Source organism: Sphingomonas sp. BL-S-30, assembly GCF_055521475.1.
Genome location: NZ_CM145481.1, coordinates 290,357 through 348,027, shown reverse-complemented (window position 1 = coordinate 348,027; position 57,671 = coordinate 290,357). Strand labels below are relative to the sequence as shown.

Sequence of the window (57,671 nt, the reverse complement as noted above, 5' to 3'; positions counted from 1 at the left end):
CCCGACAGGATCTTGTCGAAATTCGCCTGGAAGCTCGGATCGGGCAGCAGCCGGGCGGCAAAGGCCTGGGCATCGGTCACGCCAGATTTGGCCCGCTGCGCCTTGAGATCGGGATTCTCCAGCACTGCGATCACTGCCAGCGCGTTGGGCGTCAGGGGTTGCGACAGGTCGATCGGTTGCGGCGTCAGGAACGGCCGGTCGATTGTCGCGGCATCGGCCGAGAGGATCGCGGGGTCGGGCGGCGCAAGTACGTCGGACGGCGCAGACAGCGGCGCGGCCCGATAGGTCTGGCAGCCCGAGAGCAGGCTACCCGCCAACAACAGACCAAGCGAGGCACGCTTCATCGCAGCCTCCGCGGCAGGGTCACCATGAATGTCACTCCGGGATGATTGTCCTCGAGACGCACGGTGCCGCCGTGCGCCCTGGCAATGGCCGCCACCAGGCTGAGGCCCAGGCCGTGGCCGGGCGTGGTGCGGCTGCTCTCCAGCCGCGCGAACCGGGCGAATACGCGCTCGCGTTCCGTTTCGGGAATACCGGGCCCATGATCGCTGACCGCCAGACGCACGCTGTCCTGGTCGGCGGACAGCGCGATGCCGATCGCGGTGCCGGGCGGCGTGTGGCGCAGGGCATTGTCGAGCAGGTTCACGACCAGCTGCGCGATCAGTTCGCGATTGGCCTCGAGGGTGATGTCGGGCGCGATATCGCGCGAAAAGGGCCGCCCGGCATCCTCGGCCGAAAACTGATAGGAATCGGCGAGATCGATCATCAGCCCGCTCAGGTCCAGCGGCGCCATGCGCACGACCGCGCCGCCCGCCTCGACCTCCGAAATGCTGAGGATCGCGGCGAACAGGTCGAGCATGTCCTCGCTCTGCTCGATCGCCTGCCGCATCGCGGTGCGCAGCGCAGGTGCATCGGCATTGCCGGTCAGCGCGATGTCGAGCTTCTGGCGCAGTCGCGCGAGCGGGGTCCGCAGGTCGTGCGCGATATCGCCCGAGACCTGGCGCAGATTGTCGAGCAGCCCGGCGATCCGGTCGAGCATCTGGTTGAGCGTCTCGGAGAGGCGGTCGAACTCGTCGCCGGTGCCCGACAGCCGCATGCGCTGCGAAAGATCACCACCGATGATCGCATCGGCCGTCCGGTTGATCGCACCGAGCCGGCGGCCGAGCGCGCCGCTCAGCAGGAAAGCGCCGAGCACGCCGATCGCCGTGATCAGGCCGAAGGCGACCGCGAACAGCGGGATGATCCGGCCGTCCAGCTCCTCGATCGCCTCGGGATCGGCGCCGACGATCAGCGTGCCGCCATCGGCGGTGCGCGAGGTATAAGCGCGGGTATCGTCGAGCTCGCCGTGCCAGAAGAACGTCATGTTGGACCAGCCCGGGGCGGGGATCGCGGTGACTCTCCACCCGGCCAGCAGCCGGCCGGCCCGGTCGAGCAGGGCGTAGCGCATGTCGCCCCGTTCCCGCGCGGTGCGATCGGCGATGACATCGATCAACCCGCCGGCTCCGGGCGTGGCGGCCTCGCGCAGCACCGCGATGCGTTCCGTAACCACGCGCTGCTCGAGCTCGTAGCGCAGCTCCTGCCGGATCGCCCAGTACATCGCCGTGCCCAGCGCCAGGATCAGGATGGTGAAGGCGAGGCTGTAAAAGGCCGCGAACCGGAAAGCGGTCGAGGAGGGCAGCCTAAGCATCGGCGTCGAACAGATAGCCGGCGCCGCGCACCGTAAGGATCCGGTCGCGGTCCGACCCGGCATTCAGTTTCGAGCGGAGCCGGCTGATATGGGTTTCGACGATGTTGGTCTTGGGATCGAAGTGAAAGCTCCAGACTCGTTCGAGCAGCATGGTGCGCGTCACCACCCGGCCGGCATTGCGGATCAGTTCCTCGAGCAACGCGAATTCGCGCGCCTGGACATCGATGCGCTGGCCGCCACGGCGTACCTCGCGCTTCAGCAGGTCCATCTCGACATCGCCCGCGCGCAGCACCGTCTCCGCCGCCACCGCCGCGGGCCGGCGCGCCAGCGCGTTCAGGCGCGCGGTCAGCTCGGTAAAGGCGAAGGGCTTGACCAGATAATCGTCGGCACCGGCCTCGAGCCCTTCGACCCGATCCTCGACCCGGGCCAGCGCCGTCAGCAACAGCACGGGCGTGGAGATGCCGGCGGAGCGCATCGACCGCAGGATCGTCATGCCGTCGATCACCGGCAGCATGCGATCGAGGATGATCGCGTCGAACGGTTCCCCGGTCGCCAGGAACATCGCGTCACGGCCATCGGCCGCCACGGTCACGACATGGCCAAGCTCGCGCAGGCCACGCTTGATATAGGCGCGCGTATCGTCGTCATCTTCCGCGACCAGGATCTTCAGCACTGGCTCCTCCTGCTTCGGCCATCGCCCTTTTGCACCGTGCGGGATTGGTCGCCCTTTTCCCAAACTATACAATGAGCCAATGTTCGGGCGCGGCGGAGGAAAAACCTATTTTTCCGCGATCACCATCAGCCGGAACGTGCCGGGCGCCGCGGTGGGCGAAGACTTGCCGCCGGCGACGGCCGCCGGCCAGACCAGATCGGCGGTCGAGCTGAAGGCGCGGTGAGTCCTGGGGTCGACCGCCACCGTCTTGGCATAGTCGTCGATCGGGAGGGTCTGGTCGCGCGCGTAATGCGTCTTGTCGATCTGGTCGAGGATGGTCCAGCCGCCCTTGCGGTTGGCGACGAAGATCCGGTCCTTCGCGTCGTCATAGGCAATGCCGTCCGGGTCTTCGCCGACCTTCGCCGTCGCGACGATCTTGCCGCTGTCGGCATCGACCACCGCAAGCAGCGAATTGCCGGCGCAGCCGCTGAACAACAGCCGATCGGTCGGGTCGAACGCCAGCGGACCGGGGCCCTCGCACCCGTCAAGCTTGATCGTCCGCGTCAGTGTCAGGGTTCTCGTATCGATCTCCGCGATGGCATTGCCCTTCTCGAGATTGACCCAGACCTTTCCCTGGCCGTCGGCCTGGGAGAATTCGGGTCCGTTGGGCAGCTTGATCGTCTTGATGACGACTGCCTTGGCGGGGTCGATCACGCTGACGTCAGCCGAATCGCCGTTGAAGGCGAAGATCATGCCCGATGCCGTATCGTGCACGATCGAATCCGGCTTCTGGCCGGCGGGGATGGCCTTGATCGTCTTGCCCGTCGCCAGATCGAACATGATCACCGCATTCTGTCCGCCATCGGTAACGAAGCCATGGCCACGTGCCGGATCGAGCGCGACGCCGTGCGCCGTCTTCAGCCCGCTCACCGCGAATAGCGGCTTCAGCGTGGCGAGATCGAGCACATGCACCGCGGCCGAATGCGTAACATAGAGGCGGTTCGCGTCGCTATCGACCAGCAGGTAATCGCCGCGACCGTCCCCGGGCAGCGGGACCTTGTCGATCTTGAACGCGGTGGGGGCAGCCTGTGTCGCCGCATTGCCCGCGGGCGCGGAGTCGTTGCCGACCGGTGGGTGGCAGCCGGCAAGGGTGATCGCAGCGAGCGAACAAGCAAATAAACTACGCATCAAGCCTCCAGATTCCAGTATAGATACTTTACCCAACGAATGATTACTGCGTCCCGAAACAATAGAAGCAAGCGACATCGACCATTTCACCCGCGTGCTACCTCCATCATCTCGTATTCCACGAAATACTGCTGCCTTTTCGGCGCATCCCGGGGAATATCAAGTTACATATATGTAATGTTTTTTCTGTAATCTGACTGTCATCTGAAGGGGGCACGGCCCAGCGCCGCCAGAGATTGAATGCCTTCCGGACACGGTGATGGTCGCGCCACCTCTCGCTTGTTGAGCGAGGCGAATTGGGATCCGGAAACGACGCGCTATCATCCGCCGCGACAAAGGGAGGATGACGTGCAAGGGCTGAAGACCGGAGCCATCATGGCGATTGCGGCGCTCTGCGGCAGCGCGAGCCCCGCCGCGCGCCAATCCGGATCACCCTTGCGCATGGTGCTGATCGACATGGAGGGCGGCGGCGGCGCGCTCTATGTCACGCCCGAGGGCAGATCGCTGCTGATCGACGTCGGCTGGACCGCCGGCATGCCCGACGAAGCCCCCGCATCGCCGACCAGCGCGTCGCGCGTGGTGAAGGCGGCGCGGGCGCTGGGCGTGCGCAGGATCGACATGCTGATCGTCAGCCATTTCCATGCCGACCATGTCGGCGGCGTTGCCGAATTGCTGCGCAGCATGCCGGTCGGCACGATCATCGATTATGGCGCCAGCGTGGAGCCGAAACGCCCCGGCAGCAATCCGCGCGTCACGCCGGACGACCTGTTCAAGGCATATCTCCCGGTGGTCGCCGGGCGAAGGCGTGTGCTGGCGAAACCCGGCGATCATTTCCAGCTCGGCAGCCTGCGGATCGACATCGTCAACGCCGCGGGACGGGTGATGGCCGGGGCGCTCCCGGGTGGCGGCCAGTCCGTGCCGGGCTGCGCGACGATGCCCGATCGCGGCGGCCCGGCCACCAACGAGAACGACGCCTCGATCGGCGTGGTGGCGAGCTTCGGCAAGGCGCGCATCCTCAACCTGTCCGACTCGACCTGGAAGATCGAGAAACAGCTCGTCTGCCCCGTCAACAGGCTTGGCCGCATCGACCTGATGCTGGTGTCGCACCACGGATCGTCGCTCAGCAACAGCCCGCAACTCTACGAGGCGGTGCGCCCGCGCGTGGCGCTGCTCGGCAATGGCGAGACCAAGGGCGGCGACCGCCAGGTGCTGGAGACGCTCGCCGCCGCGCCCTCGCGGCCGGCGGTGTGGCAGCTGCATAGCGCGACGCGCTCGCCCGAGCTGGACGTTCCGGCGGCACGGATCGCCAATCCTGCGGGGCGGCCGGATGGAGCCTATGGCCTGGAGGCGCGCATTTCGGCGAACGGGACGATCCGGGTGACGAACCAGGGGTCCGGGTTCGGCGTTACGTATGGACCGGGGCGGTAGACCTTTTATCCGTCATGCCGGACTTGTTCCGGCATCCATCGTCCCACGAACACCGCAGTTGTTGCGTTGCCGGCCCGATGGACCCCGGAACAAGTCCGGGGTGACGGGAATGGGTTGAATGCGCGGCGTTACCAGTTGGTATACGACCCGTCCGTCCGCTCGCGGACCGGGATCGGCGTGTAGCGTTCCTTATATTCGGCCATCATCTCCAGCTTGGTGAAATCCGCCTCGCAGCCATGGCCGGGCCGGTCGTTGATCAGCATGCGCCCCTTGTCGAAGTCGTAATGGCTTTTGAGATAGGGCCAGCCGCGCCGCCCGGCCGCGCTCATCTCCATCAGCGCGGGCACCGACAGGGCCGCGTTGCAATGGACCAGGGTCGCGGTGGCGATCGGGCCGGTGAAATGCGGGATCATGCCGATATGGTGCGTCTCGCACATCGCGGCGATCTTCATATATTCGGTCACGCCGCCGACATTGGGGATGGTCACCCGGCCATAATCGATCAGGTCGCCCTCGATCAGATGCGCCCAGTCCCATTTGTTGCCGAGCACTTCGCCCACCGCGACCGGCACGTTCACCTTCTGGCGGATGAGCTTGTAGGTGTCGAGATTGTCGCTGCGGACCAGGTCCTCGACGAAATAGGGGCGTAGCGGCTCGATCATGTTGGCCAGCGCGATCGCGTCGTTCTGGTCGAACTCGCCGTGGAAATCGATCGCCCAGCCGCCGTCGCGGCCGCAGCCTTCTCGCGCCTCGCGGCACAGCCCGGCCATGCGCGGGACCTGCTCGAACCGGTCGAACACCGGGCCCTGCGCCGGATCGTGGATGCGATAGGTATGGAAACCCGCCTCCATGCAGGCGCGTGCGCGTTCCCTGTTGGTCGCATTGGGCTGGCCGGGAATGGTGAAACCGGTCGCATAGCATTCGATATGGTCGCGCGATCGGCCGCCGAGCAGCTGGTAGAGCGGCACGCCCAGCGCCTTGGCCTTGATGTCCCACAAGGCCATGTCGAGCGCGCCCAGCGCATGAGTCTTTTCGCGCCCGGCGGGGTAGAAATAGGCACGGTGCATGGTCTGCCACAGCCGTTCGGTGCGGAACGGATCCTCGCCGATCAGCTGCCCGGCGAGCTGCTCCATCACGTCCGGCGCGCCGCCCTCGCCGATGCCGGTGATGCCGGCATCGGTCTCGATCTGCACGATGTGGGTACTCTGGTTGAAGGTCGGCTGATGGACGTTCGGCCGCCCCGCCGCGTCGGTCGGCGTGCGGAAATAGCGGATGCGGGTGATCTTCGCCCTGGGCAGCGCCGCGAGCGCGGGAATGGGAAAGGCCGCCGCGCCGATCGCCCCGGCCGCCGCCATGATGAATTGCCGCCTGTCCACACCATCCTCCGGAACCGCTTGTTATCGGCAAGGTGATGCCCCCAAGGGCGCGCGGGCACAAATGGGAGCGGTGCTTGCCGCCGCGCGATGCTCAACAGGTGAGACCTGCCGCCTCCCGTCTCATTTCCTGAGAGCCATCACCGGGGCTCGTTTGACACCGGGAGGCCATGTTTCCCATTCGTGAGAGGCCAAGAACAAACAGGCCGTCCAGGAAAAAAGCGGGTTCGCCACGGGTGAGCGCCCCTCTGAGGCGGTCATGGGGGACCGGAATAGACCGCAAGACGCGGCCGACATTTGGGGAGGATTTATGTCTAGAAGTTCCACTGCCACGACGCGTTTCGCCGTCTCGCTGCTGTCAGGCGCCGCCCTGCTGGCGCTCGCGACGCCTGCTTTCGCCCAGACCATAGCGGCACCCGCCGATACGTCGCCCGAGGCGGGCGCGCAGGATGACAGCCTGCCCGAGGACATCGTCGTCACCGGCTCCAGCATCCGCGGCGTGCCGCCGACGGGGTCCAACCTGATCCAGGTCGGCGCCGAGGAAGTCGTCAACACCGGCGCCTCGACCACGCAGGAGCTGCTCGCGACCATTCCGCAGCTCAGCACCTTCAACACCGCGCCGCGCCCCGACCAGCGCTCGAACGGCATCATCTCGACCGCGCCGAACATCCGCGGCATCGGCCAGGCGCAGACCCTGGTGCTGATCAACGGCCACCGCCTGGTCGGCGTCGGCCATCTGCAGAACATCCCCGATCCCTCGATCATCCCGCCCTCGGCGATCCAGCGCGTCGAGGTCGTCGCTGACGGCGCTTCCTCGGTCTATGGCTCGGACGGCATCGCCGGCGTGGTCAACGTCATCACCCGCAAGGATTATGACGGGCTCGAAGGCACGTTCCGCGTCGGCTATGGCGACAGCTACAACACGATGAACGCCAATGCGGTCGCCGGCACCAAATGGGATGGCGGCGGCGTGATGATCGCGGGCGAATATTCCAAGACCAGCCGGCTGCGCGCGGTCGACCGCGATTATCTGACGCAGGATTTCACGTCGACCGGCGGCCGCGACAACCGCGCGACGGGCAATGCCTGCCTCTCGCCGACCTACCGCGTCAACACCACGGCGACCGGCGGCCCGACCGGCAACTTCATCCAGCCGGCGACCGGCGCGGTCAGCCCGCGCTGCGACAATATCCGCGATCTCGATCTCTATCCGAGCCAGGAGCGGCTGAGCTTCCTCGCGGCGGGCCATCACCAGGCGGCCGACAATATCGAGCTGTTCTTCGACGCCTTCTATTCGCGCACCCAGACCGACGCCTATCGCGAGTCGCTCTACACCACCAATGTGATGACGCGGAACAACCCCTATTTCCCGACCTTCGTCGCGGCGAACGTGCCGTCGATCAGCGTGACCTATAACGTCAACGCGCTGGACGGCGTGCGCGAGCGCGATACCCAGGATCTGAGCGTCTATGGCGGCACCGTCGGCGCGGGCGTGGATTTCGGCCGGTTCAAATGGACCACCTATGTCACCGGTTCGCGGTCCTCGACTGATCTGCGCGAAGGCAGCTTCAGCCCGGTCGCGGCCGGTGCGCTGATCCAGTCGAGCGATCCGAATACAGCGATCGACCCGTTCGGCGGCCGCACCAGCCAGCAGACCAAGATCACCCTGGCCGACTGGGAGCAGAGCTACCGCTCCAAGCAATATATCTGGGAGGTCAACACCAAGGTCGACGGCCCGCTGTTCCACCTGCCCGGCGGCGACGTGAAGATCGCGGTCGGCGGCGTGCACCGCCAGGAATGGTTCGACGGCCTGTTCACCAACGGCCGCATCAACGCGCTCGAGGGCGTCGGCGCGCAGACCGGCCTGCGCAAGGTCTGGTCGGGCTTCGGCGAATTGTTCGTGCCGATCTTCAGCGGCGACAATGCGATGGGCGGCTTCCAGCGGCTCGATCTCTCGCTGTCGGCGCGTCACGACAGCTATAGCGACTTCGGCAGCACCACCAATCCGAAGGTCGGCGTGAACTGGGAACCGCTCAAGGGCTTCACCCTGCGCGGCAGCTTCGGCACCTCGTTCCACGCCCCGGCGCTGCCCGATCTCTATGGTCCGGACACGCGGGCGGGCTATCTCAGCAACGGCCTCGCCCCTCCCGGCTTCCAGTCGGCCGACGTCCCGGGCGGCATTTTCATCGCCGGCGGCAACCCCAATCTCGACGCCGAAAAGGCGACCACCTGGTCGCTCGGCGTTGATTTCCAGCCGACCTTCCTGCCCGGCTTCAAGGCGAGCGGCACCTATTATAATGTGAAGTTCAAGGGCCGCGTCGCCTTCCCGTCCTCGTCCTTCTTCTACCGGGATCCGGCGTTCAACCAGTTCTTCGTGTCGAACAATGTCTGCACCACCGGCACCTACAACCCGGCCGCGCCCGACACGGTCAATTGCCGTCCGCAGCCGATCCCTTCGGCGCAGGTCTGGTCGATCGTCAAGGATCTGCCGCTGCAGAACTTCCCGACCACGGTGACCGGCCCGAACGACCTGCCGCCGATCTACAGCATCACCATCCTGCGGCGCGCCAACCTGGCCGAGATCGATACCGACGGCATCGATTTCGACATGAGCTATCGCTGGTCCATGTCGGACGTTCAGCTGAGCGCCTCGGTCTCGGGCAATTATGTCCTTAGCTACGACCAGAAGGCGATCGAGGGCGCCGTGCCGATCGACCAGTTCCCGTTCGGCCAGGCCAAGTTCCGCGTCCGCGGCCAGCTCGGCGCGGTGACAGGCCCGGTCACCGCCGTCGCGATGCTCAACTATAGCGACAAGTACAAGAACCAGTATTTCCTGCCGACCAACGTGCAGGCGACCGAGACGATCGACGCCTACACCACGCTCGACCTGCACTTCGGCTACAAGCTGCCGGCGGTGAGCGTGCTGGAGGGGACCGAGCTGGTGCTCGACATCGACAATCTGTTCGACGCCGATCCGCCCTTCGCCCGCGCCGGCAACGGTTATGGCAACGGCAATGTGCTCGGCCGGGTGTTCACCTTCGGCGTGCGCAAGAAGTTCTGATCCCGCCCGCTCCCTCTTCCCGGGGAGCGGCCCCTCGGCCGGCGGGACGATCGCACCCTGCGATCCTCCCGCCGGCCTTTTATCCTTGTTGCGCCATGCCGGCACCGGCATGGTGAAGGGCGGAGAGTGACATGGGTCCTACGGCGTTGCGGCGTTTCTTCGGGCCCTCGGCAGTGTTTGCCGCCGCCCTGCTGGTTGCCTCCGCGTCGATCGGGGCGCGCATCGCGGCGCCGACCGCGTCACCCGCTCCGGCTGGCTCGACCAACCCCTCCCCGTTCGCCCTGAGCTTGTCGAAGGGCTGTTCTTTCTTCTGCGGAAGAGAAGAGCAGGGCTTCGACAAGCTCAGCCCGAACGGTGGTGGGGGGACGGCTCAGCCCGAGAGCGCCTCGGCCCAGGCCGCGCCACCTGCGGACCTGACCGCGACCGCCGCGAAATTCGAACAGACCTGTGCCGGCTGCCACGGCGCCGGCGGCATCAGCGGCGACCGCGCGCCCGCGCTCGCCAACAGCGCCAAGCTGCGCGCGCTGAGCGATGCCGAGATCGGCGCGATCATCCGCAACGGCACCCCGGGCGGCATGCCGCCCTTTGGCTTCGACGATGCCGAGCTCGGCCGCTTCGTCGCGCTGATCCGGTCCAAGAACCAGGTCGCCAAATCCGACGCGACCGCTGAGCAGATCGCAGCAGGCGAGGCCCTGTTCCACGGCGAGGGCGATTGCGCGAGCTGCCATATGGTACGCGGCAGCGGCGGCAGCACCGGTCCCGATCTCAGCATGGTCGCTGATCGATCGACCGTCGCCGACATGGGCCGGATGCTCGACGATCCCAGCGCGATGATGGGCGCGCGCACCACGGCCTCCTGCCCCGGCTGGGCCTTTTGCCCCGATTTCCAATGGTCCGTCGTCAACGTGACGATGAAGGATGGATCGACCCTGCGCGGCTTCGCCCGCAACGAGGCCGAGCACAGCCTCCAGCTCCAGACGCTCGACGGGCGGATGCTCGCGCTGAGCGATGCGCAATATGCCTCCTATGCCCGCGAGCCGAACTCCTTCATGCCGGCGTTCAAGGGAAGTGCCGCGCAGCGCACGGCGTTGCTCGCCTATCTCTCGACCCTGAAGGGCCAGCGGCTCGGCCCGATCGCGCGGCCGACCATGCCAGCCCCCTCCCCCGCAGAAATCGCCGCGGTGCTGCAACCGGCGCGGGGCGAATGGCCGTCCTATAACGGCACACCGACCAGCAACCGCCACAGCCCGATCGACCAGATCGACACGGCCAATGTCGCCCAGCTCAAACTCGCCTGGAGCTTCTCGCCGGGCGGCGTCGGGCTGGAGACCACCCCCGTCGTGATGGACGGCGTGATGTACGTCACCGGCGCCAAGCTGGTCTGCGCGCTCGACGCGAAGACCGGCCGCAGCTTCTGGTGCGCCGCGCGCAACGCTCGCCAGCCCTTGCCCGCCGGCGGCATCGCCGAGCAGCAGCGGTCCGGCACCAACGAGCCCTCCGCCGCGGTCGGCCCGGCCAATGCCGCGCGTCCTTCGGCCGGCGTGGCGAGCGGCAACGGCCCCAATCGCGGCGTCGCGGTGGTCGGCAACCGGGTGATCTTCACTTCGGACGACGGCTATCTCATCGCGGTCAACCGGCTGACCGGCGGGGTGATGTGGACCGTGCCGCTGACCGACCCCAAATTCGGTGGGCGTTATTATGCGACGCCCGCGCCGCTGGTGATCGGCGACCTGGTGATCTCCGGCGTGTCGGGCGGCGATTCCCCGACGCGCGGCTTCCTCGCGGCGTTCAAGGTCACCACCGGCGAGCTCGCCTGGCGCTTCTGGACCGTGCCCGCGCCGGGCGATGCCGCGGCCAAGACCTGGCAGGGCCCGGACATGGCGACCGGCGGCGCCGCGACCTGGATGACGGGGTCCTATGACAAGGAAACCGACACGGTATTCTGGGGCGTCGGCAATCCCTATCCCTCGACGGACGGATCGGGCCGGCTCGGCGACAATCTCTACGCCAATTCGATGATCGCGCTCGACGCCAAGACGGGCAAGCTGCGCTGGCATTACCAGTTCACCCCGCATGACGTGCATGACTGGGATGCGACCGCGCCGCTGCTGCTGGTCGACGAAGTCTATCAGGGCAAGCCGCGCAAGCTGGTGATGCAGGCCAATCGCAACGGCTTCTTCTATGTGCTCGATCGCGTCACTGGCCAGTTCCTGTTCGCCAGGCCCTTCGTCGAGAAGATGAACTGGGCGAGCGGGATCGACGCGAAGGGCCGCCCGATCCTGATCCCGGGCCGCGAGCCGACCGCCGAGGGGGTGTTCGCCTGCCCGGCGGTGCGCGGTGCGACCAACTGGTTCTCCACCGCCTACAGCCCGCAGACCAGGCTGTTCTACCTGATGGCGGCGGAGGATTGCGGCGTGTTCCGCACCAAGGGGCGGATCTATGGCGCCAATGTCGATGTGAAGAGCCCCGGCCAGCGCTTCCTGCGCGCGATCGACCCGCAGACGGGGAAGATCGTCTGGGAAAAGCCGCTGACCGGATCGCATGAGGCCAATTATTCGGGCGTGCTGTCCACTGCGGGCGGGCTGGTGTTTCACGGCGAGACCGCGGGCGGCTTTGCGGCGGTCGACGCGAAGACCGGCAAGACTTTGTGGTATTTCCCGACCAACGACGCATGGCGTGCCTCGCCGATGACCTACATGGTGGAGGGGCGGCAATATGTCGCAGTGGCGGCGGGGTCGAACATCATCTCGCTGACCCTGCCAGAGGCCGAGCGCGTGCAATGAGCCAGGACCTTAGCCGCCGCACCCTGATCGGGGGCGCCCTCGCCGCCGCTGCCGCCTCCAGCCTGGAGGCCGCCGCACCCAAGGCAATGCCGATGGTGGACACGCATATCCACCTGTTCGACCCCAACCGCCCCCAGGGCGCGCCCTATCGCGGGCCGAAGACCAGCCCGGTGTCGAAGACCGGATCCTTCCCGGCGACCTATCGCAAGGCGCTGCACCGCCACCCGGTGGTCGCCGCGATCCATGTCGATGCGAGCCCCTGGATCGAGGACAATCTCTGGGCGCTGCAGACCGCCGAGAGCGACCCGATCATGGTCGGCGTGATCGGCAATTTCCGGATCGAATCCCCCGACTTCCCGGAGATCTTCGCGCGCCACGCCAAGAACCCGCTGCTGCGCGGCCTGCGCTACGGCAATCTGTGGCGCTACGACATCGTCGCCCAATCGCAGCGGCCGGAGTTCATCGCGGGGCTGAAGCTGGTGTCGGATGCCGGCCTCGCGCTCGACACCGCCAATCCGCGCGTCGACCTGCTCCAGGCGGTGGTGCGGATTAGCGACCGGCTGCCCGATCTGCGCATCGTGATCGACCATCTCTGCAAGCTCGACCCGAAGCCCGAGGAGCAGGCCGCCTATGACGCCGTGCTGCGCGAGATCGCCGGGCGGCCGAATATTTTCGTGAAGCTCTCCTCGAGCCTGCACGAAGGCAATGTCAGCCCACGCCTGGCCGACCACAAGGCGCGGCTCGACACGCTGTTCGGGACGTTCGGGGCGGACCGGGTGCTGTTCGCGAGCGACTGGCCGAATGTGGAGGGGGACGGGCCAGTGGATGTCGCGGTGGCGATTTTGCAGGAGTATTTTGCGGGGAAGGCGCTGGTGGAGCGGGAGAAGTTCTTCTGGCGGAACTCGATTGCGGCTTATCGCTGGGTGGCGCGGACGGCGGCGCAGCGGGTGTTGGTTGGGTGACCAGACAGCGGGTACTGGTGCGGGGATTTGGCCGAGGCGGGACGCGGATGACGGCATGGCGGGTGTGGGCGGCGTTGCCTGCCTACTAAAGGGAACAGTTTACCGACGAAGTTGAGGTCACAACTCCAACTTTTCTCACGACTTGAAGCGAACGTTGCCGAGCTTCACAAAGGCCACCATTCGGACGGCCTTGATCTGCTGGCAGTGTGCCCATTGAAACTCAATCAGGTGCAGATGCTCCTTCAACGCCGGCAGCAACGTCGTCGACGCTCCGCTCAACGAGATTCGGCTCAGCGATGCGAAGCGATCCTGTTGGAAACGTTGACTGTTGAAATCCTTGTCCTGCGTTACGAGGATACGACCCGCTTTCAGCGCCGTCATAGCGACCACCGGATCAGGCGAGTCCGCGGGAATGCAGAAGCGCTGTCGCTGGACGCTGTGTCCTCGACGCTGAAGGAAGCGGCCGATCGAATCGGGAACATTGTTGTCGAGGAAGAAATCTAGCTTGGTTGCCGCCTTCGCCATTAGGCGGCGACCGGCTCCGAATTATAAGCAAGGGCAGCATCGATATCCGCTTCGGTAAGTCCGGGATATTCCTTGATGATTTTGGCGGGCGAGTAACCTGCTTCGGCGAACTCGCGAATGGCGGTAACGGAGATTCGCGTGCCAGCGATCACCGGCTCGTTCTGGGCGATAAAGCGGGCCCGGACCACCTGGCCGACCCGGTCGTTTCGATCGTTGAGTTCCTGAACGGCCCGCTTTGTGCTTGAAATCACTACCCGAAGAGGGATGTCAAAGACCCGTTGGCCGCTCACCACCTCCTGGCGAAGATTTGTACGTGGATCGTCGAAAACGACACGCCGACCGAGGACATACAGGGTCGTGACCGTCCATTTTTCGTCACCAAGGTGCGACAATTCACGCGAAACCTCGCGCAGGTGCGCAAGCGTGATGCGCTTTTTGTTACGCAGATCGTTCAGTACGCGAAGCGACACTATGTCACGGAACGAGTAAATTCGTCCGAAGGGCACTCCCTTTGTGTCACTGAAGCTTGGAGAAAAGAAGCCGTCCGCATCCCAACGGCGGAGTTGGTTAAGCGAGACGCCTGACAGGCGTGCGGCCTGTTCCTCACTGAAGGCGCCGACGATGTTGTCTGTTCCGCTCATCGTCCGATCCTTCGCATTGATCGCTACCGCATACCAGCCGGGATGAATGCGAACTTGTCGCGAATTAGGCGATGGCAGTCCGCCCCCCTACGCGTATGCCAAGCCCGCAACCATGCATTCCGGTCTCGTCGCTAACATCCGATCCTGTCACACCTGTCGCAACGCTCTTCCAACAATAGAAATCTCGCTACCAGTGAATTTTAATTGCACTAGCGAGCACTGCCGACGCTCCCGTCCGTCGAATTGATGCACCGTCAACGAGGTTCCCCTGATCTCGCAGCAGGCTTCTTCAGCCTCACTGATCAGCATGGACGCATTTTTGTCTATGGCGGAATAACAGAAAGGTGGCTAGCAATATCGTTTAAGCCGCTGTTGACCGGCGGGCGGGGGGGATACTTGACTGCTGACAACGTTATCGACGCGCTAAAGATCGCTGTCGACAATCACGCGCTGACGCAAGAGGTTCTGGGCCTGCTGCTGCCAGACGGTCGCCCGTTTGACTGCGAGGGCCAGCTTTGGGACTACAAGGCCCAAGCGCCGTTCCTGCCAGAGCAGCCGAACGAGGCCGAAAAAACCGCGCACCGCATCGCGGTGGCGGAAATTGTAAAGGATGCCGTGGCTTTCTACAATGCTTACGGCGGCTACATTCTCTTCGGCGTGACGGACAAGGGGCGCGATCGCATTATCGGAAACACGAGCATTTTCAATTGTGCCGATCTGAACAAGACGCTCCAGAGCTACGCCGGAACCAGTATAGAATGCCTGTGTCACACACTTGAATATCAAGGCCCTGACGGGACGGCGGTTCCACTGGGCCTCCTTCTCATTCCTCGTCGGCCGGCGGGCGCGCCACCGGTCAAACTCGTTCGTAAGGGTCCCGAGAAACCCAACGGCAAGCGAACCTTTCTTGAAGAGGTTTACGTCAGGGTACGAGATGAGTGCCGAGCCGCGACCAATACGCACGAAGACTGGCTGTTCTTGCATTCCGAGCGTCTTCCACCAGAACAGGTGACAGGTGTAACGACCATTGCCGTCCAAGCGTACCTGCCGGCGCGCGACAGCGACCTGCTCGAGTTTGTAGGCAGGGAAGAGCAACTCGCGAGTCTCCGTACATGGATCGGGGATGCCCGCAGTCCCGTCCGGTTGATCACGGGGATCGGCGGACTCGGGAAGACGACCCTAGCCTACCGATTCGCGGAAGAGGTCATTGAGACCGGGGCGGGCGAGGTCGAGACGGTCATCTGGTTGACCGCCAAGCAGCAGACATTCTCTGCGCTGCGCGGACGCATGGTCCCGACCTCCCGCGTGGATTTCAGCGACCTCAATTCTTTGTTCAACGAAATCTTGAAGGCGCTCAGCCACGAAATGCCAATCTCGGAGGAGGAGCCCAGCTTCACTGAGGTAGGCGACCGCTTGGTCGAGGCGCTCTCGACCATCCCGTCGCTGGTCATCGTGGACGACTTAGACACCCTCTCTCCCGACGAGCAGAAGGAGACTGTAGCGGCCCTCAACAGCATCGCGCTCCGAACTGTCGGTCGCGAACTGTCACCATCCCGCATACTCATGACGTCGCGCATCGATCAAGGGCTGCCGCCAACTGCGATTGTGAAGATAAGAGGCCTTGAGCGGCCTGACTTCGAAGTGCATCTGGCCAACCTCTGCTGCGCCTTCGACATCCAGCCCTATCAAGGCCCTGAATTAGACGAAATTTTCGAAGCGTCATCGGGGTCACCACTTTTCGCGGCGTCGATCGTGCGTCTTGTGAAGCTTGGAGAGAACAGGCGCGACGTAATCGAGAAGTGGAAGGGGCGCGATGGCGAGGAGGTCCGGAGCTTCGCATTCGAGCGGGAGCTCGCAAGACTTACCGGTATGGAAGCACGCATACTTTATGCCGTGCTGCTACTTGGCGAGACGTCGCTGAGCGACATCGCGGAGGTCGTCGATATGCAACCTCGAATTGTGCGGGAGCACGTCGCCGGACTTCAGGCCTACCACCTCATGGCGACGATTTCGAAGGGTCATCAGGATTCGGCGATCAGTGTTCCCGATGAATTGCAAGCCGTCCTTGACCTGGTCAGAGCGCAACTCGGCGAGGCCGGTCGATCGGTGGAAGCCGCAGTCGCCCGCGCGCACGAACGCAGCGGCAACCAAGAGCGACAGGTCGGCGCGAGCATACGGTCAATCGTACGCCAGTGGGGCGGCGAACGTTTCGATGAGGCTCTGATCGTCGCCACGGAACTGCGAAAGAAGTTCCCCACCAACGGCGATGCTGCGAGCATCCTCGGCGCGGCACTCCTCCGCACGCGACCGCCAAGGTTCCGCGACGCCGACCGGGAATTGGACGCGGCGGCCAAGCTCGGCTGCACCAAGTCAGAGCTTCTGCCAAACATGATCCGGGCCAAGACCCAGATTGAGGACTGGAGCGGCTTGCGAGAAATTACCCGCACACGCATCTCAAACGAGCCTGATCGTGACCCTGCGCTCGCCGCGCATCTTAAAGCCAATAGTGAGATGATCAGCACGGCCCGGATCCGGGGCGATCCGGATCGGGTCGCAGAACTCGCGATTGAGGCGGTCGAGCGCGTCACAGCCAAGATGCGCCGGACGCGCCTTGAGGCGAGCTATTTCAACGCCCTGATAAGTCAACGCTTTGACTTCGCCCGCGCCTATGTCGACGCGATTGATCGGGCGAACCCGCGGGCGGGGGACCGGCTTCGCGTCTTCGAAGGAGTCGCCAGGCTAGCCACGGCCGACGTGGTTGTCATCGATCTGCTTGAGAAAGGAGTTACCGCCTTGGAGGAATGGTGGCGGGACGCAGAGCGCCGCCCGGTCGCGGACCTATCCGCCTGCAAGCTGCTGAGCCGAATGCTGGGCAAGCTGGAGAAGATCGAACAGCAGCTCGCGGGCTATAAGCGTGACACGCTGGCGACAAGCGACATCGAGAGCCGTCGTCGCGAGCTTGAATATCGAGGCGCCGCGTTGCAGGCTTCGATAGGCTAGGCCGTTGTCAACTGGCCTTCCGCCAGTCCCAATTAGCTTAGATTTGAGCGACAATGGGCCGATTTATATGGAAGACCAAGTACTTAGCTCTTTAAGTTATTGTCATGCAGATTCCCAAGAGATGTGGCAAACTTGCCTGCCAGACCGGGATCCCGGTATGATGTTCTATGACTAACAAGAATCGCGCAACAATCTACGATGTGCCGCCGAACATCTCCTTGGCCGAGTTCAAAGCCCGCATCCCAGATGCGAGTAAAAGGCGGCATCTCAGTTGGGGCATGGACTTCGACAGCCGAGCGCTGACGCTCGGCATGGCGATCGAGGATCATTGGGAGCCGGAGATGCAAGAGATGCACCGCGCCAATCAAGAGCAAACACGTCGCGAATTGGCAGCGGAATACGGTGAGTGGAATCTCGACTCCAAGATCGCGAATTTTTTGGCGCTCGGCAATAAGCCGATGTCTGTCATCAGTTATCACAACGAGTTTTTCGAGCAAATTAGACGTAGCTTTGTTATCGGGGATTATTATCCTGCGTTGGTAGGAGCCTGCGCGCTCGGAGAGCGGATTTTGAATCACTTAGTTCTTGATATGCGCGACTATTTTATACACACACCGGAGCACGCGGCGGTCGGTGGGCAGAAATCATTTTCGAACTGGAAGATGTGCATCGACACACTAGTTGCGTGGGACATCCTCTTGCCGAATGCAGCGAGTGAGTTTCGCGCTCTCATGCGGACTCGACACAAGTCTATCCATTTCAATCCTAACGTCTACCACACTCTGCGAGACGATGCTCTTGCGGCGATCCAGTGCATGCGCGCGATTATCGAACAGCAATTCGCCAGCTTTGCGCTCCGGCCTTGGTTCATCACTGGAACGCTAGGACATGTGTTCATTAAGAAGTCATATGAAACACATCCATTTATCGTTGCATACTTCATCCCGAAATGCCCATTCGTTGGACCACTATTCGGCATGGCGCCCAGAATAGGCGGCTGGGACGTCTTCGACGTTCCTGACTATGGGGATGGCGCGTGGTCGGATGAGGAGTTTGCGCGCGAGTATAATGAGCGTGACCCGGATAAGGTGGTCACAGGCCCTCCCGCCGAGAATGGGACGGAAGCACTAGGCAGTTAAGGCTTCAGAGCTCAGCCAAATATTGTCGAAGATCAGCTAAACTTCGCCTCAGGACCGAACGCGCCCGCCTCGACGGCGATCTAGGGTCCGACCTTTTTACGTCAGCTGACCGGCGGCAGCGAGGTCGAGCGCCTGTCCGCGGCGCTGGGCCGGCTGGGGCGGCCGATCGACTATCTCCGGCCGCTCATCGCCGACCATCTGCTCGATCGCGGCATGCGCACCTATCGCCCGACGCTGATCGCGCGCGGGCTGTTCCATGCGGTGCTGGCGGGTTCGACGCGGGCGATGGCGGCTTCTGCCTTCGGCCTCGGCTACCTGTTGCTGGCCGCCTTCACCGCGATCGCGGTGCTCAAGCCGTTCTGGAGCGACCATGTCGGCCTGTTCCGCCGCGCCGACGGGACGATCAGCGCCGGCATCGTCGGGCAGACGGACGGATCGCGCGAGCTGCTGGGGCTGTGGTCGATCCCGATTGCGCTGGTGATTGCGGGGGTGCTTTATGTAGCGCTGACCAAGGGGCTGCGGGCGGTTCGGCGATAAGGCAACACTCGATCGACCAGATCATCTCTCACCGTTCGGGCTGAGCCTGTCGAAGCCTTGTCCTTCTGTTCGGCAGAAGAAAACAACAGCCGTCGGTCTGCGCGCCACGCCCCGAGACAGGCGTCGACCGGATGTGCCTTTCCGCGCGGCTTGATTCAAACCTGCCTGAAGCGCCGCTACCATCCACCATGGCCATGCCGAACAGAACACGTCTCGCCAGCCCGGAAACGGCTCGAAGTACCACGCCCGCCGCCCGCGCGCGATCGAGGCGATTTCCCTGTTCCGCTCGACCCAATTCGCTGTTCCGCGCCGCGAAATTCCCTGTTCCGGGGTATCAGGGAACTGGTCTCCAAGCTGTTGATTTCCAGCCGAAAAATCACACGAAAAACGCTCATGAGCTCCCGAAAAAAGTAAAATTCCCTGTTAATTCGCTGTTATTGCCGCAGGAACAGGGAAATTCGGTCGCTCACGCCACCTTCCGCGATGCATCCACCTTGAGACACAGGAGCGCCCCAACCACCGCCAGCCCGGAGATCACGAAGAACGCGCTGTTCCACCCGCTATGCGCGACGATATACCCCGTCGCGACCGCGGCGATCGCGCCGGCCAGGTTGCCGAAGGTGTTCATCACCGCCGAGACCGACCCGGCATATTCGCCGCCGATGTCGAGCGTGATCGCCCAGGCGACGCCGACCACCAGTTCCAGCCCGAACACCGCCAGCCCGAACCAGGCGATCGCGACGATCGGGTCGGCGCTGAGCGCGGCGAGCGGGACCGCCACGGCGGCGATGGTGAAACCCACGAAGATCACCACCCGCCGCGCCCAGGTGATCTTGCCGCTGCGGTGGAGCAGCCGGTCCGAGATCCAGCCGCCGGCCAGGTCGCCCGCCACGCCGGCGATCAGCGGCATGCTGGCGCCCAGGCCCATCGCCGCCAGCTCGAAGCCGCGCGCGTCGTGCAGGTAGGTCGGGAACCATTGGAGGAAGGTGACGATGCCCCAGCCGTAACAAAAATACATCAGCGACAGTAGCCACATCTGCGGCGAGCGCAGGATCCTGGCCCAGGGCACCGCGCCGCGCTCGCGCTTGGCCGCACCCACCGCGCCTTCGATCAGCGCCAGCTCCGCCGCGTTGACGCCCTGATGCTCGCTCGGCGAGTTGCGGTAGAACAGCCACCACGCGGCGGCCCAGCCCAGCCCGACCAGCGCGAACAGCAGGAACGGCGCGCGCCAGCCGAAGCTCGCGATCAGTAGCGCGACCAGCACGGGCGTGACGGCCCCGCCGAAGCGCGATCCGGCATGAGTCACGCCCTGCGCCCAGCCGCGCTCCGAGGGGAGGATCCAGCGCGACAGCGATCGCGTCGCGATCGGGAAGGCGCCCGCCTCGCCCATGCCGAACAGGAATCGGCAGACGATCAGCGACCCGGCATTCCAGGTCAGCACCGTGGCGGCGGTGAAGGCCGACCACCAGGCGACCACCCCGGTCAGCGCCGCGCGCGGCCCGAATTTGTCGCCCAGCCACCCGCCGGGGATCTGGAACAGCGCATAGGAGATCTGGAACGCGCCGAGGATCCAGCCCATCGTCTCCTTGCTCAGGTCGAACTCGGCGCGGATCGAGGGCGCCGCGGTGGAGATGACCACCCGGTCCATATAGGTGATCATGTACGCGAGCACGGTCATCCACAGCACGGCATGGCGCACCCGGGTGGGGCGCTGCGCCGTCGCTGCCGTCATTCCGGATGTCGCCATGTCGTCATGCACCGTTCGATCGAGCTTCGGGAAAATCCCGCCCTGGCCCCGGTTGGAGGGGCAGGGCGGCGGCAGATCAGTGTCGGATCAGTGTGCGCGGCTGCTGCCCACGACCTCGTAATATTTGCGGGCGCGCGGCGGCGTCACTGCCGCCGGCCCGGCCGCGGGAAGGCGAAAGGGCGACGGGCCGCTGGTGCGGAACACCTGGGTGCCAATCGCCTCGGCGGCAAAGGTCAGCGCCTCGCGAATCTCGGCGACGCGCTCCTCGCTCATCAGGCCGGCGCAGTCGGACGAGGAGATCGCGGCAATCGTCCGCCCGGTGGAATCGCGCACCGGCACCGCGACGCAGCGCAGGTCGCTGTCGATCTCGCAATTGTCGATCGCCCAGCCCCGCCGCCGCACGCGCTCGATCTCGGCGCGAAAGGCATTGGGCTCGGTGATGGTGTTCGGGGTCAGCGCGACCAGATCGCCCTCGACGATGAACGCCTCCAGCTCGCGCAGCGGCAGCGAGGCGAGCAGCACCTTGCCCAGGCCCGAGCAATAGGCCTCGAGCTGCGTGCCGACCTTGGTGTGCACGTTGAAGCGCTCGTTGCGGCCGGCCTTGGCGACATAGGTCACCATGCCGTCCTCCAGCACGCCCATATGGACGATCAGGTCGAGCTCGGCGGCGAGGTCCTCCAGGATCGCGCTCGCGGCGCTCTGCAGCAGCCGGTCATGCGCGACATAGCGCGACAGCGAGATCAGCAGCATGCCCGGGCCGTAGCGCCCCCGCCCGTCCTGGATCACCGCGCCGATCTCCAGCAGGGTCTGGATCAGGCGATAGCCCGACGCCTCGGGAAAGCCCGCGCGGCGGCTGAGTTCCGCGCTGGTGAGCCATTCGTCAGGCTCGTGAAAGGCCCTGAGCATCTTGAAGGCTTTTTGCACCGACTTGTTCTTTGGCGTTGCCATAATCTCTCTCCTTGGGGCGCCGAGGGGCCTCTGGCGGGCCCCTTCGGCAGGCACTCAGAACCGCACGCGATTCATCCACCCGACATCGTCGCACATGTACATATACCCATTATGGAGCTTCGCGCCGTGAATGATCGGAGAGCCCGCGGGAAGGTTGACGCGCTCCAGGATCCGGCCCGTCGCCGCATCGTGCAGGAAAAAGGCGTTGAGGTTGGAATCGGAGCACCACAGCTTCGTCTTTTCCGCATTCGCCCACGCCATGTCGTGCGGCCGGTCGCCGGCCGTCGGGAAACTCAGCTGCACTTCCCATGTCGTCTTGTCGATGGCGAAGATCGCGCGGGCGGGCGGTACGTCGACATAGAGCAGATTGCCCTTGGGCAACGGGCAATGCGCGCCGGTGCCGACCGGGCCCTCGGTCGCGGTGATATCCTGCTTGCCGGCACCGCGGCGGCCCGACGGGCCCGCCGGCGGGGGCGGCGGCCAGGCGGGCTTGAGCGGGGTGCGCGGGCCCTTCACATCGCCCTTTTGCGAATAGATCTGGCCGGCGCCGGGCGTGCTGTATTTGGCGATCGCCTTGCCCGTCTTCGCGTCGCAGGCGACGATCAGGCGGTTATAGGTCGATCCGATCCACATCACGCCTTCATCGTCGATGCAGATGCCGCTGGAGCGGAACACGCCCTCGCACTGGATCTCGCGCAGCACCTTGCCGGTGTCGACGTCGATCAGGGTCGCGTAATTCTCGTCGATCTGGTGGATGATCCACATGCCTTCGGGGCTCATCCACAGGCCGTTCGGGCCGTAATGCGGCGCCTTGTAGATCATCGCCTCGACCGGGCCGGTGGTGCGCGTCTTGACCTTCGACAGGTCCGGCGCGGGCATCGCCATCAGGTCGCGCGGCAGCGCGGCCATCGCCGCCATCAGCGCGGCGCCGCCCAGCATCTGCCGGCGCCCCAACATCATGTGATTCATCAGACCTCTCCTGTCTTTATCGTTGAATCGGGCGCCAGGCCGGCGCGTTTCTGCAGATCGAGCGCGACGTCGACGATCATGTCCTCCTGCCCACCGACCATCTTGCGGCGGCCCAGCTCCATCAGGATGTCGCGCGTGTCGATGCCGTAGTCGCGCGAGGCGCGCTCGGCATGGCGCAGGAAGGAGGAATAGACCCCGGCAAAGCCGAGCATCAGCGTCTCGCGGTCGACCTGGACCGGGCGGTCCTGCAGCGGTCGGACCAGCGTTTCGGCCGCGTCCATCAGCTTGAACAGGTCAGTGCCGTGCTGCCAGCCCTTGCGCTCGGCGGCGGCGATGAACACCTCGAGCGGCGCATTGCCCGCCCCTGCCCCCATGCCGGCCAGGCTCGCATCGACGCGCAGCGCGCCGGTCTGCACCGCGACGATCGAATTGGCGACGCCGAGCGAGAGATTGTGATGCGCATGCACCCCGCGCTCGGTCTCGGGCTTGAGCACCCGGTCATAAGCCAGCAGGCGTTCGCGATAGCCGTCCATGTCGAGCGCGCCGCCGCTGTCGGTGACGTACACGCAGTGCGCGCCATAATCCTCCATCAGCTTGGCTTGCGCGGCGAGCGCATCGGGCTCGCTCATATGGCTCATCATCAGGAAGCCGGACACGTCCATGCCCATGTCGCGCGCCGCCATGATATGCTGGCGGGAGATATCCGCCTCGGTGCAATGCGTCGCGATCCGCACCGAGGTCACGCCGAGCTTGTGTGCGTGGCGCAGCTCCTCGATCGTGCCGATGCCGGGGATCAGCAGCGTGGTCAGCCGCGCATGCCTGACGACATCGGCCGCCGCCTCGATCCATTCCCAGTCGGTATGTGCGCCCAGGCCATAGTTGAAGCTCGAGCCGTTGAGGCCGTCGCCATGCGCGACCTCGATCGCGTCGACCTTCGCATCCTCGAGCGCGGCGGCGATCGCGCGGACATGGTCGATGCTGTAGCGGTGGCGGATGGCATGCATGCCGTCGCGCAGGGTGACGTCCTGGATGTAGAGCTTCCTGCCGCCCGGGGTCATGCCGCCACTCCCGTCAGGCGACGCTCGGCGATCTTCTCGGCGGTGCGCAGCGCGGCCGAGGTCATGATGTCCAGATTGCCGGCATAGGCAGGCAGATAATGCGCAGCGCCCTCCACCTCGATGAAGATCGAGGTCTTCAGTCCCTCGAAACTGCCATAGCCGGGGATGACCACCGGGTTGTTCGACCCGAAGCGTTCGAACTGGACCTTCTGCTTCAGCCGGTAGCCCGGCACATAGGACTGGACCTTCGCGACCATCGCTTCGACCGCCTCGGTGATCTCCGCCTCGGTCCCGCCACTCGACAGGGTGAAGATCGTGTCGCGCATGATCATCGGCGGTTCGGCGGGATTGAGGATGATGATCGCCTTGCCGCGCGCCGCGCCGCCGACCTGCTCGATGCCGCTCGACGTCGTCTCGGTGAATTCGTCGATATTGGCGCGCGTGCCGGGGCCGGCGGACTTGGAGGCGATCGACGCGACGATCTCGGCATAATGGACCGTCGCGACCGAAGAGACCGCCGCGACCATCGGGATCGTTGCCTGCCCGCCGCACGTCACCATGTTGACGTTGGGCGCGTCGAGATGATCCTCGCCGTTGACGACCGGGATGACATAGGGGCCGATCGCCGCCGGGGTCAGGTCGACCATCACCTTGCCCGCGGCGCCGGTGATCTCGTTATGGCGCTGGTGCGCGCCCGCCGAGGTGGCGTCGAACACGATCCCGATCTCGGGCCAGACCGGCAATTGGGTCAGGCCGTCCATGCCTTCATGCGTGATCGCTACGCCCATGCGCTCGGCGCGCTTGAGACCGTCCGATTCCGGATCGATCCCGACAAACGCACCCATTTCCAATATGTCCGATGTTCGCATGATCTTGATCATCAGATCGGTGCCGATATTGCCCGATCCGATGATGGCCACTTTCATTTTCGGTCTGGTTGAAGCCATCGTCCTCAGTTCCTGGTGCCGCCGACAGAGCCGGCGCGATTTCGGTTATCCGGGCAGGCGATACGCCACGAGTTCGCCCGGCTCGCCCGGGTTGGTCGTCGCGATCACGAGATATTGCTTGCTGCCCATCGAATAGGTCATCGGCGATCCGGTCGCCCGCTTCGCCATGCGAACGCGGCCGACCTCGGCACCGGTCTTCTTGTCATAGGCCTTGAGCCAGGCGCCCTTGACGCCGTTCAGCGTCGTCGCGGTGCCGTCGCCGGCGATCACCAGCGTCTTGGTCACCAGCGTGCCGACCTTGCCGATGCTGCCCGTGGTCGGGATCGTCAGGCCCTTGAGATCGGGGTGGTTGCGCACCTCGTCAGGCGTCTCGCCATGCGGCACCTGCCAGGCGATCTCCCCCTTGTTGAGGTCGATCGCGGTGATCCGGCCATAAGGCGGCTTGAGCAGCGGCAGGCCCCTTATGGTGAGCCGGGTCGGCCGCCGCCCTGCCTCGTCGGGGGCGGAGACCATGCCCGGTACCATCGCCTGATCGGTCACCCTGGGGTCGGCCGGCTTGTTGGCCAGGCCGCCATAGGACAGGTTCGAAAAGACGTAGAGCATGTTGGTTTCGGGATCGAGCGCCCCGCCCGGCCATTGCCCCGCCCCGTCGCCATACGGCGTGACGAGCGACGCGCGCGGCCGCGGCCACTGGCTGAAGGTCGGCGGCAGGAACGGCCCGCCCTCGCCATAGCGGTAATCCTGGATCAGCTTGGTCGCCTCGGCGCGCAGCTCGGGCGTGAAGTCGATCAGCTCGTCCACCGTCACCGTCTGGCGATCGAACGCCGGCGGCTTGGTGACATGGGGCTGAGTCGGCGCATACCATTCGGTCGGCACGTCGCCCTTGGGCACCTTGCGTTCGGGGATCGGCCAGACCGGCTTGCCCGTCACCCGGTCGAGCACATAGACCCAGGCCTGTTTGCTCGGCTGGGCGATCGCCTTGATCTTGCGGCCGTTGACAGTGATGTCGGCCAGGATCGACGCGCAGGGCACGTCATAATCCCACATGCCGTGATGGACGAACTGGAAATGCCAGCGGCGCACGCCGGTCTTCACATCGAGCGCGACCAGGCTTTCGCCGAACAGGCCCGCGCCGGGCCGCGACCCGCCATACCAGTCGCCGGTCGGCAGCTCGACGCCGACATAGACCAGCCCGAGTTCGGGATCGGCGCTCATCTGCGCCCAGCTGCCGGCATTGCCGGTATAGACTTCCGACCCGTTCAGCCAGGTGTCGTTGCCGAACTCGCCCTTTTGCGGGATGGTGTGGAAGATCCACAGCCGCTTGCCGGTGCGAATGTCATAGCCGCGGATCGCGCCCTTGATATGCTTCTTCATCGGCGTCGAGGACGGCAGATGCGCCGCGCCGATGACGATGATGTCGCCCACCACCAGCGGCGTCGCGTGAAGCCCGATATCGGCGCCGACCAGGTCGACATCGTCCTGGTCGAGCCCGGTCTTCAGGTCGACGACGCCCTGGTCGCCAAAGCCCGGTATGGGATCGCCGGTCGCGGCATCGAGCGCGATCAGCCGGTATCCCGGCGTCACGTACAGGATCCGCTTCTCCCTGCCGTCGGTCCAGTAGCTCAGGCCGCGGCCGCTGCCCGGGCGCACGGCCTTCTCGCCGCGGGCGCCCTCGTCGATATTATATTTCCACAGCATCTCGCCCGTCCGCGCATTGAGCGCGACCGCCGCGCGGCGCGATCCGGCGGTGAGGTACAGCACGCCGTCCACCATCAGCGGCGTCGCCTGGAGATTGGGGTCGGGCGACGGGCCGAGATTGTCCGGGCGGAAGCGCCAGGCGACTTCGAGCTTCGAGAAATTATCAGGCGTGATCTGGTCGAGCGGCGCATAGCGCGTGCTCGACAGGCCGCCGCCATAAGTACGCCATTCGCCCTTGTCGGTGCCGGCGGACAGATCGGGATTGCCGGGCACCAGCGGCGCGCCGAGGCCCTGCGCCAGCACGGCCGGCGCCCGCGCCGCCAGGACGAGCGCGATCCCGGTCTGGCAAAGCTGGCGGCGGGTGAACCCCTGCGTCATGCGATCCGTCTCTCCTCGGCCCCAGGCCGTTTTTCATTCTTCACGGGTGAATGAACCTGTCGTCAGCACGGTGTGGCCCTGCCGACATCATCCCCCCGGGGCGCTGCTTCACGCCGTCGTCATGCCCCCAAGCGTCCGGTCGAGCGCCCAAAGTGTCAACGCAACCATGGCATATCCTCTCATGTATTGAGAGCGAACCATGCCCGTTCATTGGAGCGCCAGCGGGGCTGGGATAGCTGCCGCATCACGAAAAGCCGTTCAGGCCCGGTGCACCCGCCCGAGGCCAGAAGAGGCGAAGAACCAGTGAATAGGAAGAGTTGGATGCAGGGTATCGGTCGCAAGACATTCACGGCTTCAGCCGGCCTGCTGGCGTTCGCCGTGCTCGGCACCGGGGCGCTGGCCCAGGCCGATCCCGCACCGGCGGCAGAACCGGCGATCAAGCCCGTGGTCGAGAAGACCTGTGCGAGTTGCCATGTCTTCACCCAGGTGAGCGCGCAGCGGAAGACGCCCGATCAATGGGCCCTCACGGTCGATCAGATGATCGGTTACGGCGCGACGGTGTCGGACGAGGATTACCCGAAGTTCGTCGACTATCTGAGCAAGACCTATCCCGCCCAAAGCGGTGGCGAGAAGCCCGCCGGGCGCTGACGCTCAACAGTTGAGAGGCAATTGAGCGCCCTTCTCATTGCTTGAGAAGCCGGGTGCCACTGACTTTGACGCGTAAAGCTCAATACTATCCTCTCCCCCTCATAACAAAAAGGGGAGCGGATCATGGCGACTTCGCGAATCACGGCGACATGGCGGGCCTGTCTATTGGCGCTTGCCACCGGTCTTTCGATTATTTCAATGCCGGCTCTTGCCCAACAGACCGCGCCGCCGGCGCCGCTTCCCGTCGAGACTGCCGATGCGGCCGAGCAGGAAGACATCGTCGTCACCGGCACCAGCATCCGCGGTGCCGCGCCGGTCGGGTCGAACGTCGTCGCGGTCGGCCGCAAGGAGATCGAATCGACCTCCGCCCAGACCGTGCAGCAGATCCTGCGCACCATTCCCTCGATCACTGGCTCCGGCGCGACGCCGCAGGGCGGCAATCCGGGCAATTCCTTCTACGCGCCGACCATCCACAGCCTCGGGTCGAGTTCGTCCAACTCCACCCTCGTGCTGATCGACGGGCATCGCATCTCGCCCGGCAGTCAGCAGCAGACACTGACCGATCCCAACATCGTGCCGCCGATCGCGCTGGAAAGAGTCGAGGTGCTCGCGGAGGGCGCCTCCTCGGTGTACGGCTCCGACGCGGTCGCCGGCGTGGTCAACTTCATCACCCGGCGCAACTACAAGGGCTTCGAAGTCACCGGCCAGGCCGGCTTCGGCGATGGCTATCGCACCTATAATGCCGGGGCGCTGTGGGGCACGCGCTGGGACGGCGGCTGGGCGATGCTCGCCTATAACTACTCCAACCGCAGCGCCCTCCAGTTCGCCGACCGCGATTTCCTCAACCGCGACCATCGCCCACAGGGCGGCACCAATTTCGGCTCCTTCTTCTGCTCGCCGGCATCGATCCAGCCCTCGGGCGTGTCGGGCATCTATGTCTCGCCGACTTCGGCCGCGCCGATCGCCAACACCGCGGCCAACTCGCCCTGCCAGCTCACCGCGCTCGGCGACATCTTCCCGCGCGAGGAACGCCATAATGCGATGGTCAAGTTCAACCAGGAGATCGGCGACAAGCTGACGGTCGGACTCGATATGGTCTATTCGCGCGTCACCAACCGGCAGCAGACCTCGCGCGGGACGATCACCTCGACCGTGTCGCGCACCGGCGCCCAGGCCAATCCCTTCTATGTGAACCCGCCGGGCGTGCTGCCGGGCACGGCCGCAGGCGACAAACAGACCATCCGCTTCAACGCCGACGACCTGCTCGGCCCGGGCGCCTATAACGACAATAACGCGACCGATTATTACGGCGCGCTCAACCTGGAATATAAGCTCGACGGCAATTTCCGGATCACCGCGCTCGGCCTGTACGGCCGCGAGGACAGCTTTGTCGGCAACAAGGGCCAGATCTGCGCGAGCTGCGCCAATCTCGCGCTCAACGGCACCACCAACAGCAGCGGCGGCCTGACCACCCCATCGATCCCCGGCACCAACATCATCGTCACCGAGCTGCCGCTGACCGCGGACAACGCGCTCGACGTCTGGAATGTCGGTTCGGCCAACCGCACTTCGGCGGCAGTGCGGGCGCGGCTGATCGACAACGAGACTCGCTCGATGTGGTATTATTCGCTCGCCCAGGCGCGGCTCGGCATCGACGGCACGCTCTTCTCGATCGGCGGCGGCGACGTGCGCATGGCGATCGGCGGCGAGTTCGCGCGCTACGGGCTGGAGATGAACCGCAACCGGCCGAACAATACCGGCCCTTCGTCACGTGGCTCGGAAGCCTTTTACCTGTTCCTCAAGCGCAACGTGAAATCGGCCTATGCCGAACTCAACATCCCGCTGGTCGGTGCGGGCAACGAGATGCCCTTTGTCCGCCGCTTCGACATCAGCCTGTCGGGCCGGGTCGACGATTACAGCGAGATCGGCACCACGACCAATCCGCGCGTCGCGCTGGGCTGGGAACCGACCCAGGGCATCCGCTTTCGCGGCAATTACTCCCGCTCCTTCGTCGCCCCGCAGCTGACCAGCGTCGGCGACGTGACCCGCAACGGCCTGACCAGCTTTTCGGGTTATGGCGGGTCGAACCAGTCGCTGATCAACATCCCGGTGTCGCGTTTCCCGCAGGTCGCGCTGGTGCCCGGCGTCACCTGCTCCGGCGGCTTCTGCACCGTGCCGAGCACGGTCAACGGCATCACCGTCAATGGCGGCCCGCCCGATCCGGAACCAGGCCGCGGCATCAGCTGGTCGATCGGCTTCGACCTCACGCCGCCCTGGCTGCCGGGTTTCCGGGCGGGCTTCACCCTGTTCAACACCAAGCTGATCAACCAGATCACCGGCACCAGCGCCTCGAACGCGATCAGCAGCGACGCGCTGGCCGACCGGCTGCAATTCTTCCCGAACGGCGCGACTCAGGCGGATATCACGGGCGTCGTCGGCGATTTCCCGCTGTCCGCGCCGGTCAACACGCCGACCTATTACATCTTGTCGGTGCGCCAGGGGAATGTGCTCAACCTCGACATCCAGGGCATCGACGCGAATATCGACTACAGGCTGGAAACGGGATCGGCCGGCGCTTTCCGCCTCGGCGGATCGATTTCCTATTTCACCCGGTTCGACCAGAAGTTGCGCGGCGGCAAGACCTTCAGCGTGCTCAACACCACCGGCTTCAACAACACCTTTCCGTCGATCCAGACTCAGGCGCGCGCCAATCTCGGCTGGGATATCGGGCCGGTCTCGACCACGATCTTCGCCAATCATGTCGGCAGCTATCGCAACTGGTCGGGCTCGACCGTCGCGCCGATCGTTACGGTGGACGGCCTGCCCTCCAGCGGCGGCGACAAGGTGCGCTCGAACACGACCTTCGACCTCAACCTTACCTATACTCTGCCCGGCTCGGGATCGCTCGGCGGCAGCCAGATCTTCGTCGACGCAACCAATCTCTTCGATCGCGAACCGGCCTTCTACAATGGCGCCAATGGCTATGACCAATATTCGGGCAACCCGATCGGCCGGGTGATCACGATCGGGCTCCGCGCGAAATTCTGACCCCCCGAGCCGGGTATCCGACCTGGCCCTTGGCGGCGACGGCATCCCCCGTCGCCGCTTTTTTTGGGCTCAGGAGCCGGCGACGACATTGCTTATCGACCAATTGGGTCTCCCCAAATGTCCCACGTCAGGCACCGCGGGGTTCGTATGCAGAAAATTAAATGGCTGATATATAATGACTTATTTCACACTGTCGCCGTAACGGCCAGAGATATGGGACATGCTGGTGTCCCATATCTCCGGGCACTGGCGGGCGTCGATTCAACCGTGAGATTGGATCTGGCAGATCATCCCTTGCCGGGCGTGGACCGGTTCGCTCTTTCTTAACGTCGAAAGCAGGATTGTCGGAGGGCGAGCGCGAAGGCGTCGCCTTAGCTTCCAATCGCTCGCCCCTTCTCCCTTTCGAACCACTCTTCTGTCCCCGCGAAGGAGTGACCCAGACTGGGCTCCCGCCTTTGCGGGAGCACAAGGAGTCGTACAGCGCTTCGACAATTGCTTATTCGAAAGGGCCGTTCACGCCCCTTACCGCTTCAACCGATAGGCAATGAAATAATCCCCCGGCCGGTCGCGCAGCGATCCGCCGCCCGCTGCGATCACCACATATTGATGCCCGTCGCGCCCGCGATAGCTCATCGGGGTGGCGTGGCCCGATACCGGCAGCTTGTCCTGCCATAATATCTTGCCCGTACCCGTATCGACCGCGCGAAACATCTCGTCCTGGGTCGCGGCGATGAAGATCAGCCCGCTCGCCGTCGCGATCGATCCGCCGATGTTCGGCGCGCCGAGCGGCAGCGGCAGGCCGAGGCCGAAGCCCCAGGGCCCGCTATTGCGGGAATCGCCGAGCGTGCGCATCCACAGCACCTTGCGCGTCTTCAGGTCGATCGCGGTCAGATAGCCATAAGGCGGGCGCTGGCACGGCACCTGAAGGCCGGATACGAACGGCCCCCAGTGAATCGCATAGGGCGTGCCCTCCATCGGTGCGCCCGGCGCCGAATGGGTCCTTGGGTCGCTCTTCACCACCAGCCCCTCGGCCTTCGCCTGGACGCGCGTGATCAGTTCGTCGCGGTCGGCCATGTGGTTGGAATTGACGATCAGCAGCCCGCGGCTTTCGTCCACCGAGACGCTGCCCCAGTCGATCCCGCCCAGCTCGCCGGGATAGCGCAAGGTTGGCCCAAGCCGGGGCGGGGTGAACATGCCCTCATAATGCGCGCGGCGGAACTGGATGCGGCACCAGAGCTGGTCGAACGGGGTGAGGCCCCACATGTCCAGCTCCTCGAGCGGCTTGCCCGCGACATCGGGCATGCCCACCGCGAAGGGTTGCGTCGGCGATCCGCGCTCGCCCGGCAGAGTCGATCTGGGGACCTGGCGCTCCTCCACCTTGATCAGCGGCTTGCCGGTGCGGCGATCGAGCACGAAGAGCTGACCGGTCTTGGTCGGCAAGATCAGGCCGGGCGTGGTGGTGCCGCCGGTCGGGAAATCGACCAGCACCGGCTGCGCCGCGAGATCATAGTCCCACAGATCGTGCCGCACTGCCTGGAAGGTCCAGCGCACCGCGCCGGTCGCCGCGTCGAGCGCCACCAGCGACGAGGTGACCCGCTCCGTCTCCGGGCTGCGCTGGCCGCCGACGAAATCGGGGCTGCCATTGCCCATCGGGATATAGACCAGGCCGAGCGCATCGTCGCCGCTGAACAGGGTCCAGCTATTGGGGGTCGAGGGCGTGTAGTTCTGCCCCGGTGGCAGCGGCTTCGTGTCGTTGGGCCGGCCCGGGTCGAACGCCCAGCGGATCTTGCCCGTCACCGCGTCATAGCCGCGGATCACGCCCGGCGGCACCTTGGTCGCCTGGTTGTCCGCGACATAGGCGCCGATCACCGCGACGCCGTTGACGATGGTCGGCGGCGAGGTGGGGTGCGACCAGCGTTTCGGGAAATCGCCGATGCCGTCCTGCAGGCTGGTCGCGCCGTTATCGCCGAAGCTCGTGCAGGGCTTGCCGGTCTTCGCATCGAGCGCGATCAGGCGGTTGTCGATCGTGCCGAGGATCAGCCGGGTCGGGCATTCCGCCACGCCCGCCGGCGCGCGGAAAAAGGCGATGCCGCGGCAGGCCGGGTGCCCGCCCGAATTCTCGGCGAGCCTGGGGTCATGACGCCATAATTGATTGCCGGTGACCGGATCGAGCGCGAACACACTGCTGAACGCGGTGCAGCCATAGAATATGCCGTCGACCATCAGCGGCGTGACCTGCAACCCGCCCTTGCGCTTGCCACCGGGCATGGTCAGGCCCGATCGGAAGGTCCACGCCCGCTCCAGCCCGGTTACATTGGCGGGCGTGATCTCGGCCAGCGGCGAGAAGCGCGTACCGCCCAGCGAATTGCCGTAATGTGCCCAGTCGCCATTCGCGGTGACCGCGCGCGGCTGGCCGCTCCACTGCGCCGCCCCCCCCTCGAACGGCGAATGGAGAGCCCAGGCGAGGAGGAAGATGGCCGTCGCCGATCCGATGGATATCCATAGCCCCCGGCGTTCCGCACGCGACGTGGCGCAGATCAGCGCCACCGCCACGCCGCCGACGATCCAGAAGACCAGCCGCGGCATCAGCGCCCAGGGATCGAGCCCGACTTCCCACAGCCCCCAGAAAATCGTGCCGAGCAGAATGACGGCATAGAGAAGCACGGCCGCTGGTTTGCGCAGCGCCGCGAGGATTGCCGTGCCGATCGCCGCCAGCCCGGCGATCGCGTAATAAGCCGAGCCGCCGATGCCCAGCAGCGCGAGCCCCGGCACCAGCAGCGCGAGCCCGGCGGCCAGCAGGATCAGCGCGACGAGATAGCTGAGCCAGCGCGATCCCGGCCTGCGCCCCCCGTTCGATGCTCCGGCCATCTCCATCCCCTCAACGCGTCTTGTTTGCGTGGGAGCATAGCGCAAGCCCGCCGCCCGCGATGGCCGCCGGCGTCAGGGCGCTCATGTGTTGAGAGGCAGCAGGATGTCGGGCGACAGATCGGCGATGCTGGTCTGGCCGGTCAGCGCCATCGCGACGGTCATCTCGTGCCGCAACAGGTCGAGCATCGTGGCAACGCCCGCCTCGCCCCGCGCGGCCAGCGCAAACGCCCAGGGCCGACCGAGCAGCACGCCCTTCGCGCCGAGCGCCAGCGCGCGCAGCACATCCACGCCGGAGCGGATGCCGCTGTCCATCAATATCTCGGCCCGTCCGCCCACTGCCTTCGCCACCGCCGGCAGCGCGGCGATCGTCGAGGGCGCGCCATCGAGCTGGCGGCCGCCATGGTTGGACACGATGATGCTATCGGCGCCAGCATCGCACGCCGCCAGTGCATCGTCGGGGTCGAGCACGCCCTTGATCACCAGCCGCCCGTTCCAGTGCTGGCGGATCCAGTCGAGGTCCTTCCAGGTGATCGAGGCATCGAAATTGCGACCGACCCAGGCGAGGAACTGGCTCAGCCCCGCGCCCTCCTTCATCACCGGCGCGAAATTGCCGAGCGTATGCGGCCCGCCGCGCACGCCGACATCCCACGCCCAGCCCGGCCGGCGCGCGATCTGCGAGAAACGGCGCAGCCGTGTGTCGAGGCCCTGCACCCCGGCCAGCCCCGACCGCACGTCGCGATAGCGCGCGCTCTGCACCGCCAGGTCGACCGTCAGCACCAGCGCATCCACCCCCAGCGCTGCGGCGCGGCCCAGCAGGTCGCGCATGAAATCCCGGTCGCGGATCATGTAGAGCTGGAGCATCACCGGCCCGGTCACCGCGCCCGTCACTTCTTCCAGGCTGCAGCACGACACCGCCGACAGCACGAACGGCACGCCCTTCGCCTCGGCCGCGCGCGCCGCCTGCACTTCGCCGCGCCGCGCATTGAGCCCCGCCAGCCCGACCGGCCCTAGCGCGATCGGCAACGCGACCTCGCGGCCCATCATCCTGGTGGAAAGGTCGATCGCGGAGACGTCCCGCATCACCTGCTGGCGCAACTTCAGCGCCTGCATGTCGGCGACGTTGCTGCGCATCGTCGCCTCGGAATAGGACCCGCCATCGATATAGTCGAACAGGAAGCGCGGCAGGCGCGCCTTTGCCAGCACGCGGAAATCGTCAAGGCACGCGGCGATCAAAATACGCTCCTATCCGGCGGGGCGCGCAACCTGATCGCGAAACCGGCGCGGGGTAAAGCGGATATCCCGTCGATCCCCTCATCTGCTGAGAGGGCCGGCGGGACCGGGCGCGAGCTTACGCCTCTTCGGACCAGTAGAGCCGCATCGGATTGGCCACGAGCAGTTTGTGCTGAAGCGCCGCGGTCGGGGCGATGCGCGGAATCACGTCGACCAGCCCGCCATCATCGGGGATGCGATGCTCCATGTTCGGGTGCGGCCAGTCGGTGCCCCACAGCACCCGGTCCTGATAGTCCTCGACCAGTGGCCGTACCGCTGCGACGAAATCGTCATAGGGTTCGCCCAGTAGCGACAGCCGGTCGGGGCACGTCACCTTGGTCCAGATATCGTCGCGGCTGTCGAGCAGCGCGCGAAAGGCGCGCATGTCCGCGCCGTCGGGGCCCTGGGTCACGTCCGGCCGGCCCATATGGTCGATCACGACCGGCACCGGGATGGCGGCGAGGAACGGCTTCATTTCCTCCAGAATATCCGCCTCGAAATAGACCACGACATGCCAGCCCTTGGGCAGGCGGGCCGCCACGTCGAGGAACTTGTCCTTGGGCGCGTTGTCGACGAGCCGCTTGAGGAAGTTGAAGCGCACGCCGCGCATGCCGCCGTCATGCAGCGCCTGCAGCTCGGCGTCGGAGATCGCAGGATCGACCACCGCCACACCCCGCGCCTTGCCGTTCGACCTGGCGATAGCGTTCAGCGTGGCGGCATTGTCGGTGCCGTGACAGCTCGCCTGGACGATCACGTTGCGCGCGAAACCGAGACGGTCGCGCAAGGCGAACAGCATGTCCGGCCCGGCATCCTGGGGCTGATATTTGGCAAGCGGGCTGAACGGGAAGTCGGCCGCCGGACCGAACACATGGCAATGCGCATCGACCGCGCCGGGCGGCGGCACGAATTGCGGCGTCGAGGGATGCTCGGTCCAGCTGCGGATACGGCCCTGTTCGTCCGTGCTCATGCGAACACCACTCCGTCCATCAATTTGCGCGCGGTACGCAGCAAGGCCGCAGTCGCGACCTGCCCGTCGGCGTCCAGGTCGAGCACGCAGCTCATCTCGCCGGTCGGATGCTCGACCGACAGGGTCTTGCGCTTGCCCTCGGGAATCTCGGCGACCTCGGCCGCCGGCGAACCCGCGATCAGACAGGCCGTCGCGACGCTGACCGCGCCGAGCACGCCGATCGTGGCGTGCGCGCGGTGCGGGACGAAACTGCGCACCGTCACCGCCCCGCCATGCGCGGGCGGGGCGACGAGCATCATCTTGGGTACGGACTTTTCGGTGACGTCGCCCAGGTTCATCATCGGCCCGGCCTTCAGCCGGATCGCCTCGATCCGCGCCTTGAGCTCGGTCGCTGCGTCGAGCGTGTCGCGATCCTCATAGCCAGTCGCGCCGACATCCTCGGCCTTGAACACCACGCAGGGCATGCCGTTGTCGATCAGGGTGCAGGCAACCCCGTCGATCATGTCGACCGCATTGCCGGTGGGCAGCAGCGCGCCGCACGACGATCCGGCGGTGTCGCGAAATTCGAGCGGAATCGGCGCCGCGGTGCCGGGCACCCCGTCGATCCGCGCCTCGCCTTCATAGATCGGCACGCCCCCGGGCGTCCGCACCGTGGCAACCGCGACCTGACCGGTATTGACCATGAAGATCGCCACGCGCGTTTCGTCGCCTGTCGCGGGAAACAGCCCGCGCTCGATCGCGAAGGGGCCAACGCCGGCGAGCATGTTGCCGCAATTCTGCGCATCGGTGACGATGGCCTGATCGACGAACACCTGGAGGAAGAGATAGTCGACATCCACGCCCGCGCGGACGGATTTCGAGACGATGGCGACCTTGGAGGTCAACGGATCGGCCCCGCCCATGCCGTCGATCTGGTTCGGATCGGGCGATCCCATCACGCGGAGCAGGAACGCGTCGCGTTCGGCTGTGTCGGCGGGCAGATCGTCGGCGAGGAAGAACCCGCCCTTCGACGTGCCGCCCCGCATCCACATGCAGCGAGCCTTCATAATTCCTCCCTCAGGAACTGGGGGAGGGGGACCATTTGCCTCTTCCGGCAAATGGTGGAGGGGGCCTTGCCCCGAACGCTGCGTCTGCGGCGAGGCCCCCTCCACCACGCGCTGAAGAAGCGCGCGGTCCCCCTCCCCCGCTGCGCGAGGGAGGAATGAAGAACGTCACTCATAACTCAACCCCAGCTCCGCCAGCTTCCCGCGCATGTCATAGATGTCGAGCCCCAGTTCCCCCGCCGCCAGCCGCTGTCGTTTCGACTCCTCCGCCGCTTCGCGCGCCTGCGCCTTTTGCAGCACCGCCGCCGCATCCGCGCGCTTGACCACGCATACCCCGTCGTCATCGGCAACGATCACGTCGCCCGCCTCGATAGACGCGCCCGCGCAGACGATCGGGACATTGACCAAGCCGAGCGTCGCCTTGATCGTGCCTTGCGCGAACACTGCCTTCGACCACACCGGAAAGCCCATCTGGGTCAGGTCGCGCACGTCGCGCACCCCGGCATCGATCACCAGCCCGCGACAGCCCCGCGCCATCGCCGAGGTCGCGAGCAGGTCGCCGAAATAGCCGTCCTCGCATGGTGAGGTGGGCGCCAGCACCAGGATATCGCCCTCGCGCAATTGCTCGATCGCGACATGGATCATCCAGTTGTCGCCCGGCGGCGCCGAGATGGTGACCGCTGAACCGGCGATGCGGGCGCCAGGATAGATTGGCCGCAGCCGGCTGGCGAGCAGCCCGATCCGCCCCTGCGCTTCATGCACCGTCGCGACACCAGCGGCACCAAGTCCGTCGATCACCGCCATCTCGGCGCGCTCGATTGAACGAATGACTCGACCCGCCATGCTGACCTCCTGCGTGAAGCGCCCGCCCTAGGCAGCGGGCGCGCGCCGCCCCAATCACAATTGCACGCGCCCGATAAGTTTTTGCTATAGGTGCGTTGATGGTTACCCCCTTCGACATGAACCTGCGTCATCTCCGGTCGCTCTCGGCGATCGCCGCGCATCGCAGCATGAATGCCGCGGCACACGCCGTGAACCTGTCGCAGCCGGCGCTCACCCAGGGCCTCGCCAAGCTCGAACGGCAGCTCGGCACAGCCCTGTTCGATCGCCATCCCGACGGCGTCACCCCGACCGAGGCCGGTGTGCTGATGGCGGATCGGGCGAGGACCGCTTTCGACTATCTGACGGTCGCGACCAGGCCGGCGCTGCGGCGCGGCGGGCGGGGATTCGCGCGGCCCGAACAGCTCATGACGGCGAGCCAGCTCCACGCCTTTCTCGCGCTGGCCGATGCCGGCAGCTTCGTCGCCGCCGCGACCGCGACCGGCCTGTCCCAGCCCGCGCTCCACCGCGCGGTCCGCGATCTGGAACAGATCTGCGGCGTGGCGCTGGCCGAGCGGCGTGGGCGCGGCGTGGTCCTGACGACGATGGGACGGCGGCTCGCGCGGGGGGTAAGGCTGGCCGCGACCGAGCTGGCGGCCGGCATCGCTGAAGTGGCCGGCGCGCAGGACAGCGGCCGGATCGCGATCGGCGCGATGCCGCTGTCGCGCGCGCTGATCCTGCCCGCCGCGATCGCCGCCTTCGTCCAGGGATCGCCGCGCGCGCTGGTCGATGTCGCCGAAGGATCGTGGCGCGAGCTGGTCGAGCCGCTGCGCGACGGCGTGATCGACCTGATGATCGGCGCGCTGCGTGACGAGACGCCGCCCGGTCTCGATCAGCGCGCCCTGTTCACTGACCGGCTGGCGGTGATCGGCCGCGCGGAGCACCCGCTTGCCGCCAGGGTCGAGGTGACGCTCGACGACCTGTCGCATTATGGCTGGATCGTCGGCCAGGCCGAAACGCCGCTGCGGGGCCATTGGGACACCCTGTTCGCCGGGCGCACGGCGCCCGAGGCGCCGATCGAGTGCGGGTCAGTGATGGTGATCCGCGGCATATTGCGCGCCAGCGACCTGCTGACCCTGTTGTCGCCCGATCAGGTGGCGATGGAGATTCAGGGCGGTATCCTTGCCCAGGTCGGCCGGCCGCTCGACCAGGGTGTCCGCACCATCGGCATCACCACCCGCACCGGCTGGCGCCCCACCGCCGCCCAGCGCCGCTTCATCGCGTTGCTGGAAATCGCGGTCGCCGACACAAGAATTCGGGAAAACCAATAAGCCGGTCGACAATTGGATTGGCACAGGGCTGCGCGCGTCACCTACCCCGGCCTCATGGATGCGGCATTCGCCTTTATCGGGTTTGGGGAAGCGGGCGCGGCCTTTGCCGGCGGCGCCCCGGCGCGCGGCTATGATCGCAAGACCGACCAGCCCGGCCTGCGCGCCGCCAAACTCGACGATTTCGCCCGAGCCGGCGTCATCGCCTGCACGGATGCCGCCGAAGCGACCGGGCACGCACGCGCGATCTTCTCGCTGGTTACTGCCGACCAGGCGCTGGCTGCCGCCCGGACCGGTGCCGGGTCGATCGAGGCAGGCGCCTTCTGGTTCGACATGAACAGCGTCGCCCCGGACACCAAGCGCGACGCCGCGACGCTGATCGCGGCCGCCGGCGGCCGCTATGTCGATGTCGCGGTGATGTCGCCGGTCCACCCCGCCCGGCGCGCCGTGCCGTTGCTGCTCAGCGGACCGCATGCCGAGGCCGGCGCGGCGGCGCTGGCCGAGTTCGGGTTCACCAACGTCACGATCGTCGCCGGCGCGGTCGGCGCGGCCTCCTCGATCAAGATGATCCGTTCGGTGATGGTGAAGGGGCTCGAGGCGCTGACCGCCGAATGCTTCCTCGCGGCGGACAAGGCCGGCGTTTCGGCGGAGGTCGCCGCCTCGCTCAACGCGAGCTGGCCCGGCATCGATTGGGCCGACAAGGCCGATTACAATCTCGACCGCATGATGGTCCATGGCCTGCGCCGCGCGGCAGAGATGGAAGAGGTAGTGAAGACGCTCGATGCGCTCGGCACTGGCTCCGCGATGACGCGCGGCACCGTGGAACGCCAGCGCGCGATCGGGGCGTTCGGGCTGGCGCCACCGGAAGGTCTCGCAGCCAAAATCGCTACCCTCTCCCCGTTCGTTTCGAGCGCAGTCGAGAAACAGGCGTCGGGCGCAGGTTTCTCGACTGCGCTCGAAACGAACGGAGATTCCACAATCCCAGACCGACAGGCGGACGCCGCATGACCCTGATCATTGATTGTCACGGCCATTACACCACCGCGCCGCCGCAACACGATGCGTGGCGCGACGCGCAAAAGGCGGCGTTCAAGGCTGGCGAGACGCCGCCGCCCTACCCCGCCATCTCCGACGACGAGATCCGCGAGACGATCGAGGCGAACCAGCTCAAGCTCCTCAAGGAGCGCGGCGCGGACATGACGATCTTCAGCCCGCGCGCCTCGACCATGGCGCACCATGTCGGCGACGAGGCCGTGTCCAAGGCCTGGGCACGCGTCTCGAACGACCTGATCGCCCGCGTCGTCGGCCTCTATCCCGAGACCTTCGCCGGCGTGTGCATGCTGCCGCAATCGCCCAAGGCCGATCTGCAGGGCTCGATCGAGGAGCTCGAGCGCTGCGTCACCGAGCTCGGCTTCATCGGCTGCAACCTCAATCCCGATCCGGGCGGCGGGCACTTCGCCTTCCCCGCCCTGACCGACCGCTACTGGTATCCCTTCTACGAAAAGATGGTCGAGCTGGACGTCCCGGCGATGATTCACGTCTCGGGCTCGTGCAACCCGGCGCTCCACGCGACCGGCGCCTTCTACATCGCCGCCGACACCATCGCCTTCATGCAGCTCATTCAGGGTGATCTGTTCAGGGACTTCCCCGCCCTGCGCTTCATCATCCCGCATGGCGGGGGCGCCGTGCCCTATCATTGGGGGCGCTATCGCGGCCTGGCCGACATGCTCAAGCAGCCGGCCCTCGACACGCATGTGATGAACAATGTGTATTTCGACACGTGCGTCTATCACCAGCCCGGCATCGATCTGCTCGCCGAAGTGATCGACACCAGGAACATCCTGTTCGGCAGCGAGATGGTCGGCGCGGTGCGGGGCATCGACCCGCAGACCGGGCATTATTTCGACGACACCAAACGCTATGTGGACGCACTGCCCGTGAGCGCCGAGCGGAAACATGCCATCTTCGAGGGCAATGCGCGGCGCGTCTTCCCGCGCCTCGACGCCAAGCTCAAGGAAAGAGGCCTGTGACCGAACCCCGCGACATCCACGCCTATCTCGCCGAGTTCGACGACATCCCCGGCACGCGCGTCTTCACCGCAAAACGGGCACGCCAGGGCTATCACCTCAACCAGTTCGCGATGAGCCTGATGAAGGCGGAGAATCGCGAGCGGTGGAAAGCCGACGAGCGCGCCTATCTCGACGAATGGAAGCTCAGCGACGACCAGAAACAGGCAGTGCTCGATCGCGATTACAACCGCCTGCTCGATCTCGGCGGCAACATCTATTTCCTCGCCAAGGTCTTCTCGACGGACGGCCAGAGCTTCCTCCAGGCGGTCAGCACGATGAGCGGGATGAGCCTCGACGACTATTCCGCGATGATGATCGCCGGCGGCCGGTCCCCCGACGGCGTCCGCTCGATCAAAAAGGGTAATTGAGATGGCGCGCATCACTGCCGGCGTGGCGACCAGCCACATCCCCGCGCTCGGCGCCGCGATCGATCTCGGCAAGACCGGCGAGGACTATTGGAAGCCTGCCTTTGCCGGTTACGACTGGACCAGGGCGTGGGAGAAGGAGGCGAAGCCCGATGTCGTGATCCTGGTCTATAACGACCATGCCTCGGCCTTCGACATGAAGATCATCCCGACCTTCGCGATCGGCTGCGCCGAGGAATTCCAGCCCGCCGACGAAGGCTGGGGCCCGCGCAAGGTGCCGGTGGTCGAGGGCCATCCCGATCTCGCCTGGCACATCGCGCAGAGCCTGATCCTCGACGAGTTCGACATGACCATCATCAACGAGATGGACGTCGATCACGGCCTGACCGTGCCGCTGTCGATGATGTTCGGCCAGCCCGACGCCTGGCCGGTCAAGGTCATTCCGCTCGCGGTGAACGTCGTCACCTACCCGCCGCCCTCCGGCAATCGCTGCTGGGCGCTGGGCGAGGCGATCGCGCGCGCGGTCGAGAGTTTCCCGGAGGATCTGAACGTCCAGGTCTGGGGCACCGGCGGCATGAGCCACCAGCTCCAGGGCCCGCGCGCCGGGCTGATCAATCCGGCATGGGACAATGACTTCCTCGACGGGCTGATCGGCGACAGCGATCGCCTGCGCCACATCCCGCACATCGAATATCTGCGCGAGACGGGCAGCGAGGGCATCGAGATGGTGATGTGGCTCGTCATGCGCGGCGCGCTCGGCAAGGCGACGCGAGTCCTGCACCGGCATTATCACGTGCCCGCCAGCAATACGGCGGTCGGGCATATCGTGCTGGAGCCTGCTTAGTTTCTCCCCTCCCGCTTGCGGGAGGGGCGGGGGTGGGCTCGCGCTCTCCTCCATCGACACCGCCCGCGGTGAGCGGGCGCCCACCCCTACCCCTCCCGCAAGCGGGAGGGGGTGAAGAAGGATCTGGACATGAAAATCGCCCTGGCCGGAGCCGGCGCCTTCGGTGAAAAACATCTCGACGGCCTCAAGCTGATCCAGGGTGTCGAGGTCGTCTCCCTGGTCGGCCGCCGGCTCGAACCGACCCAGGCGATCGCCGACAAATACGGCATCGGCCACGCCACCACCGATCTCGCCGACAGTCTCGCGCGCGACGATGTCGATGCCGTGATCCTGTGCACGCCCACGCAGATGCACGCCGAGCAGGCGATCCAGTGCATGGACGCGGGCAAGCATGTGCAGGTCGAGATCCCGCTCGCCGACAGCCTGGCCGATGCCGAGGCGGTGCTGGCGAAGCAGCAGGAAACCGGCCTCACCTGCATGGTCGGCCACACCCGCCGCTTTAACCCAAGCCACCAGTTCATCCACAACCGGATCACCGCGGGCGACTTCAACATCCAGCAGATGGACGTCCAGACCTATTTCTTCCGCCGCAAGAACATGAACGCCAAGGGCGAGGCGCGCAGCTGGACCGACCATCTGCTCTGGCATCACGCCGCGCACACCGTCGATCTGTTCGCCTATCAGGCCGGCCCGATCGTCAAGGCCAACGCGATCGAAGGGCCGATCCATCCCGAGCTCGGCATCGCGATGGACATGTCGATCCAGCTCAAGGCGGAAAGCGGCGCGATCTGCACGCTGTCGCTCAGCTTCAACAATGACGGGCCGCTCGGCACCTTCTTCCGCTATATCGGCGACACCGCGACCTATCTCGCGCGCTACGACGATCTCTTCACCGGCAAGGACGAGCAGATCGACGTGTCCACAGTCGATGTCTCGATGAACGGCATCGAGCTGCAGGACCGCGAGTTCATCGCCGCGATCCGCGAGGGCCGCGAGCCCAACAGTTCGGTCGCCCAGGTCCTGCCCTGTTACCGCGTGCTCGACGCCCTCGAACAGCAGCTGGATGCGTGACATGCCCGATTTCACCCCCCTTTCCCGAGAGCTGAGCGCGCTTGAGGCGATCCAGGCCGAACTGGCCAGCATCGCTGACCGGGCCGACGACGCGCGGCGCCACGACCTGATCCGGTTGCGCCGCGATCTCTCGCTCCGGATCGCCGAGGTCGGCAAGATCGCCGAGCCGATCTTCGGCGCGGCGGAGGCCGGCATGGCCCAGGAATATCGCGGCAAATTCTCGCGGATGCGCTCGGCTGCGGCGCTCCATCAGGCCAATTGGCCCGCCGTGCGGCTGGGCGAGGACGCCGAGCAATATCGGGCCTCCGCCCAAGGGGTGCGCCAGGCCAACAAGGAGTTCGTCGCCTGGGTGCGCGGCGCCCTCGACCAGCTTCGGAAAGACTGAATTTATGCGAGCACGGACATGAAGACCGGCGTTGCGATCATCGGCGCCGGCCCCGCCGGGCTGTTGCTCGGCCATCTGCTGCGCGCCGAGGGGATCGACTGTATCATCCTCGAGCGCCAGACCCAGGCCTATGTCGAGAGCCGCATCCGTGCGGGCGTGCTGGAGACGGTGACGACCGATCTGATGAGCCGCCTCGGCGTGGACGCGCGGATGAAGGCCGAAGGGCTGATCGAGGAGGGCTTCAACCTCGCCGATGGCGAGCGGCTGATCCGCATCGACATCACGCGCCTCACCGGCAAGCATGTCATGGTCTATGGCCAGACCGAGCTGACCCGCGACCTGTTCGCCGCCGCGCCGGAGCGCGGGCTGGACATCGTGTTCGAGGCGAAGGACCTCGCGCTCCACGATGTCGATAGCGATCATCCCTCGATCAGCTATACCAGCGGCGGAGAGACGGTCACGATCCAGGCCGACTTCATCGCCGGCTGCGACGGTTTCCACGGCCCTTCGCGCAAGGCTTTCCCGGCCAGCGTCGCGCGCGACTTCGAGCGCGAATATCCGTTCGGCTGGCTCGGCATCCTCGCCGATGTGCCGCCCTGCCATCACGAGCTGATCTATTCCAACGGCCCGCGCGGCTTCGCGCTCGCCTCGATGCGCTCGGCGACACGCAGCCGCTATTATGTCCAGGTGCCGCTGACCGACACGGTCGAGGACTGGCCCGAGGACCGGCTATGGGACGAGCTCGCGCTGCGCTTCGATCCCATTTCGAGCCGCGGCGTCACCCGCGGCCCGGCGCTGGAGATGTCGATCGCCCCGCTTCGCTCCTATGTGTTCGAGCCGATGCGCCACGGCCGCCTGTTCCTGGCCGGCGATTCCGCCCATATCGTGCCACCGACCGGCGCCAAGGGCCTGAACCTCGCCGCCTCGGACGTCGCCTATCTCGCCGACGCGCTGACCGCGCACTACCAAAGAAACGACGAGGCCGGCCTGATCGGCTACCAGGACAAGGCGCTCGCCCGCATCTGGAAGGCGGAGCGATTCAGCTGGTACCTCACCAAGCTGATGCACCGTTTCCCCGAGGACGGCCCGTTCGAGCACCGCATGCAGATCGCGGAGCTAGACTATGTCGCCTCGTCCGAGGCAATGCAGACCGCGATCGCCGAAAACTATGTGGGATTGCCGCTCTAACCATGCCCCTGCCCGTCCGCCGCATCGGCCCCTTTTCCGTCTCCGCCATCGGCCTCGGCGCGATGGGGCTCAGCCATGCCTATGACGTGGCGCCCTCGGCGGAAGACGGCGCGCGCCTGCTCAACCGCGCGCTCGATCTCGGCGTCACGCTGATCGATACCGCCGCGCTCTATGGCGGCGGCCGCAACGAAACGCTGATTGCCGGTGCGATCATGCACCGCAAGGCCGAGTTCACCCTCGCGAGCAAATGCGTGCTCGACATGGTCGACGGCAAGCGCACCCTCGACGGCTCGCCCGACGCGATCACCCGCTCGGTCGACCGTTCGCTCGGCCGCCTCGGCACTGACCATATCGACCTTCTCTATCTGCATCGCCCCGACCCCGATGTGCCTGTCGAGGACTCGGTCGGCGCGCTCGTCCGGCTGAAGGAAGCGGGCAAGATCGGCACGATCGGCCTGTCCGAAATGGGCGCCGAAACCATCCGCCGAGCCCAGGCGGTCCACCCGATCGCCGCGGTCCAGACCGAATATTCGCCGATCGTGCGCAACCCCGAAGTCGCGGTGCTCGACACCTGCCGCGAGCTCGGCATCGCCTTCGTCGCCTTCTCGCCGGTCGCGCGCGGCATGCTCGCCGGCGCGATCCGTGACGATCGCTACCCGGCGGGCGATATCCGCGCCCATATGCCGCGCTTCGTCGAGCCCCATCTCTCGCACAACCTCCAGGCGGTCGCTGCCTTCGACACGCTGGCGGCCGAAATCGGGCTGACCCCGGCCCAGCTCGCCCTTGCCTGGGTGCTGGCGCAGGGCGACCATATCGTGCCGATCCCGGGCACGCGCGATTCGGCGCATCTGGAAGAGGATGTGAAGGCGGCGACCGTCACGCTCGGCACCGACACGATCGCCCGGGTCGACTCGATCTTCGCGCCCGGCGCGATCCGCGGCGCCCGCTATGCCGCGCCATTGCAGGCCCAGGTCAGCACCGAGCTGCTGCCCGGCGAGGAGCTCGCCTGATTCAGTCCGCCAGCCGGACCAGCTCATGCCCGAAGGTCAGCTCGACCCGCACGCCGTTCGGGTCGTGCAGGTTGAACTGCACCAGCCCCGGCACCCGGGTCTCGATCTCGGTATGGGGAATGCCCTCGCGCTCGAGCAACGCGGCCATCGCGCCGCGATCGGGGCAGTTGAACGCGATATGGTCGAGGCAGGTGCCGCCGCCCGCGACCACGGACTCGCCCGGCCGGAACACGTTGACGTGAACGCTCGGATGGCCTGCCGCATCGGCCAGCCAGAGATTGCGCGAAGGATCGGGATTGGTCGCCGCGGTCACGCGCCGGAAACCAAGGATCTTCTCGTAAAAGGCGCAGGTCTCGTCGAGGCGGGTGGTGCGGATATTGACATGGCCGAGCGTGATCATCGCCTCAGGCCGCACGCACCGCCGGGGCACTGACGAAATCGACGAAGCTCTTCAGCATGCGCTCGCGATCGGCGGTCACCCCGGTGAAGATGTCGAACGCCGCCGCCGCCTGGAACACCACCATGCCGCTGCCGTCCAGCGTGCGGCACCCGCGCCGCCGCGCTTCGCTCAACAGCATCGTCTCGAGCGGGAAATAGACGATGTCGGCAACCCAGTGACTCGGCCGCAGCAACTCGACCGGGATCGAGGTGCCCGGATAATTCACCATGCCGATCGGCGTCGCATTGACGATACCGTCCGCGCCGGCGATCGCCGTCTCCAGGTCGGTCCCCTCGACCGCGCGCCCGTCGCCGAAATCGCGCCCCAGCTTCTCGACCAGCGCCCGGCGTCGCGCGCTGTCGACATCGAAAATCTGCAGCTGTGCCACGCCGAGATCGAGCAATGCATGCGCCGTCGCGAAGCCGGCGCCGCCGGCGCCCATCTGCACCACGGACTCGATCGCCGCATCGGGCAGGCCGTGGCGGAAGCTCTCGCCGAACCCGGTCACGTCGGTATTGTGGCCGATGCGCTTGCCGTCGACGAAATGCACCGTGTTGACTGCGCCGATCCGCCGCGCCCCTTCGGACAGGTCGTCGAGATACTGCACGACTGCCTGTTTATAGGGGTGAGTCACGTTCAACCCGGAAACCCCGACCATCGCCGCCGCGTCGAGCAATGTCGGCAGGTCGCTCTCGTCCCACCCGCGCGCGGCGAAATCATAGAGCGAATAGACCAGCCGCAACCCCTGCGCATCGGCTTCGCGTTCGTGAAGCCAGGGCGAGCGTGATGCCAATATGTCGCGGCCAAGCAACCCCGTCAGAAAGGACCGTCGCTGTTCCGGAAAAGGGGAAGCTTCACTCGTCAAATCACACGCTCCGTACGCGCCACGGGGTCTTGGTCGAGACCGCTGGCAAAAAGGGCCCGCCCACGATCGGCAAGCGGGCCCCGGTCATCAGAATTTGGTCCTCAGGCCGATCGTGGCCACGCGCCCGATCGGACTGGCGTTGATGTTATCGTAGCCCGCCGAGACATTGTAGAAAGGCGGGTCGCGGTCGAACAGATTGGTCACGTCGACGAAGATCTGCGCTTCCTTCAGGAACACGTCCTTGATCTTGTACGACAGGTTGAGGTCGACCGTGGTGTTCGGCTTCACCCGCGCCCCGCCGCCGGTCGGGAAACCATTGGTGCGGGTGATCGGCACCTGGCTCGATCCGCTCCAGTTCCGATAGGCACCCAGATAGTTCAGATAGACATTGGCGCTGAACCCGGCGAGCGACCAGCCGAGATTCGCCCGGCTCTCGAACTTCACCGACGGGAAGGTCGTGTTGAAGCCCGCCGTGCCGAGCACACTGAACTTGGTGCCGTTGGTGCCGAAGAACTGGTCGAACTTGGTCTTCAGCGTGCCGCTGGCGCCGAAATTGAGGTCGCCGAAGCTGGTGCTGGTCAAATAGTTCACGCTGGCATCGATACCGGCCACATCGAGGTTGAGCACGTTGCGCTGGCGATAGTCATAGATGAAATAGGTCGTCGCGTTGAGCGCACCGGTCTGTGGCAGGCCGGCGGTAGCGGTGCCGATCTGCGCCGGCGTCGCGCCGGCCGGATAGAGCTGGAGCAGATAGGCAAGGTCGGCCGCGCCCAGGGCGAGCGAGGGGACCGGCGAGGTGATGCCGCCGCGCAGCTTGTTGTTCCAATAGGTCACGCTGACCCGCAGGCCGGGGGCGAAGGTCGGGGTCAGGTCGATACCGATGCTGAACGCCTTGCCCGTCTGCGGCTTGAGGTCGGCATTGCCGCCGGTCAGCAACAGGCCGGTCACGCCGCTCCCAATCGTGCAGGTGGTCGATCCCGCCGGACAGCCCGGCAGGCCGATCGCCCCGGGAAAGGCCGAGGTCGAAACGGTGAAGGTGCCGCCCGGCACGCTGCTGCCATTGGCACCGGCAAAGCCGGATTCGCCGGTCAGGCCGACCGCGTTGGTGCCGAAGCTGGTCAGTGCCGGGGCGACGAAGGATTCGGCCCAGTTGCCGCGGATCTTCACGCCCTCGACGATTTCCCAGTTGGCGGCGATCTTCGGATTCTTCGTCTCGCCGAAATCGCTATATTTGTCGTAGCGGCCCGACACGATGACATCGAACTTGCGCACGCCCGGGATGCCGGTGTCCGGCCCGACCAGCGGCAGCAGCACCTCGACATAGGCCGATTTCACATCGCGGTCGTAACGCAGGTTGAGCGTCGACGATCCGGTCGAGGCCGGGCCGGTTGCATTCGGCCGGGTGATGTCCTGGTCGATATGATATTTGGTATATTCCCCGCCCAGCGCGACGCGCACCGCGCCGCCCGGCAGATCGAACAACGCCCCGTCGACCTTGGCATAGATGTTCGTCAGCGTCTGGCGCGTCGCCAGGGTCTGGTTGTTGTCGATCAGCTTGGCGAGCGTCGCGGCCGACGACCGGTTGCCCGGGACCCGATACGGGTCGAACGCGTTCGCCGTCGTCAGCGGGGTGTTGAGGATGATCGTCGTCGAGCCCGGGATCGACGGCGCGGTGGCGTTGCCGCCGCCATTGGTCGTGCCGTTGACCGCGAGGTTATAGGCGCTGGCGTTGAGCTGGCCCGAATTGAACTGCCGCGACGAGTCGCGCCCCGCCACGGCGCCGACATTCAAGTTCCACGTATCGGTGATGCGATAGACGCCGTCAGCCGCGACGTAGAAATTCTCCGCGCCCGAATCGATATAGGCGCCCGGGCCGAACAGCGCGTCGGCATCGAAATTGACCGTTTCGGAGGTCGCGACGACGCCGGTCGGCAGGGTGAAGAACGGGTTGATCTGCGCGGCATTGGCCGAACCCGGCCCGAAGATCGTGGCGCTGGCCGATCCGCGCGCGACCGTCTGATGGTTCTTGCGGTTCGAATAGACGACGTCGACCGTACCGGTGAACTTGTCGCCGATCTCCTGCCGGATCGTCGCGATCACGCTGTGGCGCTTCTCCGACGGGATCAGGTCGGTCAGGCCGGTGAAGTCGCATGCGCCGTTGGCCGCCGCATTGTTGGGCAGGCCGGCGGCGGTATAGGGCGAATAATAGATCAGGCCGTTGGCGGTCACCGTCGCGGGCGAGCAGCCATAGCCGGCAAAGTTGGTGCCGCCCTGCGGCCGGTGATCCGCCTTGGTGAAGGCACGGTCGCCCGCCAGCAGGTTCGACCGGTCGGAATAATTGTAGGAGACCAGCGCCGATCCGCTGTCCCATTTCGTGCCAGCGAGCACGCCGGCATTGAAGGTGCGATATTCGTCGCCGAAGCCAGCCTGGGCCGTCGCCTCGATGCCGCTATAGCTGCGGCGGGTGATGAAGTTGATGACGCCTGCGACCGCGTCCGAGCCATAGACCGAAGACGCACCGTCGGCGAGCACCTCGACACGCTCGACCGCCAGCGGCGCAATGATGTTCGGATCGCCCAGCGCATGATTCAGGCCGGTCAGCGGGAAACGATGGCCGTTGATCAGCACCAGGGTGCTGTTCGAGGCGGAGGCGCCCAGGCCGTGGATCGTCGGGGCGTTGGTGCCGGCGCCGTCGAAGCTGCCATAGGCGCCCTGCCCGGCGCTCTGCGATCCGACGACCGACGGCACGGTCTTGAGCAGCTGCTGCGCGGTCTGCGGCGCGATATCCTCGATCTGCTCGCGCCCGACCGTGACGAGATTGGAGCCGACCGGCGCGACGCCGCGCAGGCTCGATCCGGTGACGATGATGTCTTCGATGCGCTCGCCATTGTCATCCTCGACCTGAGTCGCCTCGGCCGGCGACGGCGTCGCCGGCACGGCCTGGCCGAAGGCGGATTGAGCAGTTGCGAGCATCAGGAATGGAATGGCGGAAACACTCAACGTCAGACGTGCGCTCTTCATGGCATCTTCCCCTTTTTATATGTCGTGCTTTTTGCACTAACTGTTTCGTTACTTAATGAACGGACTGGTACATGTCAAAACATTCGAACCGGATCGACTCAATCGATCGAGACGCGCTCGACCGGTCCCAGAATGACGATATAGGCGGCCGCGCCGACCAGCCCGAGCGCGCCGATATAGACCAGCGCACCGTAGAAACTGCCGGTCCCGCCGACCACGAAACCGACCACCAGCGGCGTCACGATCCCGGCCAGATTGGCGCAGAGATTGAACAGCCCGCCGGTCAGCCCGATCATCGGCTTGGGCGCGACATCGGACAGCAGGGTCCAACCCAGCCCGGCCATGCCCTGGCCGAAAAAGGCGATCGACATGATCACGATGACGAAGGCGTTCGAGTCCACGAAATTGGCGGTGACCATCGTCGCGCAGAGCAGCAGCCCGGCGACGATCGGCAGCTTGCGGCCGATGCTCGGCGAACCGGTGCGGCGGATCAGCCAGTCGGAGACGACCCCGCCCAGCATCACCCCGACCGAGGCCGCGATATAGGGCAGGGACACGGCGAAGCCCGTCTTGATGAAGTCCATGCCGCGTTCCTCGGCGAGATAGCTCGGGAACCAGGTGAGGAAAAAGACCAGGGTCGAATTGCTGCAGAACTGGCCGATCGACGCGCCCAATATCTGGCGCTTGCGCATCAGCTTGCCGACATTGGCCCAGGTGAAGGGGATCGAGGCACCGCCCGCGGCCAGCCCGCCGCCGGCCGCAATCACGTCGAGCTCGGCCTGGTTGACCCGGTTGCTATGCTCCGGATCGCGGTACAACCGGTACCAGACCAGAGCAAAGACGATGCCGAGCCCGCCGACGATGAAGAACAGCGAGCGCCAGCCCCAGGTCGCGACGATCCAGGCAAGCACCGGGATCAGCAACCCCAGCCCGATATATTCGCCGACGGTATAGACGCCGGTCGCCCGGGCACGCTCCGATTGCGGGAACCAGGTGCTCAGGATGCGGCTGTTGGCCGGGAAGCACGGCGCCTCCGCAATGCCTAGCGCCATGCGCGCCGTCACCAGCCCCGCGACACTGGTCATGAAGCCATGCACCAGCGTCGCCAGCGACCACAGGCCGAGCGAAAAGGCATAGGTGATGCGCGTGCCGAGCTTGTCGAGCACGATGCCGCCCGGGATCTGGGCAATGGCATAGGTCCAGGAAAAGGCCGAGAAGATCAGCCCCATCACTTCGGGCGAGATATGCAGGTCCTTGACCAGCTCCGGCTTGGCCACGCCCATCGCCGAGCGGTCGAGATAATTGATTGCGGTGGCGATCGTGATCAGCACCAGCACGCCCATACGCGCGCGGGTCGCACGGGGCGCACCCATCGCGCCGCTCATTGCTCGCGGCTCCGCAGCCAGGCGATATGCCGGATGGCCAGCGGATAGCCGTTGACGCCGAGCCCCGAGATGATCCCGGTCACGACCTGAGTCATGATCGATTTCGACCGCCACTCGGCCTCGCGTCGGTGGATGTTGCTGATATGCACTTCGACGATCGGGCAGTCGCACAGCTTCAGTGCATCGAGCACCGGATAGGCGGCATACGTGAACGCCGCGGGATTGATCACCAGCCCGGCCGACCCCTTGCGTGCGGCCTGGATCCACTCGACCATCTCATGCTCGGCATGAGTCTGGCGGAACACCAGGTCGAAACCCGCCGCATCCGCCTCGACGCGACACATCGCCTCGACATCGGCCAGCGTGTCATGGCCGTAGATATGCGGCTCGCGCTCGCCCAGCAGGTTGAGATTCGGTCCGTTCAGGACATGGACTGCGCGTGCCAATCATTCTCTCCCGGGCATGCCGATGTCCGCCATGCGGCATCGATTTCGTCCCCGATACCGAAAGCGTCTTGCGTTGAAAAGGGAAATGTACGAACCAGTTCATATATAAGCGCCCAGCCAGAAAGTGACCGGCGCGGAGCAAGGGGTTGGATGATGAGGCTAGGTGCTGCGGCGCTCCTGTGTTCGGTGCTTTCGTCGGCGGCCATGGCGGCCACGGATGGCGACTGGGCCACCTATGGCCATGACAAGGGCGGCCAGCGCTTCTCCCCGCTGACCGAGATCACCCCGGCCAATGTGAAGGACCTCGCGCCCGCCTGGGTCTATCATATGAAACCTGCGGCCGACCCGTCGCTCACGCCGGAAGCGGCCGATGCGGCACAGCGCGCGGCCGAGGCAGTCGGCCCGCCACGGGCGCAACGCTCGCGCTTCGCCGGATCGCAGGTCACGCCGCTCGTGATCGGCGGGCGCATGTACATCACCACCCCTTATGGCCGCATCGTCGCGCTCGATCCGGCGACCGGCAAGGAGATCTGGGTCTCGCTGCTCGACCGCGGCCAGCCTTCGGTCCGGGGCCTCGACTATTGGCCGGGCGACACGGCCACGGCGGCGCGCCTGTTCTTCGGCACGCGCGACGGGCGGCTGCTCGCGCTTGACGCCGCGACGGGCAAACCGTCCGCCGGCTTCGGCACCAACGGCGCGGTCGAGATGAAGACGCCCGAGATCATCGGCACCGGCAATGCCCGCTTCTACGGCATGACCTCGCCGCCGCTCGTCTATGGCGACCTGATCATCACCGGCGCCGCCGTGCAGGAATTCCCCGCGATCGGCGCGGCGGGTGACGTCCGCGCCTGGGATGCGCGCAGCGGCAGGCTGGTCTGGACCTTCCATTCAGTGCCGCGCAAGGGCGAGCCCGGCTATGCGACATGGGCGCCCGGCAGCGCCGAGGGCCGCTCGGGCGTCAACGCCTGGGGTTTCCTCACCGTCGATGAGGCGCGCGGCATCGTCTATATGCCGTTCGGCGCCCCCGCCTTCGATCGCTATGGCGGCGACCGCAAGGGCGACAATCTCTACGGCACGTCGCTCGTCGCGGCGGACGCGAAGACGGGCAGATATCTCTGGCATTTCCAGGTCGTGCATCACGACATCTGGGACAATGATCTCCAGGCGCCGCCCTTGCTGTTCGACGCCAAGGTCGGCGGCAAGACGGTTCCGGCGGTCGCCATCACCTCGAAGAACGGCCTGCTCTTCATCCTCGACCGGGTGACCGGCAAGCCGATCCTGCCGGTCAGGGAGAAGCCTTTCCCGGCAAGCGACGTGCCCGGCGAGGCCGCCTCGCCGACTCAACCGATCCCGACCGCGACGCCCCCGCTCGCCCGCACCAGCTTCACCATGGCCGATGTCGCCGACGTGACGCCCGAGCTGAAAAGCTGGTGCGCGAACTGGATCACCAGCAACAGGATGGTGTCCGGCGGGCTCTATGTGCCGGTGCGCCTCGAACAACCGACGATCAGCTTCCCCGGCCTGCAGGGCGGCGGCAACTGGAGCGGCAGTGCCTATGATCCGCGCTCCGGCCTGCTCTTCACCAACACCAGCGACCTCGGCCAGGTCACCTCGCTCGTCCCGTCGAAAGGGCCGCTGCCCTATGAACGTGGCACCTTGAGCGCCCGCTTCCAGCAACCCGACACGAAGATGATGTGCCAGAAGACGCCCTGGGGCCGGCTGAGCGCGGTCGACACCAGGACCGGCAGGATCGCCTGGCAGGTGCCGCTCGGCATCACCGACAGCCTGCCCGAGGACAAGCAGCGCACCGGCCGTCCCAATATCGGCGGCGCGATCGCCACGGCCTCCGGCCTCGTTTTCATCGGCGCGAGCGACGATGCCCGCTTCCGCGCTTTCGACTCCGCCACCGGCAAGGAGCTCTGGACGGTGAAGCTCGACGCCGCCGCGCACGCCACCCCGGTCAGCTATCTCGCCGGCGGCCGCCAGTTCGTCGCGGTCTCCGCCACTGGCGGCAGCTTCCTCGACAGCCCGCTCACCGGCGATACCATCACTGCCTTCGCCTTGCCGCCCAAGGGAGCCGCCCAATGAAGATCCGCCGCCGCACCATCCTGTCGATCGCCGCGCTGACCCTGGCCGCCGCCTCTTCCGCGCAGGTCACGCCGCCGCCCGCCGAGCGGCGTCCGCCGCCGGGCTATGAGGATGCCTATGCCGGCAAGAAGCGCCTGCTGGTCATCGCCGACATCTCGACCGGCAACCAGACCGCCCACAGCGCGTTGTCGCACGCCGCCTCGGTGATCGAGCAGATCGGGCGCGAGTCCGGCGCGTATGTCACCTTCATCCGTACCGACACCGACCTGATCACCAAGGGGGAGGTCTGGGGCAAGTTCGACTATGCCAAGGGCGGCAAGAAACAATCGCGCGGCCGCAACCTCGATTATTACGACGCCGTGCTGTTCTACACCAATGGCGAGACCAGCATGTCGCCGCAGCAGAAACAGGACCTGCTCGATTTCATCGCGAAGGACGGCAAGGGTTTCATCGGCGTGCACACCGCCACCGCGACCGGCTACACCTGGCCCGAATATGGCGAGATGATCGGCGCCTATTTCGACAATCATCCCTGGATGATCACCGACGCCAAGATCATCGTCGAGCGCCCCGGCTTCCCGGCGATGAAGGCGTTCAGGACCGGCATGACGGTCAAGGACGAGCATTATGAAATGACCGCCACGCCCTATGCGCGCGACAAGCTCGACGTGCTCGCGCGGATCGACCCGGCCAGCGTCGACCTGACCAACCCCAATGTCCACCGCACCGACAAGGACTTCCCGCTCGCCTGGATCAAATCCTACGGCAAGGGCCGCGTCTTCTATTCCGACCTCGGCCACACCGATGCCAGCTGGGACGATCCCCGGGTGCGGACCATGTATCTCGAGGGGATCAGATGGGCGCTGGGCGGCGGGACGGACGTGCCGAAACCGCATCCGATGGTCGCGGGGAAATAGCGGAGGCCTATCCACCCACTCCTGTCACCCCGGACTTGTTCCGGGGTCCATGCCTCCGCAAACGCAGCGCCCGATTATTGCCGCTGCGCCCAGCCGCAGAATGGATGCCGGAACAAGTCCGGCATGACGGAAGAGAAGGGGCTCACCGCCCCTTCAACTGCACCCCGAAAAAATCGAACGTCGCATTCACCGCCCTGAGCGTCGCGACCCGCGTCTCGGCCGGCGTCTTCCCGATAAAGCTGTGGTCGATCCCCGGCATCAATATCTCGTCGACCTTCACCCCCGCCGCCGTCATCTTGGCGAACGCCTCCTTCGACTGCGTCACCGCAACGGTGCGATCATCCTCGCCATGGATCAGCAAAAACGGCGGATCGCTCGGATCGAGATAGGTCAGCGGGCTCACCGCCCTGATCCGGTCGACCGGGCACGACGCCGCATCGGCACATCCGATCAGCGCGATCGGTGACCCTTCCGCCCGCGCCACGATCGGCGCGAAGTCGAACACCCCGTACCAGATCGCCGCCGCCTGCACGCATTCCGATCCCGCCGGCTGCGGTTTCGCGTCGAGCCCCGGCGCCCCGCAGGACAGGGCAGCAAGCGCCGCGAGATGCCCGCCCGCCGACGCGCCCCAGATGCCGACCCGGCCCGGATCGATTCCGTATTTCCCGGCATTGCCCTTCAGAAAGCGGATCGCCGCGCGCACATCGTCGAGCTGTGCCGGAAACCGCGCTTCGCCCGACAGCCGATATTCGACCGAGGCGACCACGAACCCCTCCGCCGCCAGCGACGCCAGCGCCTTGGGGAAATCGGCCAGCGCCCCGCCGGCGCGGGTATGTCCGCCGACCCAGCCGCCGCCATGGACGTAGATCACCAGCGGCTTCGGCGCGGCCGCCTTGCCCTTGGGCGGCATATAGATGTCGAGGATCATCGGGCGATATCCCGGGATCACGGAGTAGACGACATCCGCCAGGCTGGTCACGCCGCCCGGGAAAGCCGTCACGCGATCGGGATAGGGATCAGCCGAGGGCGGCCGCTCCACCGTTGGGAACACCCGCTTTCCAGGCGCCGCAGCGACTGCCGCTCCCGCCAGTGCCAGCGCCAGACTCGCGCCCGCGATGCGCCCCGTAGATCCGATCATCCACCCCTCCATATTTATCTAACTATTTAGTACATAACTGCGAGAGGCGCGTGCCGCAAGCTGCTCCGGCATGGTGGGATAAGCCGCAAAATGTCAGCAACCCTCATGACATTTTGCAACAATGGCCGCGCTCGATTCAACCGCGCCGCAACCAGCGCTATCCGCAGATCGCCACGGAACACCGCGACATCTTTCTCATCGCTGATTAATTAGGATACGCGCCCGCGCGCCTCAGCGCCGGACATAGGCCAGGATCGCCTCGACCACCTGCTCGCGCCGCTTGCTGCGCGTCTTGGCGACCGACGTGTCGATGCCGAAGATCGCGCGCAGCGTGTAGCGGTTGGAGACATTGTAGAAGCACAAGGCACTGATCGTCATGTGCAGCCCGAGCGGATCGACCCCCTCGCGGAACACCCCCTCCGCGACGCCGCGATCCAGCATCCGCTTCATTGCGTTGAGCACGCTGCGATTGCGGTTCTTGATGCCCTCGACGCCCTCGATATGCGCGCCGTGCAGGATGTTCTCGTTCATCACCAGCCGCACGAAATCGGGGTGCGCCATGTGATAGTCGAACGTGTGCACGACCATCTCGCGCAACGCGTCCTCGGCCGACATCGCGTCGAAATTCTGCGCCTCTTCGCGTTCGCGGATACCGCCATAGGATTGTTCGAGAACGGCCTGGTACAGGCCCTCCTTCCCGCCGAAATAATAATAGATCATCCGCTTCGACGAATTGGTCTTCTCGGCGATCTCGTCGATCCGCGCGCCGGCAAAGCCCTTGTCAGAGAATTCGCGGGTCGCGACGTCGATGATGTTGGCGCGGGTGTTCTCGGCCAATGCGGCGCGGAGGCTGGCCTTGGATTGCTGGACGGTCACGCTTCCCCCGCTGGTAAATCGATCAATACGCGACCTCGGCCTTGAAGCGGGATTGCGCCGCGAGGCGGATACCGGCGTTGGCCGCGCCATATCCTCCATAGCCGCGCCGTTCGACGATTTCAAAGAAGACGCGTTTTTCGAAGGCGCGGCTGTAGAACTGGAAATATTCGGCCTCCCCGTCGCGGTCGTAGAGGATGCCGAGCGACGCCATCCGGTCGATCAGATCGGCGCCCAGCCCGAAGCGCGCGTCGAGATCGTCATAATAGTTGCGCGAGATTTCGAGCATCTCCAGCCCGTTCGCCCGCGCCCGTTCCGCCGCGGCAAACACGTCCGAGCAGGAAAAGGCGATATGCTGCACCCCGGCGCCCATATATTTGGTCAGGAAGCGCGAGGAGAGGGTCTGCTGCGCGACCGAGCTGTTGAGCGTGATGCGCAAGGACTTGTCGCGCGACTCCACCGCCTGGCTCTGCACCAGCCCGAGCGGATCGGGAATCTGCAGCTGCACCGTCTTGGTCACGTCGAACAGGGTGACATAATAGAGGATCCAGCTCAGGAACTCCTCATAAAAGGTCGTCTGGGCGATATGGTCGATCGTCTCCAGCCCGATGCCCGCCCCGGCACTGTCCAGCGCCCCGAACTCGGTCGCCCAGACATCCTCCTCGCTGCCCTGCTCGATGAAATAGATCAGGCTGCCGCCGACGCCGCGCACCGAGGGGATCTGCATCTCGCCCGGCCCGACCGACTGTTCGAAGCGCGGGATCGACAGTGCCTCCGCCCGGGCCAGCGCCGCGGGTACATCGGGCACGCTCAGCCCGATCGCGCAGACCGACGCGCCGTGGACCATGTCGAAGCT

Annotated in this window: 47 protein-coding genes (2 of these 47 running past the window's edge); 21 read left to right on the top strand and 26 right to left on the bottom strand. The window is 65.7% G+C overall.

The window, feature by feature from the left end; translation table 11 throughout:
- The 4 genes from ACZ1I5_RS01350 to ACZ1I5_RS01335 all read right to left on the bottom strand — a co-directional run.
- Positions 1 to 344: the start of a TolC family protein gene (locus ACZ1I5_RS01350; protein WP_465171953.1), read on the bottom strand. It extends 1,003 nt beyond the left edge of the window; the window shows 344 of its 1,347 coding nt (coding positions 1-344); the start codon lies at positions 342 to 344; its stop codon lies beyond the left edge, outside the window.
- On the bottom strand, positions 341 to 1,687 hold the full coding sequence (locus tag ACZ1I5_RS01345) for a HAMP domain-containing sensor histidine kinase (protein WP_465171952.1): 1,347 nt from the start codon (positions 1,685 to 1,687) through the stop codon (positions 341 to 343). Before ACZ1I5_RS01345 ends, ACZ1I5_RS01350 begins: the two co-directional genes overlap by 4 nt.
- On the bottom strand, positions 1,680 to 2,357 hold the full coding sequence (locus tag ACZ1I5_RS01340; protein WP_465173871.1) for a response regulator transcription factor: 678 nt from the start codon (positions 2,355 to 2,357) through the stop codon (positions 1,680 to 1,682). The genes ACZ1I5_RS01345 and ACZ1I5_RS01340 overlap by 8 nt, the downstream gene beginning before the upstream one ends.
- A 108-nt stretch (positions 2,358 to 2,465) precedes the next feature.
- Positions 2,466 to 3,527, bottom strand: a complete 1,062-nt coding sequence (locus ACZ1I5_RS01335; protein WP_465171951.1) for a YncE family protein — start codon at positions 3,525 to 3,527, stop codon at positions 2,466 to 2,468.
- 348 nt (positions 3,528 to 3,875) lie between these two features.
- Between ACZ1I5_RS01335 and ACZ1I5_RS01330 the strand changes: the two genes are divergently transcribed.
- A complete protein-coding gene (locus ACZ1I5_RS01330; protein ID WP_465171950.1) occupies positions 3,876 to 4,955 on the top strand; it encodes a ComEC/Rec2 family competence protein in 1,080 nt (359 codons plus the stop codon).
- A 128-nt stretch (positions 4,956 to 5,083) separates the two neighbouring features.
- On the opposite strand, the gene ACZ1I5_RS01325 is transcribed toward ACZ1I5_RS01330, so the two are convergent.
- The gene (locus ACZ1I5_RS01325) at positions 5,084 to 6,331 is read right to left on the bottom strand and encodes a mandelate racemase/muconate lactonizing enzyme family protein (RefSeq protein WP_465171949.1); all 1,248 of its coding nucleotides are present in this window, start codon (positions 6,329 to 6,331) and stop codon (positions 5,084 to 5,086) included.
- 307 nt (positions 6,332 to 6,638) lie between these two features.
- Between ACZ1I5_RS01325 and ACZ1I5_RS01320 the strand changes: the two genes are divergently transcribed.
- The 3 genes from ACZ1I5_RS01320 to ACZ1I5_RS01310 all read left to right on the top strand — a co-directional run bounded on the left by ACZ1I5_RS01320 (position 6,639) and on the right by ACZ1I5_RS01310 (position 13,134).
- Positions 6,639 to 9,389, top strand: a complete 2,751-nt coding sequence (locus ACZ1I5_RS01320) for a TonB-dependent receptor domain-containing protein (protein WP_465171948.1) — start codon at positions 6,639 to 6,641, stop codon at positions 9,387 to 9,389.
- A gap of 131 nt (positions 9,390 to 9,520) precedes the next feature.
- The gene (locus ACZ1I5_RS01315; RefSeq protein ID WP_465171947.1) at positions 9,521 to 12,172 is read left to right on the top strand and encodes an outer membrane protein assembly factor BamB family protein; all 2,652 of its coding nucleotides are present in this window, start codon (positions 9,521 to 9,523) and stop codon (positions 12,170 to 12,172) included.
- Positions 12,169 to 13,134: an amidohydrolase family protein gene (locus ACZ1I5_RS01310; protein WP_465171946.1), complete on the top strand. Its 966-nt coding sequence runs from the start codon at positions 12,169 to 12,171 to the stop codon at positions 13,132 to 13,134. The genes ACZ1I5_RS01315 and ACZ1I5_RS01310 overlap by 4 nt, the downstream gene beginning before the upstream one ends.
- Before the next feature lie 135 nt (positions 13,135 to 13,269).
- On the opposite strand, the gene ACZ1I5_RS01305 is transcribed toward ACZ1I5_RS01310, so the two are convergent.
- Both ACZ1I5_RS01305 and ACZ1I5_RS01300 read right to left on the bottom strand, forming a co-directional pair.
- Complete coding sequence (locus ACZ1I5_RS01305; RefSeq protein WP_465171945.1) at positions 13,270 to 13,659, bottom strand: DUF5615 family PIN-like protein; 390 nt, start codon at positions 13,657 to 13,659, stop codon at positions 13,270 to 13,272.
- Positions 13,659 to 14,300: a DUF433 domain-containing protein gene (locus ACZ1I5_RS01300; protein WP_465171944.1), complete on the bottom strand. Its 642-nt coding sequence runs from the start codon at positions 14,298 to 14,300 to the stop codon at positions 13,659 to 13,661. The genes ACZ1I5_RS01305 and ACZ1I5_RS01300 overlap by 1 nt, the downstream gene beginning before the upstream one ends.
- Before the next feature lie 396 nt (positions 14,301 to 14,696).
- On the opposite strand from ACZ1I5_RS01300, the gene ACZ1I5_RS01295 reads away from it, so the two are divergent.
- The 3 genes from ACZ1I5_RS01295 (at position 14,697) to ACZ1I5_RS01285 (ending at position 18,976) form a co-directional block, all read left to right on the top strand.
- On the top strand, positions 14,697 to 17,300 hold the full coding sequence (locus ACZ1I5_RS01295; RefSeq protein WP_465171943.1) for an RNA-binding domain-containing protein: 2,604 nt from the start codon (positions 14,697 to 14,699) through the stop codon (positions 17,298 to 17,300).
- A 167-nt stretch (positions 17,301 to 17,467) separates the two neighbouring features.
- Positions 17,468 to 18,439 (top strand): hypothetical protein, encoded by a 972-nt coding sequence (locus tag ACZ1I5_RS01290; RefSeq protein ID WP_465171942.1) that lies wholly within the window; start codon positions 17,468 to 17,470, stop codon positions 18,437 to 18,439.
- A 213-nt stretch (positions 18,440 to 18,652) separates the two neighbouring features.
- Complete coding sequence (locus ACZ1I5_RS01285) at positions 18,653 to 18,976, top strand: hypothetical protein (protein WP_465171941.1); 324 nt, start codon at positions 18,653 to 18,655, stop codon at positions 18,974 to 18,976.
- A gap of 466 nt (positions 18,977 to 19,442) precedes the next feature.
- Here the strand turns inward: ACZ1I5_RS01285 and ACZ1I5_RS01280 are convergent, their stop codons facing one another.
- From ACZ1I5_RS01280 to ACZ1I5_RS01255, 6 genes are all read right to left on the bottom strand, one after another.
- Entirely contained in the window at positions 19,443 to 20,708 is a 1,266-nt protein-coding gene (locus ACZ1I5_RS01280) for an MFS transporter (protein WP_465171940.1), read from the bottom strand.
- Between the two features lie 102 nt (positions 20,709 to 20,810).
- Entirely contained in the window at positions 20,811 to 21,671 is an 861-nt protein-coding gene (locus tag ACZ1I5_RS01275; protein ID WP_465171939.1) for an IclR family transcriptional regulator, read from the bottom strand.
- A gap of 54 nt (positions 21,672 to 21,725) precedes the next feature.
- Positions 21,726 to 22,640: an NHL repeat-containing protein gene (locus tag ACZ1I5_RS01270; RefSeq protein WP_465171938.1), complete on the bottom strand. Its 915-nt coding sequence runs from the start codon at positions 22,638 to 22,640 to the stop codon at positions 21,726 to 21,728.
- Positions 22,640 to 23,698: a 4-hydroxy-2-oxovalerate aldolase gene (dmpG, locus tag ACZ1I5_RS01265; RefSeq protein WP_465171937.1), complete on the bottom strand. Its 1,059-nt coding sequence runs from the start codon at positions 23,696 to 23,698 to the stop codon at positions 22,640 to 22,642. Before dmpG ends, ACZ1I5_RS01270 begins: the two co-directional genes overlap by 1 nt.
- The gene (locus ACZ1I5_RS01260) at positions 23,695 to 24,624 is read right to left on the bottom strand and encodes an acetaldehyde dehydrogenase (acetylating) (protein WP_465171936.1); all 930 of its coding nucleotides are present in this window, start codon (positions 24,622 to 24,624) and stop codon (positions 23,695 to 23,697) included. Before ACZ1I5_RS01260 ends, dmpG begins: the two co-directional genes overlap by 4 nt.
- A 66-nt stretch (positions 24,625 to 24,690) precedes the next feature.
- A complete protein-coding gene (locus ACZ1I5_RS01255) occupies positions 24,691 to 26,721 on the bottom strand; it encodes an outer membrane protein assembly factor BamB family protein (protein WP_465171935.1) in 2,031 nt (676 codons plus the stop codon).
- A gap of 321 nt (positions 26,722 to 27,042) precedes the next feature.
- Between ACZ1I5_RS01255 and ACZ1I5_RS01250 the strand changes: the two genes are divergently transcribed.
- Entirely contained in the window at positions 27,043 to 27,369 is a 327-nt protein-coding gene (locus tag ACZ1I5_RS01250; RefSeq protein WP_465171934.1) for a hypothetical protein, read from the top strand.
- Positions 27,370 to 27,567: 198 nt separating this feature from the next.
- Entirely contained in the window at positions 27,568 to 30,417 is a 2,850-nt protein-coding gene (locus tag ACZ1I5_RS01245; RefSeq protein ID WP_465171933.1) for a TonB-dependent receptor plug domain-containing protein, read from the top strand.
- 522 nt (positions 30,418 to 30,939) lie between these two features.
- Here ACZ1I5_RS01245 and ACZ1I5_RS01240 read toward each other — a convergent pair.
- From ACZ1I5_RS01240 to ACZ1I5_RS01220, 5 genes are all read right to left on the bottom strand, one after another.
- Positions 30,940 to 33,285: a membrane-bound PQQ-dependent dehydrogenase, glucose/quinate/shikimate family gene (locus ACZ1I5_RS01240; protein ID WP_465171932.1), complete on the bottom strand. Its 2,346-nt coding sequence runs from the start codon at positions 33,283 to 33,285 to the stop codon at positions 30,940 to 30,942.
- 81 nt (positions 33,286 to 33,366) lie between these two features.
- Positions 33,367 to 34,518, bottom strand: coding sequence for an L-lactate dehydrogenase (locus ACZ1I5_RS01235; protein WP_465171931.1), 1,152 nt, complete (start codon positions 34,516 to 34,518; stop codon positions 33,367 to 33,369).
- 115 nt (positions 34,519 to 34,633) lie between these two features.
- A complete protein-coding gene (locus ACZ1I5_RS01230) occupies positions 34,634 to 35,521 on the bottom strand; it encodes an amidohydrolase family protein (RefSeq protein ID WP_465171930.1) in 888 nt (295 codons plus the stop codon).
- Complete coding sequence (locus ACZ1I5_RS01225; RefSeq protein ID WP_465171929.1) at positions 35,518 to 36,567, bottom strand: 4-oxalomesaconate tautomerase; 1,050 nt, start codon at positions 36,565 to 36,567, stop codon at positions 35,518 to 35,520. Before ACZ1I5_RS01225 ends, ACZ1I5_RS01230 begins: the two co-directional genes overlap by 4 nt.
- 165 nt (positions 36,568 to 36,732) lie before the next feature.
- Positions 36,733 to 37,407 (bottom strand): 4-carboxy-4-hydroxy-2-oxoadipate aldolase/oxaloacetate decarboxylase, encoded by a 675-nt coding sequence (locus ACZ1I5_RS01220; protein ID WP_465171928.1) that lies wholly within the window; start codon positions 37,405 to 37,407, stop codon positions 36,733 to 36,735.
- 98 nt (positions 37,408 to 37,505) lie between these two features.
- Here ACZ1I5_RS01220 and ACZ1I5_RS01215 point away from each other — a divergent pair, with 98 nt between their 5' ends.
- From ACZ1I5_RS01215 to ACZ1I5_RS01175, 9 genes are all read left to right on the top strand, one after another.
- Positions 37,506 to 38,714 (top strand): LysR family transcriptional regulator, encoded by a 1,209-nt coding sequence (locus tag ACZ1I5_RS01215; RefSeq protein WP_465171927.1) that lies wholly within the window; start codon positions 37,506 to 37,508, stop codon positions 38,712 to 38,714.
- A 54-nt stretch (positions 38,715 to 38,768) separates the two neighbouring features.
- The gene (locus tag ACZ1I5_RS01210) at positions 38,769 to 39,719 is read left to right on the top strand and encodes an NAD(P)-dependent oxidoreductase (RefSeq protein WP_465171926.1); all 951 of its coding nucleotides are present in this window, start codon (positions 38,769 to 38,771) and stop codon (positions 39,717 to 39,719) included.
- A complete protein-coding gene (locus tag ACZ1I5_RS01205) occupies positions 39,716 to 40,741 on the top strand; it encodes an amidohydrolase family protein (RefSeq protein ID WP_465171925.1) in 1,026 nt (341 codons plus the stop codon). Before ACZ1I5_RS01210 ends, ACZ1I5_RS01205 begins: the two co-directional genes overlap by 4 nt.
- Complete coding sequence (ligA, locus tag ACZ1I5_RS01200) at positions 40,738 to 41,148, top strand: protocatechuate 4,5-dioxygenase subunit alpha (protein ID WP_465171924.1); 411 nt, start codon at positions 40,738 to 40,740, stop codon at positions 41,146 to 41,148. The genes ACZ1I5_RS01205 and ligA overlap by 4 nt, the downstream gene beginning before the upstream one ends.
- A gap of 1 nt (position 41,149) precedes the next feature.
- The gene (locus ACZ1I5_RS01195) at positions 41,150 to 41,989 is read left to right on the top strand and encodes a class III extradiol dioxygenase subunit beta (RefSeq protein ID WP_465171923.1); all 840 of its coding nucleotides are present in this window, start codon (positions 41,150 to 41,152) and stop codon (positions 41,987 to 41,989) included.
- Between the two features lie 129 nt (positions 41,990 to 42,118).
- On the top strand, positions 42,119 to 43,060 hold the full coding sequence (locus tag ACZ1I5_RS01190; protein ID WP_465171922.1) for a Gfo/Idh/MocA family oxidoreductase: 942 nt from the start codon (positions 42,119 to 42,121) through the stop codon (positions 43,058 to 43,060).
- A gap of 1 nt (position 43,061) precedes the next feature.
- Positions 43,062 to 43,445: a hypothetical protein gene (locus ACZ1I5_RS01185; protein ID WP_465171921.1), complete on the top strand. Its 384-nt coding sequence runs from the start codon at positions 43,062 to 43,064 to the stop codon at positions 43,443 to 43,445.
- A gap of 18 nt (positions 43,446 to 43,463) precedes the next feature.
- Entirely contained in the window at positions 43,464 to 44,633 is a 1,170-nt protein-coding gene (pobA, locus tag ACZ1I5_RS01180; RefSeq protein ID WP_465171920.1) for a 4-hydroxybenzoate 3-monooxygenase, read from the top strand.
- A gap of 2 nt (positions 44,634 to 44,635) precedes the next feature.
- Positions 44,636 to 45,643, top strand: coding sequence for an aldo/keto reductase (locus ACZ1I5_RS01175; RefSeq protein ID WP_465171919.1), 1,008 nt, complete (start codon positions 44,636 to 44,638; stop codon positions 45,641 to 45,643).
- A 1-nt stretch (position 45,644) separates the two neighbouring features.
- Here ACZ1I5_RS01175 and ACZ1I5_RS01170 read toward each other — a convergent pair whose 3' ends face one another.
- The 5 genes from ACZ1I5_RS01170 to ACZ1I5_RS01150 form a co-directional block, all read right to left on the bottom strand.
- Positions 45,645 to 46,043 (bottom strand): VOC family protein, encoded by a 399-nt coding sequence (locus ACZ1I5_RS01170; protein WP_465171918.1) that lies wholly within the window; start codon positions 46,041 to 46,043, stop codon positions 45,645 to 45,647.
- Between the two features lie 4 nt (positions 46,044 to 46,047).
- Positions 46,048 to 46,947 carry a shikimate dehydrogenase gene (locus ACZ1I5_RS01165; RefSeq protein WP_465171917.1) on the bottom strand — a complete coding sequence of 300 codons (900 nt, stop codon included), beginning with the start codon at positions 46,945 to 46,947 and terminating at the stop codon, positions 46,048 to 46,050.
- 87 nt (positions 46,948 to 47,034) lie between these two features.
- On the bottom strand, positions 47,035 to 49,968 hold the full coding sequence (locus ACZ1I5_RS01160) for a TonB-dependent receptor domain-containing protein (RefSeq protein WP_465171916.1): 2,934 nt from the start codon (positions 49,966 to 49,968) through the stop codon (positions 47,035 to 47,037).
- Between the two features lie 98 nt (positions 49,969 to 50,066).
- A complete protein-coding gene (locus tag ACZ1I5_RS01155) occupies positions 50,067 to 51,353 on the bottom strand; it encodes an MFS transporter (RefSeq protein ID WP_465171915.1) in 1,287 nt (428 codons plus the stop codon).
- On the bottom strand, positions 51,350 to 51,799 hold the full coding sequence (locus ACZ1I5_RS01150) for a type II 3-dehydroquinate dehydratase (protein WP_465171914.1): 450 nt from the start codon (positions 51,797 to 51,799) through the stop codon (positions 51,350 to 51,352). Before ACZ1I5_RS01150 ends, ACZ1I5_RS01155 begins: the two co-directional genes overlap by 4 nt.
- A 204-nt stretch (positions 51,800 to 52,003) precedes the next feature.
- On the opposite strand from ACZ1I5_RS01150, the gene ACZ1I5_RS01145 reads away from it, so the two are divergent.
- On the top strand, positions 52,004 to 53,887 hold the full coding sequence (locus tag ACZ1I5_RS01145) for a pyrroloquinoline quinone-dependent dehydrogenase (protein ID WP_465171913.1): 1,884 nt from the start codon (positions 52,004 to 52,006) through the stop codon (positions 53,885 to 53,887).
- Positions 53,884 to 54,804 (top strand): ThuA domain-containing protein, encoded by a 921-nt coding sequence (locus ACZ1I5_RS01140; RefSeq protein ID WP_465171912.1) that lies wholly within the window; start codon positions 53,884 to 53,886, stop codon positions 54,802 to 54,804. Before ACZ1I5_RS01145 ends, ACZ1I5_RS01140 begins: the two co-directional genes overlap by 4 nt.
- Positions 54,805 to 54,946: 142 nt before the next feature.
- Here the strand turns inward: ACZ1I5_RS01140 and ACZ1I5_RS01135 are convergent, their stop codons facing one another.
- Entirely contained in the window at positions 54,947 to 55,942 is a 996-nt protein-coding gene (locus ACZ1I5_RS01135) for an alpha/beta hydrolase fold domain-containing protein (protein ID WP_465171911.1), read from the bottom strand.
- 50 nt (positions 55,943 to 55,992) lie between these two features.
- Here ACZ1I5_RS01135 and ACZ1I5_RS01130 point away from each other — a divergent pair, with 50 nt between their 5' ends.
- On the top strand, positions 55,993 to 56,151 hold the full coding sequence (locus ACZ1I5_RS01130) for a hypothetical protein (RefSeq protein WP_465171910.1): 159 nt from the start codon (positions 55,993 to 55,995) through the stop codon (positions 56,149 to 56,151).
- A 22-nt stretch (positions 56,152 to 56,173) separates the two neighbouring features.
- Here ACZ1I5_RS01130 and ACZ1I5_RS01125 read toward each other — a convergent pair whose 3' ends face one another.
- Both ACZ1I5_RS01125 and ACZ1I5_RS01120 read right to left on the bottom strand, forming a co-directional pair.
- On the bottom strand, positions 56,174 to 56,818 hold the full coding sequence (locus ACZ1I5_RS01125) for a TetR/AcrR family transcriptional regulator (RefSeq protein ID WP_465171909.1): 645 nt from the start codon (positions 56,816 to 56,818) through the stop codon (positions 56,174 to 56,176).
- Between the two features lie 22 nt (positions 56,819 to 56,840).
- Positions 56,841 to 57,671, bottom strand: the end of a protein-coding gene (locus ACZ1I5_RS01120; protein WP_465171908.1) for a bifunctional sugar phosphate isomerase/epimerase/4-hydroxyphenylpyruvate dioxygenase family protein. Its footprint extends 1,035 nt past the window's final position; 831 of the gene's 1,866 nt are visible here — the last part of the coding sequence; its start codon lies off the right edge, out of view — the gene reads right to left on this strand; the stop codon is at positions 56,841 to 56,843.

Excerpts from the sequence above, each read along its gene's own strand:
- ACZ1I5_RS01345 (WP_465171952.1), bottom strand. The coding sequence starts at position 1,687 with ATGCTTAGGCTGCCCTCCTCGACCGCTTTCCGGTTCGCGGCCTTTTAC.
- ACZ1I5_RS01335 (WP_465171951.1), bottom strand. The coding sequence starts at position 3,527 with ATGCGTAGTTTATTTGCTTGTTCGCTCGCTGCGATCACCCTTGCCGGC.
- ACZ1I5_RS01320 (WP_465171948.1), top strand. The coding sequence starts at position 6,639 with ATGTCTAGAAGTTCCACTGCCACGACGCGTTTCGCCGTCTCGCTGCTG.
- ACZ1I5_RS01315 (WP_465171947.1), top strand. The coding sequence starts at position 9,521 with ATGGGTCCTACGGCGTTGCGGCGTTTCTTCGGGCCCTCGGCAGTGTTT.
- ACZ1I5_RS01310 (WP_465171946.1), top strand. The coding sequence starts at position 12,169 with ATGAGCCAGGACCTTAGCCGCCGCACCCTGATCGGGGGCGCCCTCGCC.
- ACZ1I5_RS01305 (WP_465171945.1), bottom strand. The coding sequence starts at position 13,659 with ATGGCGAAGGCGGCAACCAAGCTAGATTTCTTCCTCGACAACAATGTT.
- ACZ1I5_RS01300 (WP_465171944.1), bottom strand. The coding sequence starts at position 14,300 with ATGAGCGGAACAGACAACATCGTCGGCGCCTTCAGTGAGGAACAGGCC.
- ACZ1I5_RS01290 (WP_465171942.1), top strand. The coding sequence starts at position 17,468 with ATGACTAACAAGAATCGCGCAACAATCTACGATGTGCCGCCGAACATC.
- ACZ1I5_RS01285 (WP_465171941.1), top strand. The coding sequence starts at position 18,653 with ATGCGCACCTATCGCCCGACGCTGATCGCGCGCGGGCTGTTCCATGCG.
- ACZ1I5_RS01280 (WP_465171940.1), bottom strand. The coding sequence starts at position 20,708 with ATGACGGCAGCGACGGCGCAGCGCCCCACCCGGGTGCGCCATGCCGTG.
- ACZ1I5_RS01275 (WP_465171939.1), bottom strand. The coding sequence starts at position 21,671 with ATGGCAACGCCAAAGAACAAGTCGGTGCAAAAAGCCTTCAAGATGCTC.
- ACZ1I5_RS01270 (WP_465171938.1), bottom strand. The coding sequence starts at position 22,640 with ATGAATCACATGATGTTGGGGCGCCGGCAGATGCTGGGCGGCGCCGCG.
- dmpG (WP_465171937.1), bottom strand. The coding sequence starts at position 23,698 with ATGACCCCGGGCGGCAGGAAGCTCTACATCCAGGACGTCACCCTGCGC.
- ACZ1I5_RS01260 (WP_465171936.1), bottom strand. The coding sequence starts at position 24,624 with ATGAAAGTGGCCATCATCGGATCGGGCAATATCGGCACCGATCTGATG.
- ACZ1I5_RS01255 (WP_465171935.1), bottom strand. The coding sequence starts at position 26,721 with ATGACGCAGGGGTTCACCCGCCGCCAGCTTTGCCAGACCGGGATCGCG.
- ACZ1I5_RS01250 (WP_465171934.1), top strand. The coding sequence starts at position 27,043 with ATGCAGGGTATCGGTCGCAAGACATTCACGGCTTCAGCCGGCCTGCTG.
- ACZ1I5_RS01245 (WP_465171933.1), top strand. The coding sequence starts at position 27,568 with ATGCCGGCTCTTGCCCAACAGACCGCGCCGCCGGCGCCGCTTCCCGTC.
- ACZ1I5_RS01240 (WP_465171932.1), bottom strand. The coding sequence starts at position 33,285 with ATGGCCGGAGCATCGAACGGGGGGCGCAGGCCGGGATCGCGCTGGCTC.
- ACZ1I5_RS01230 (WP_465171930.1), bottom strand. The coding sequence starts at position 35,521 with ATGAGCACGGACGAACAGGGCCGTATCCGCAGCTGGACCGAGCATCCC.
- ACZ1I5_RS01225 (WP_465171929.1), bottom strand. The coding sequence starts at position 36,567 with ATGAAGGCTCGCTGCATGTGGATGCGGGGCGGCACGTCGAAGGGCGGG.
- ACZ1I5_RS01220 (WP_465171928.1), bottom strand. The coding sequence starts at position 37,407 with ATGGCGGGTCGAGTCATTCGTTCAATCGAGCGCGCCGAGATGGCGGTG.
- ACZ1I5_RS01215 (WP_465171927.1), top strand. The coding sequence starts at position 37,506 with ATGGTTACCCCCTTCGACATGAACCTGCGTCATCTCCGGTCGCTCTCG.
- ACZ1I5_RS01210 (WP_465171926.1), top strand. The coding sequence starts at position 38,769 with ATGGATGCGGCATTCGCCTTTATCGGGTTTGGGGAAGCGGGCGCGGCC.
- ACZ1I5_RS01205 (WP_465171925.1), top strand. The coding sequence starts at position 39,716 with ATGACCCTGATCATTGATTGTCACGGCCATTACACCACCGCGCCGCCG.
- ACZ1I5_RS01195 (WP_465171923.1), top strand. The coding sequence starts at position 41,150 with ATGGCGCGCATCACTGCCGGCGTGGCGACCAGCCACATCCCCGCGCTC.
- ACZ1I5_RS01190 (WP_465171922.1), top strand. The coding sequence starts at position 42,119 with ATGAAAATCGCCCTGGCCGGAGCCGGCGCCTTCGGTGAAAAACATCTC.
- ACZ1I5_RS01185 (WP_465171921.1), top strand. The coding sequence starts at position 43,062 with ATGCCCGATTTCACCCCCCTTTCCCGAGAGCTGAGCGCGCTTGAGGCG.
- pobA (WP_465171920.1), top strand. The coding sequence starts at position 43,464 with ATGAAGACCGGCGTTGCGATCATCGGCGCCGGCCCCGCCGGGCTGTTG.
- ACZ1I5_RS01175 (WP_465171919.1), top strand. The coding sequence starts at position 44,636 with ATGCCCCTGCCCGTCCGCCGCATCGGCCCCTTTTCCGTCTCCGCCATC.
- ACZ1I5_RS01170 (WP_465171918.1), bottom strand. The coding sequence starts at position 46,043 with ATGATCACGCTCGGCCATGTCAATATCCGCACCACCCGCCTCGACGAG.
- ACZ1I5_RS01160 (WP_465171916.1), bottom strand. The coding sequence starts at position 49,968 with ATGAAGAGCGCACGTCTGACGTTGAGTGTTTCCGCCATTCCATTCCTG.
- ACZ1I5_RS01155 (WP_465171915.1), bottom strand. The coding sequence starts at position 51,353 with ATGAGCGGCGCGATGGGTGCGCCCCGTGCGACCCGCGCGCGTATGGGC.
- ACZ1I5_RS01145 (WP_465171913.1), top strand. The coding sequence starts at position 52,004 with ATGGCGGCCACGGATGGCGACTGGGCCACCTATGGCCATGACAAGGGC.
- ACZ1I5_RS01140 (WP_465171912.1), top strand. The coding sequence starts at position 53,884 with ATGAAGATCCGCCGCCGCACCATCCTGTCGATCGCCGCGCTGACCCTG.
- ACZ1I5_RS01135 (WP_465171911.1), bottom strand. The coding sequence starts at position 55,942 with ATGATCGGATCTACGGGGCGCATCGCGGGCGCGAGTCTGGCGCTGGCA.